General features: G+C 63.2%; 49 protein-coding genes, 1 rRNA gene and 1 pseudogene (1 of these 51 running past the window's edge). 20 read left to right on the top strand and 31 right to left on the bottom strand.

Going from position 1 to position 47,863, the window contains the following annotated elements:
• Nucleotides 1–513 carry the 3' portion of an NAD(+) diphosphatase gene (gene nudC / locus AC56LH_RS22240; protein ID WP_499649715.1) on the top strand. The gene continues 309 nt to the left of window position 1, outside the view, so only the last 513 of its 822 coding nucleotides appear in the window; its start codon lies off the left edge, out of view; it ends in the stop codon at nucleotides 511–513.
• Between the two features lie 40 nt (nucleotides 514–553).
• Here nudC and AC56LH_RS22245 read toward each other — a convergent pair whose 3' ends face one another.
• Nucleotides 554–1,465, bottom strand: coding sequence for a hypothetical protein (locus AC56LH_RS22245; protein ID WP_499649717.1), 912 nt, complete (start codon nucleotides 1,463–1,465; stop codon nucleotides 554–556).
• Between the two features lie 143 nt (nucleotides 1,466–1,608).
• Between AC56LH_RS22245 and folE the strand changes: the two genes are divergently transcribed.
• Together folE and AC56LH_RS22255 are read left to right on the top strand one after the other, a co-directional pair.
• Nucleotides 1,609–2,175 (top strand): GTP cyclohydrolase I FolE, encoded by a 567-nt coding sequence (folE, locus tag AC56LH_RS22250; RefSeq protein ID WP_482896576.1) that lies wholly within the window; start codon nucleotides 1,609–1,611, stop codon nucleotides 2,173–2,175.
• An 86-nt stretch (nucleotides 2,176–2,261) separates the two neighbouring features.
• Nucleotides 2,262–2,537 (top strand): annotated as a pseudogene (locus AC56LH_RS22255) (transposase); the annotation flags it as partial.
• 52 nt (nucleotides 2,538–2,589) lie between these two features.
• On the opposite strand, the gene AC56LH_RS22260 reads toward AC56LH_RS22255, so the two are convergent.
• The 8 genes from AC56LH_RS22260 to AC56LH_RS22295 form a co-directional block, all read right to left on the bottom strand.
• Nucleotides 2,590–3,006 (bottom strand): hypothetical protein, encoded by a 417-nt coding sequence (locus AC56LH_RS22260; RefSeq protein WP_499649719.1) that lies wholly within the window; start codon nucleotides 3,004–3,006, stop codon nucleotides 2,590–2,592.
• Nucleotides 3,007–3,056: 50 nt separating this feature from the next.
• On the bottom strand, nucleotides 3,057–3,716 hold the full coding sequence (locus AC56LH_RS22265) for an HAD hydrolase-like protein (RefSeq protein ID WP_499649721.1): 660 nt from the start codon (nucleotides 3,714–3,716) through the stop codon (nucleotides 3,057–3,059).
• Between the two features lie 81 nt (nucleotides 3,717–3,797).
• Complete coding sequence (locus tag AC56LH_RS22270; protein WP_499649723.1) at nucleotides 3,798–4,712, bottom strand: AraC family transcriptional regulator; 915 nt, start codon at nucleotides 4,710–4,712, stop codon at nucleotides 3,798–3,800.
• A gap of 98 nt (nucleotides 4,713–4,810) precedes the next feature.
• Nucleotides 4,811–5,314, bottom strand: a complete 504-nt coding sequence (locus AC56LH_RS22275) for an MSHA biogenesis protein MshP (RefSeq protein ID WP_499649725.1) — start codon at nucleotides 5,312–5,314, stop codon at nucleotides 4,811–4,813.
• Complete coding sequence (locus tag AC56LH_RS22280) at nucleotides 5,311–6,150, bottom strand: prepilin-type N-terminal cleavage/methylation domain-containing protein (protein ID WP_499649727.1); 840 nt, start codon at nucleotides 6,148–6,150, stop codon at nucleotides 5,311–5,313. The genes AC56LH_RS22275 and AC56LH_RS22280 overlap by 4 nt, the downstream gene beginning before the upstream one ends.
• Nucleotides 6,147–6,599 (bottom strand): prepilin-type N-terminal cleavage/methylation domain-containing protein, encoded by a 453-nt coding sequence (locus tag AC56LH_RS22285; protein WP_499649729.1) that lies wholly within the window; start codon nucleotides 6,597–6,599, stop codon nucleotides 6,147–6,149. Before AC56LH_RS22285 ends, AC56LH_RS22280 begins: the two co-directional genes overlap by 4 nt.
• Entirely contained in the window at nucleotides 6,589–7,086 is a 498-nt protein-coding gene (locus tag AC56LH_RS22290; protein WP_499649731.1) for a prepilin-type N-terminal cleavage/methylation domain-containing protein, read from the bottom strand. Before AC56LH_RS22290 ends, AC56LH_RS22285 begins: the two co-directional genes overlap by 11 nt.
• A complete protein-coding gene (locus AC56LH_RS22295; RefSeq protein WP_499649733.1) occupies nucleotides 7,083–9,872 on the bottom strand; it encodes a DUF6701 domain-containing protein in 2,790 nt (929 codons plus the stop codon). Before AC56LH_RS22295 ends, AC56LH_RS22290 begins: the two co-directional genes overlap by 4 nt.
• 189 nt (nucleotides 9,873–10,061) lie before the next feature.
• On the opposite strand from AC56LH_RS22295, the gene AC56LH_RS22300 reads away from it, so the two are divergent.
• Nucleotides 10,062–11,699 carry an ATP-binding domain-containing protein gene (locus tag AC56LH_RS22300; protein WP_499649735.1) on the top strand — a complete coding sequence of 546 codons (1,638 nt, stop codon included), beginning with the start codon at nucleotides 10,062–10,064 and terminating at the stop codon, nucleotides 11,697–11,699.
• A 33-nt stretch (nucleotides 11,700–11,732) separates the two neighbouring features.
• Here AC56LH_RS22300 and leuA read toward each other — a convergent pair whose 3' ends face one another.
• Nucleotides 11,733–13,415: a 2-isopropylmalate synthase gene (leuA, locus tag AC56LH_RS22305; RefSeq protein ID WP_183555319.1), complete on the bottom strand. Its 1,683-nt coding sequence runs from the start codon at nucleotides 13,413–13,415 to the stop codon at nucleotides 11,733–11,735.
• 605 nt (nucleotides 13,416–14,020) lie between these two features.
• Between leuA and AC56LH_RS22310 the strand changes: the two genes are divergently transcribed.
• Both AC56LH_RS22310 and AC56LH_RS22315 read left to right on the top strand, forming a co-directional pair.
• The gene (locus AC56LH_RS22310) at nucleotides 14,021–15,127 is read left to right on the top strand and encodes an NHL repeat-containing protein (protein WP_499649737.1); all 1,107 of its coding nucleotides are present in this window, start codon (nucleotides 14,021–14,023) and stop codon (nucleotides 15,125–15,127) included.
• Between the two features lie 26 nt (nucleotides 15,128–15,153).
• Complete coding sequence (locus tag AC56LH_RS22315; protein ID WP_499649739.1) at nucleotides 15,154–15,465, top strand: hypothetical protein; 312 nt, start codon at nucleotides 15,154–15,156, stop codon at nucleotides 15,463–15,465.
• Between the two features lie 8 nt (nucleotides 15,466–15,473).
• On the opposite strand, the gene AC56LH_RS22320 is transcribed toward AC56LH_RS22315, so the two are convergent.
• The 5 genes from AC56LH_RS22320 to dnaA all read right to left on the bottom strand — a co-directional run bounded on the left by AC56LH_RS22320 (nucleotide 15,474) and on the right by dnaA (nucleotide 22,274).
• Nucleotides 15,474–16,223, bottom strand: coding sequence for an HNH endonuclease (locus AC56LH_RS22320; protein WP_499649741.1), 750 nt, complete (start codon nucleotides 16,221–16,223; stop codon nucleotides 15,474–15,476).
• Nucleotides 16,224–16,365: 142 nt separating this feature from the next.
• Nucleotides 16,366–16,803, bottom strand: a complete 438-nt coding sequence (locus AC56LH_RS22325) for a hypothetical protein (RefSeq protein WP_499649743.1) — start codon at nucleotides 16,801–16,803, stop codon at nucleotides 16,366–16,368.
• Between the two features lie 243 nt (nucleotides 16,804–17,046).
• Nucleotides 17,047–19,551, bottom strand: coding sequence for a DNA topoisomerase (ATP-hydrolyzing) subunit B (gyrB, locus tag AC56LH_RS22330; RefSeq protein ID WP_183555232.1), 2,505 nt, complete (start codon nucleotides 19,549–19,551; stop codon nucleotides 17,047–17,049).
• A 92-nt stretch (nucleotides 19,552–19,643) separates the two neighbouring features.
• On the bottom strand, nucleotides 19,644–20,750 hold the full coding sequence (dnaN, locus tag AC56LH_RS22335; protein WP_183555233.1) for a DNA polymerase III subunit beta: 1,107 nt from the start codon (nucleotides 20,748–20,750) through the stop codon (nucleotides 19,644–19,646).
• A gap of 96 nt (nucleotides 20,751–20,846) precedes the next feature.
• Nucleotides 20,847–22,274, bottom strand: a complete 1,428-nt coding sequence (dnaA, locus tag AC56LH_RS22340) for a chromosomal replication initiator protein DnaA (protein WP_499649745.1) — start codon at nucleotides 22,272–22,274, stop codon at nucleotides 20,847–20,849.
• Nucleotides 22,275–22,632: 358 nt separating this feature from the next.
• Here dnaA and rpmH point away from each other — a divergent pair, with 358 nt between their 5' ends.
• From rpmH to mnmE, 5 genes are all read left to right on the top strand, one after another.
• Nucleotides 22,633–22,767, top strand: coding sequence for a 50S ribosomal protein L34 (gene rpmH, locus AC56LH_RS22345; protein ID WP_040378179.1), 135 nt, complete (start codon nucleotides 22,633–22,635; stop codon nucleotides 22,765–22,767).
• A gap of 27 nt (nucleotides 22,768–22,794) precedes the next feature.
• Nucleotides 22,795–23,190, top strand: coding sequence for a ribonuclease P protein component (gene rnpA / locus AC56LH_RS22350; protein ID WP_258838052.1), 396 nt, complete (start codon nucleotides 22,795–22,797; stop codon nucleotides 23,188–23,190).
• On the top strand, nucleotides 23,187–23,459 hold the full coding sequence (yidD, locus tag AC56LH_RS22355) for a membrane protein insertion efficiency factor YidD (RefSeq protein WP_499649747.1): 273 nt from the start codon (nucleotides 23,187–23,189) through the stop codon (nucleotides 23,457–23,459). Before rnpA ends, yidD begins: the two co-directional genes overlap by 4 nt.
• Nucleotides 23,460–23,467: 8 nt before the next feature.
• Entirely contained in the window at nucleotides 23,468–25,147 is a 1,680-nt protein-coding gene (yidC, locus tag AC56LH_RS22360; RefSeq protein ID WP_499649749.1) for a membrane protein insertase YidC, read from the top strand.
• A 103-nt stretch (nucleotides 25,148–25,250) separates the two neighbouring features.
• The gene (gene mnmE / locus AC56LH_RS22365) at nucleotides 25,251–26,630 is read left to right on the top strand and encodes a tRNA uridine-5-carboxymethylaminomethyl(34) synthesis GTPase MnmE (protein ID WP_499649751.1); all 1,380 of its coding nucleotides are present in this window, start codon (nucleotides 25,251–25,253) and stop codon (nucleotides 26,628–26,630) included.
• Nucleotides 26,631–26,653: 23 nt separating this feature from the next.
• On the opposite strand, the gene AC56LH_RS22370 is transcribed toward mnmE, so the two are convergent.
• Nucleotides 26,654–27,106, bottom strand: coding sequence for a T6SS effector amidase Tae4 family protein (locus tag AC56LH_RS22370; protein ID WP_499649752.1), 453 nt, complete (start codon nucleotides 27,104–27,106; stop codon nucleotides 26,654–26,656).
• A 25-nt stretch (nucleotides 27,107–27,131) separates the two neighbouring features.
• Complete coding sequence (locus AC56LH_RS22375; RefSeq protein ID WP_499649754.1) at nucleotides 27,132–27,377, bottom strand: Rap1a/Tai family immunity protein; 246 nt, start codon at nucleotides 27,375–27,377, stop codon at nucleotides 27,132–27,134.
• Between the two features lie 345 nt (nucleotides 27,378–27,722).
• Here AC56LH_RS22375 and AC56LH_RS22380 point away from each other — a divergent pair, with 345 nt between their 5' ends.
• Nucleotides 27,723–28,304 carry a DUF1439 domain-containing protein gene (locus AC56LH_RS22380; RefSeq protein ID WP_499649756.1) on the top strand — a complete coding sequence of 194 codons (582 nt, stop codon included), beginning with the start codon at nucleotides 27,723–27,725 and terminating at the stop codon, nucleotides 28,302–28,304.
• 211 nt (nucleotides 28,305–28,515) lie between these two features.
• Nucleotides 28,516–28,731 carry a hypothetical protein gene (locus AC56LH_RS22385; RefSeq protein ID WP_499649757.1) on the top strand — a complete coding sequence of 72 codons (216 nt, stop codon included), beginning with the start codon at nucleotides 28,516–28,518 and terminating at the stop codon, nucleotides 28,729–28,731.
• A 2-nt stretch (nucleotides 28,732–28,733) separates the two neighbouring features.
• Here the strand turns inward: AC56LH_RS22385 and AC56LH_RS22390 are convergent, their stop codons facing one another.
• Both AC56LH_RS22390 and AC56LH_RS22395 read right to left on the bottom strand, forming a co-directional pair.
• Entirely contained in the window at nucleotides 28,734–29,342 is a 609-nt protein-coding gene (locus AC56LH_RS22390; protein ID WP_499649759.1) for an Hpt domain-containing protein, read from the bottom strand.
• Nucleotides 29,339–30,307: a CAP domain-containing protein gene (locus tag AC56LH_RS22395; RefSeq protein WP_499649761.1), complete on the bottom strand. Its 969-nt coding sequence runs from the start codon at nucleotides 30,305–30,307 to the stop codon at nucleotides 29,339–29,341. The genes AC56LH_RS22390 and AC56LH_RS22395 overlap by 4 nt, the downstream gene beginning before the upstream one ends.
• Before the next feature lie 140 nt (nucleotides 30,308–30,447).
• On the opposite strand from AC56LH_RS22395, the gene pssA reads away from it, so the two are divergent.
• The gene (gene pssA, locus AC56LH_RS22400) at nucleotides 30,448–31,230 is read left to right on the top strand and encodes a CDP-diacylglycerol--serine O-phosphatidyltransferase (RefSeq protein ID WP_499649763.1); all 783 of its coding nucleotides are present in this window, start codon (nucleotides 30,448–30,450) and stop codon (nucleotides 31,228–31,230) included.
• A gap of 32 nt (nucleotides 31,231–31,262) precedes the next feature.
• On the opposite strand, the gene AC56LH_RS22405 is transcribed toward pssA, so the two are convergent.
• From AC56LH_RS22405 to AC56LH_RS22455, 11 genes are all read right to left on the bottom strand, one after another.
• The gene (locus AC56LH_RS22405) at nucleotides 31,263–31,574 is read right to left on the bottom strand and encodes a metal-sensitive transcriptional regulator (RefSeq protein WP_499455931.1); all 312 of its coding nucleotides are present in this window, start codon (nucleotides 31,572–31,574) and stop codon (nucleotides 31,263–31,265) included.
• Nucleotides 31,574–32,500 carry an aldo/keto reductase gene (locus AC56LH_RS22410; RefSeq protein ID WP_499649764.1) on the bottom strand — a complete coding sequence of 309 codons (927 nt, stop codon included), beginning with the start codon at nucleotides 32,498–32,500 and terminating at the stop codon, nucleotides 31,574–31,576. The genes AC56LH_RS22405 and AC56LH_RS22410 overlap by 1 nt, the downstream gene beginning before the upstream one ends.
• 128 nt (nucleotides 32,501–32,628) lie before the next feature.
• On the bottom strand, nucleotides 32,629–33,774 hold the full coding sequence (locus tag AC56LH_RS22415; protein WP_183555242.1) for a D-alanyl-D-alanine carboxypeptidase family protein: 1,146 nt from the start codon (nucleotides 33,772–33,774) through the stop codon (nucleotides 32,629–32,631).
• A 103-nt stretch (nucleotides 33,775–33,877) separates the two neighbouring features.
• Nucleotides 33,878–34,507 carry an alpha/beta hydrolase gene (locus AC56LH_RS22420; RefSeq protein WP_499649766.1) on the bottom strand — a complete coding sequence of 210 codons (630 nt, stop codon included), beginning with the start codon at nucleotides 34,505–34,507 and terminating at the stop codon, nucleotides 33,878–33,880.
• Nucleotides 34,508–34,509: 2 nt separating this feature from the next.
• Entirely contained in the window at nucleotides 34,510–34,833 is a 324-nt protein-coding gene (locus AC56LH_RS22425; protein ID WP_183555244.1) for a (2Fe-2S) ferredoxin domain-containing protein, read from the bottom strand.
• Nucleotides 34,834–34,866: 33 nt separating this feature from the next.
• The gene (locus AC56LH_RS22430) at nucleotides 34,867–36,009 is read right to left on the bottom strand and encodes a VanZ family protein (RefSeq protein WP_499649767.1); all 1,143 of its coding nucleotides are present in this window, start codon (nucleotides 36,007–36,009) and stop codon (nucleotides 34,867–34,869) included.
• Nucleotides 36,006–36,629 carry an ABC-type transport auxiliary lipoprotein family protein gene (locus AC56LH_RS22435; RefSeq protein WP_499649769.1) on the bottom strand — a complete coding sequence of 208 codons (624 nt, stop codon included), beginning with the start codon at nucleotides 36,627–36,629 and terminating at the stop codon, nucleotides 36,006–36,008. The genes AC56LH_RS22430 and AC56LH_RS22435 overlap by 4 nt, the downstream gene beginning before the upstream one ends.
• A gap of 8 nt (nucleotides 36,630–36,637) precedes the next feature.
• Entirely contained in the window at nucleotides 36,638–37,585 is a 948-nt protein-coding gene (locus tag AC56LH_RS22440) for an MlaD family protein (RefSeq protein ID WP_499649771.1), read from the bottom strand.
• A gap of 1 nt (nucleotide 37,586) precedes the next feature.
• Nucleotides 37,587–38,444, bottom strand: coding sequence for an ABC transporter ATP-binding protein (locus tag AC56LH_RS22445; RefSeq protein WP_499649773.1), 858 nt, complete (start codon nucleotides 38,442–38,444; stop codon nucleotides 37,587–37,589).
• Nucleotides 38,444–39,577, bottom strand: coding sequence for an MlaE family ABC transporter permease (locus AC56LH_RS22450; RefSeq protein ID WP_499649775.1), 1,134 nt, complete (start codon nucleotides 39,575–39,577; stop codon nucleotides 38,444–38,446). Before AC56LH_RS22450 ends, AC56LH_RS22445 begins: the two co-directional genes overlap by 1 nt.
• A 52-nt stretch (nucleotides 39,578–39,629) precedes the next feature.
• A complete protein-coding gene (locus AC56LH_RS22455) occupies nucleotides 39,630–41,132 on the bottom strand; it encodes a B12-binding domain-containing radical SAM protein (RefSeq protein WP_499649777.1) in 1,503 nt (500 codons plus the stop codon).
• Nucleotides 41,133–41,278: 146 nt separating this feature from the next.
• Here AC56LH_RS22455 and AC56LH_RS22460 point away from each other — a divergent pair, with 146 nt between their 5' ends.
• The 5 genes from AC56LH_RS22460 to AC56LH_RS22480 all read left to right on the top strand — a co-directional run bounded on the left by AC56LH_RS22460 (nucleotide 41,279) and on the right by AC56LH_RS22480 (nucleotide 45,695).
• Nucleotides 41,279–41,587 (top strand): YbjQ family protein, encoded by a 309-nt coding sequence (locus AC56LH_RS22460; protein WP_499649779.1) that lies wholly within the window; start codon nucleotides 41,279–41,281, stop codon nucleotides 41,585–41,587.
• Nucleotides 41,587–42,051: a YbjQ family protein gene (locus tag AC56LH_RS22465; protein ID WP_499649781.1), complete on the top strand. Its 465-nt coding sequence runs from the start codon at nucleotides 41,587–41,589 to the stop codon at nucleotides 42,049–42,051. Before AC56LH_RS22460 ends, AC56LH_RS22465 begins: the two co-directional genes overlap by 1 nt.
• Nucleotides 42,048–42,860, top strand: a complete 813-nt coding sequence (locus tag AC56LH_RS22470) for a M48 family metalloprotease (RefSeq protein ID WP_499649783.1) — start codon at nucleotides 42,048–42,050, stop codon at nucleotides 42,858–42,860. The genes AC56LH_RS22465 and AC56LH_RS22470 overlap by 4 nt, the downstream gene beginning before the upstream one ends.
• 107 nt (nucleotides 42,861–42,967) lie before the next feature.
• Nucleotides 42,968–43,080, top strand: a 5S ribosomal RNA gene (gene rrf / locus AC56LH_RS22475).
• A gap of 203 nt (nucleotides 43,081–43,283) precedes the next feature.
• Entirely contained in the window at nucleotides 43,284–45,695 is a 2,412-nt protein-coding gene (locus AC56LH_RS22480; protein ID WP_499649785.1) for a penicillin acylase family protein, read from the top strand.
• Here AC56LH_RS22480 and AC56LH_RS22485 read toward each other — a convergent pair.
• Nucleotides 45,679–46,554 (bottom strand): aldo/keto reductase family oxidoreductase, encoded by an 876-nt coding sequence (locus tag AC56LH_RS22485; RefSeq protein WP_499649787.1) that lies wholly within the window; start codon nucleotides 46,552–46,554, stop codon nucleotides 45,679–45,681. The two genes, AC56LH_RS22480 and AC56LH_RS22485, sit on opposite strands and share 17 nt — an antisense overlap.
• Before the next feature lie 97 nt (nucleotides 46,555–46,651).
• Between AC56LH_RS22485 and AC56LH_RS22490 the strand changes: the two genes are divergently transcribed.
• Nucleotides 46,652–47,578, top strand: a complete 927-nt coding sequence (locus tag AC56LH_RS22490) for a LysR family transcriptional regulator (protein ID WP_499649789.1) — start codon at nucleotides 46,652–46,654, stop codon at nucleotides 47,576–47,578.
• The last annotated feature ends 285 nt before the right edge of the window (nucleotides 47,579–47,863 follow it).

The raw sequence follows: 47,863 nt of genomic DNA on the forward strand, positions 1-47,863 counted from the left end.
GCTGCCCAGGTCGCCGAATGGGCGCGCACTCACCGCTACTGCGGCGTGTGCGGCAGCGGCACGGTACTGGCCACCGGCGAGCGCTGCTTCAAGTGTCTCCAGTGCGGCCACATGGCCTATCCGCGTATCTCGCCGGCCATGATGGTGTTGATTCGCAAGGGCGATCAGGTGTTGCTGGCCAAGCACGTGCTGCATGCAACGCAGCGCTTCGTGCCACTGGCCGGCTTCCTGGAAGCGGGCGAGTCGATCGAAGAATGCATTACGCGCGAAGTGTTCGAAGAAGTCGGATTGCGCGTTCACAATCCGCGCTACTTTGCCAGCCAGTCATGGCCGTTCCCGCATTCGCTGATGCTGGCGTTCACGGCCGATTATCTTGACGGCGAGATCCGTGTGGATCCGGCAGAAATCGCTGAGGCGCGCTGGTTCGGTCCGGATGACGAGTGGCCGGAACGGGTGCCGCAGATGTCGATCTCGAGCGTGCTGATCGACGCGCACCGGCCGTCCGGCACGTAATGCCTGGAGGTAACGCCTGGAGGTAACGCCTGACGCAGCGCTATGACACCATCGGCACGCGGGCAGGGGTGGTACCGGCCGTGAGATCGTATTCCGGCACTGCCGGACCGGCGTGATGCGCCATGGCGTGCCCGACCTGCACCGGGGCCGGCTTGGTGCCGGTACTGCGCAGGTTGATCGCATGCTGAAGAATGTCGAACCAGAACGGCGCGCCGAACAGTGTCGTGCTGGCCGTGATCAGCCAGCCGGCGACCTGTAGCGCGAATGCCGCGTTCAGCACTGGCGGAAAGCTGTCCCAGCCGATCGGCAGCGTCGCCAGATCGTTCACCAGGTGCGCATCGAGTGCGACAGGCACGGCGCTGATGCCGGCAGCGAAAGCCGGATGCCGCCACAGCGTCTGGAACAGGTGGATGCTGTCGATATTGAGCAGGATGGCCAGCAGCAGCGCCAGCAGGAAAGATACCAGCAGCTGGCGCCGTTTATAGGCGCCCGACAGGCGCGCCATCGTGCTGTCGAACCAGCCGCCGAGCGCTGCCTGGAAGCGCTGCAGGTCGCCGCCGGTTTGCACGTACAGCGTCCTTAGCGTGCGCCGCAATTGCGGATCGGGCACGGTGGCGATGGCGGCATCGAGCGCTGCGCCGCCTCCGCGGATGGCGTCGATCAGGGCCAGCGCGAAGTTGGCCGGTTCGATGTAGGATGGACCGGGATGGCGCGGCGCGTGCGGGTCGGTGAAGTCGTCATGCGCACTGATCAAGAGGTGTGCGTAGACCGCCCGCGCCGTGCCGGTGAACTGCGGGTCGCGCAGCATGCGCTGGATGCAGGCGCGCAGCATGCCGGCGCGCAGGCCGAACGCAGCCGACAATGCCTCTTGCAGGGTGGCGACCGTCAGCGCCAGGGAGCCGTAGCAGAAGGCCATGCCGATGACCACTTCCATGACCGTGCTGCCGAACATGACGCTCTCCCTGAATGATGATTGTGCTCAACGTTATGAGATATGTCGCATGCAGGAGATGATTTAGCGCAAGAATAGGGCCACCCCGACCGGGGCGAGACGTTTTCTATATACTGGCGGCAATCGTTATTTTAGGGTGCACCATGTCTGACAAAGAAGCTTTCACCGAACACGACTGGCGTCGTCTGCTGACATCGCTGGGCGAGAATCCGGACCGTCCCGGCCTGATCGAAACGCCTGCGCGCGTGACCAAGGCCTGGAAACACTGGACTTCGGGCTACCAGCAGAGCCCGGTGGAAGTGCTCAAGGCGTTCGAAGATGGCGCCGAAGAATACAACGAGCTGATCGTCGTGCGCGGCATCCCGGTCTACAGCCATTGCGAGCACCACCTGGCGCCGTTCTTCGGCAAGGCCACCGTTGGCTACCTGCCGAACGGCAAAATCGTCGGCCTGTCGAAGCTGACGCGCCTGGTCGATATCTTTTCCAAGCGCCTGCAGGTACAGGAACGCATGACGATGCAGATCGCCAATGCGCTGATGGAAGTGCTGGAACCAAAAGCAGTGGGCGTGGTCATCAAGTGCCGCCACCTGTGCATGGAAAGCCGTGGCATCCGCGCCATCGGCGAAGAAACCATCACGTCGACCCTGCTGGGCGAGCTGCAGCCGAACCTGGCGCTGCGCACCGAGTTTCTTGCCCTGGCGCGGGACTAGCTAGGTTCAGCTATTCCGGGTAGACTGTAAATACAGCTAGGGAACCTGTTCCAGATCCAGGCCTCCAAGCTGTTTTGGAGGTCACCATGGACCGAGCTGTCTACCCCAGCGATATTCCCCGCGAACACTTCGAGGGCGTGCGCGCCATGCTTGAAGCGGCGCGCCGCAAAACACGACCGCGCAAACACGATTTGTACGACGTGTTTTGCGCCGTTCTCTATTTTTTGCACAACGGCGCCACCTGGCGCGCGATGCCGCCGGATTTTCCGCCGTGGCGCACCGTGCACGAGTATTTCACGCAGTGGACCATGCAACGCGAGAACGGCCAGTCACTGCTCGAAAACGTGCTTGAAAAATCAGGCCGCGAGCTCGAATTGACGCGCCTGCGCGCGCTGATGCAGCGCTACTGAGCCGTTACTCCTTGGCCGCTTCCGGCTTCTCGAAACTGAGCTTGTTGTCGCTGTCCAGCGTGAAGATGCCCAGTGGCAGGCCGGTGACCGCATCCGGGTCGGGCGCTTTCAGTTCACTGCAGGTCGTGGTGTCAATCTGCCACGCCTGGTCGTCTGCGCGCAGCGTGTAGACGTTGTTGCCGTTGCCGAACAGCTCGACCTGCAGGTCGGCCAGCCATACCGAGCCCAGCTCGTACTGGCGCTGGCAATCCGGCAGGCGCGACATGACGACGCGCAGCGTGCCTTCCTTCGTCCAGAAATTGTCCTTCTCCACCTTCAGCGTGATCGCGTGATCGGTATTCAGGTCGATCACATACGTCGACGTCTCGATAAAGCAGCCGCTCAGCAGCAGCGGAGCCAGGAAGATGAGTGGAAGGCGCATGAAAGGTCCGTTGGTCATTGATGCAGTTGCTGCCGAGTATAGCAACTGGCCTATGCGTGCGGGCAATTCTGTGGCAGGCACGCCTGGCCTCCAAGCGACAGCAGATCCGCAGGCGTGCCGAACTCGCGCTCCGGCGCCACCCGGCGCAGCGCTTCGATCGATGCATAGCCCCAGCCGACCGCCCCGAACGCAATCCCGGCCCGGCGCGCGGCGTCGCCATCGGTGGTCTGGTCGCCGACATACAACGCCTGGATCGCCGGCACCGTGGCGCGGCGCACGACCTTGCGGATGCGCGCCGCCTTGCCGAAGATCGACATGCCGCATTCGTACTGTCCCATCAGGCTTGCCAGTTCCGGCCCCAGCACGTCGCGCACATTGTCTTCGGCATTCGATGACACCACTGCCAGCTGCACGCCATTGCGATCGAGCTCGCGCAGTGTGTGGGCGATGCCGTCGAACAGCACGATGCGGCCAGTGGCGCCGCGCATGCGGTCGATGAACGAGCGCGAGGCGATCGGCAGCTTCCAGGCCGGCATCCCGACATGGCGCATGATGTCGCGCGGGCCGTAGTGGCGCAGCTGCTCGGCCTGCGCGGCGTCGACGCGCCGGAAACCATGCTGATCGGCGATCTCGTTGAACACGCTCATGAAGAAGGGCCATGAGTCGGCCAGCGTGCCGTCGAAGTCGAAGATCGCCAGGCGATAGCTCATGCGCGGGTCAGTGGAATAGAAGTCATGCGACGATTATAGAGACCGCAGCGCCGGCATGTCGCCAGGCCGTCGCCGTCACCGTCAGCGCATCGCCTGCAGGCCGCCCGCCTGCAGCGACTGGCGCAGCCGGGTCGCATCGCGCCCTGGCGACAGGCCGAAGAGGCGCGCGTACTCGCGTGAAAACTGCGAGCTGCTTTCGTAGCCGACTGCGTGGCCTGCGCTTGCGGCGTCGGTCGATCCGGCCAGCATCAGGCGCCGCGCCTCTTGCAGGCGCAGCTGCTTCTGGTACTGCAGGGGACTCATCGACGTCACGGTCTTGAAGTGCTCGTGCAGCGTCGATGAACTCATGCCCACTTCGCCAGCCAGGCGCCCCACGCTCAGTGGCCGGTTGTAATGGTTCTTGATCCAGCAGATCGCTCGCGTTACCTGCGCCATGCGGCCGTCGCCGCGCGCGCAGTAGCGCACCGTGTCGGCCTGCTCGCCCGTGAGCAGGCGATAGTGGAATTCCTTCAGCAGCAGCGGCGCCAGCACCGCGATGTCGTGCGGCGCATCGAGCAGGCGCACCAGGCGGCTGGCGACATCGAGCAGCGCAGGCGTGGTCTCGCTCAGGAACAGTCCGCGCGCTGGCGGCGTGCCGCGCGCGGCGGGGCGCGCCGGCAGTTCGAGGTCGAGCGTGGCGAGCAACTGCGCATCCAGATCGATCCGCAGGCACAGATAGGGTTCGTCCTCGGTCGCCAGCGTCACGCAACCGGTCACCGGCAGGTCGACCGACACCACCAAAAACTTGGCCGTGTCGTAGCGGTAGTCAGTGCCGCCCAGCGAGACCAGCTTGGCGCCCTGCGCGATGATGCACACCGCCGGCGTGTGCAGAACGCGCAGCGGTTTGGTGGTCTGGCCGCTGCGGATCAGCCACATGCCGGGGACCGGGCTTTCGTGCAGGCCGTCGCCGGGGACGTGCTGCGCAATCTGGGTGGCGAGGTCGCGGATCGCTTGCATGGGCAGTTTCTCGGGTCGGTGGACAACGTGCCATTAGACCACCGGCAGGGCGTGCGATGGTCCGGGAAGATTGCACAATCCTCCGGCGGCGCGCAGGATCAGGTTTCGCACGGGCCATCCGGAATACCTGCATTGAGTACGATGCACATGGTGGCCATCCGTGCGCGTTCAACGTATTCGGGGCCGGCAACGATGTTTGCATTGGCGTCCGGACAGCGCGCAGCGCTGCCATTGCAGGCGACAGCATTGATCTGCACGATGCGTTTTACCTGCGACACACTCGTCTGCCCGGATGCGCGCTCGCCTTCCCGGTAGTCCGTGAACTGGCAGTCGACGCTGACGTTGAATCCGGTTTCGCTCTTGAACTGGCTCAGGTCGGTGATGCCCGCCGTCGTCAGGCAGGTCCTGAAGCCCCATTCGATGCCGGCGCGCGCAGCGAGGCCCGCCTTGGCGCCGAGCAGTGCCTGATTCACCGTGCTCTGCTGGGTGCCGGTGAGACGCAGCAGCGCAGTCGCCATCCCGGCCACCACCACCAGCAGCACGATCGCCGCGATATAGGCAAATCCGGATTGGGCACGTGCGTTGGTATACAAGCGGATCATGGCGTGTTGTCCACGTGGGCACCGAGCGTGATCGGCACCGATTCGCCCTTGCCGCTCAGGGTCAGCTGGAGCTGGACGAAACCGCTTTGCTGCGTGGCGCCCTGGTTGGCGGCATAGACGAAGTTGCAGGCAGTAACGCCAGTGGCAACCAGCGCCGCATTGCCCGCCGCTGCACAGCGCGGCGCCGTTGACAGGGACGGATAGGTAATGCGGCGCAGCGTGCCCGTGTTGACATTGCAGACATAGGCGACCGTCTGCTCGTTGCCTGGCACGACCGTGAAGCGTGCGCCCGTGTAGCCGTCCGGGGTGCGCACGCCGGTGTCTTTAAGCGTGATGCGGTACGCGGCAACAGGAGTGGACAACAGGACTGCGCTTTGCACAGTCCCAACATTCTCCCCGCCGTGCACATCGCTTGCATTCTGGTTGCCAATGACGATCCTGTCATTTTCGCTCGGCTGCTTGTTCCACCTGGTCAAAACGTCAAACGAGGCCTTCTTGGTGGTTTCATCGAGAAAGTCGCCCGACGCGGTAGCCGTGCTGTAATCCTGGTCACTGCGATAGCGCCCGCCATCGCTGCTGGGAACCAGCTCCAGGCATTGGCTGCCACTGACCCGCAGCGAGTTGGGTACGGCGCGACGCACGTCGGCCACGATCCGGCGCAGCGCAGTATCGGCCTGGCCCGTCAATGCTGCGCGCTGGCCCACTGCCAGGTAAGCGCGGATTGCCGGCAGCACCTGCATGGCGAAGATGCCGCCGATGATCCCGATCAGGACGATGACGACGATCAGCTCGACGAGCGAGAACCCGCGTTGTGACTTGATGAACGATTGCGTCATGGCTTGGTTCTCCATCCGGTCAGGACCAGGTTCTGGTTGCCGTTCCAGACGGTGACGACGATGCGCTTCACATCCGAAGTCGCCACGCTGGGTAGCGTCTGCCCCGCAGGGCCCACCGTCACGGCGACCCGGTAACGTTCGAGGCCGGCAATGGCATTGCCGTCGACGTCGGTCACCGTCTGTTTGGCATAACTGGCGTAATCATCGAGTTCGTCGTACTGTGCACGCAGAGCTTCACGTACGTTGTTGCCAGCGTACGGCTTTAGCATCACCTCTTCCATCATGGTCTCGCCGATTGCCAGCATCTGCTGCGTGATCAGGGGGTCGGTGCTGGCGATGCTGGCGCGGTTATAGACGGACACCAGTCCCGCCAGCGCGACGCCGACGATGACCATGGCCACCAACAGTTCGACCAGCGTGACGCCGGCCATGCGGCGCTTATTCGACATAGCCGGTGCTTCCTTCGAAAACGATCGTGCGCTGGGTCTTGCCAGCGAGCTGGATGGCGATGCTGACGCCGCCAAGCGGCGCACCGGCAGGGGTGCCGGTGATCGTGCCATCGGGCTGGAAGTACAGGTTGGCAGGGGCGCCGGTCATGGTCATGGTCACCGTCGCATCGCTGCTGTCGTAGGTGTCGTTGTCGGCGCGTTGCAACAACGGGCCGAAGGCAGCCGTACAGAGCTCGGTCGTGGTCGAAGGTGCGGTACGGATGCGCATAACCAGCGTGCGCGCTGTGGTTGCCAGGCACACGACGCGCCGGTGCGACACCGCCGACGTCTGTGCATGGCGCAGCGCACTGGCCACCTGATCGCCGAAGACCAGCGCACCGGTGGTGTTCCCGCCCATCAGTTTCGGGATGCCGATCGCCGCCAGGACGCCGACCATCACCATCACCATGATCAGCTCGACCATCGTGAAGCCGCCTTGGCGCTTCAATTGAACACCTCGCGCACGTGGATGATGCGACGGTTTTCGGCCGGGAAGATGCCGAAGGTGGCGCGCGCGGACGGATCTCCCTGTCTTGCCGCTTGCCCATCACAGGTGACGAGCGTGCGCATCCAGGGCATTTTGCTGGCGGTGCTGGAACTCTTGGTTGTCAGGCATGAGGTATCCAGTCCGGACGCGCCGAGGTTGATGGCAACGTCGATCGAGCCCGGCTGGCTGCTCGTGAGCGGCAGCACGCCTGCACCTTTCGTGAGTTTGACCGTCTGTTTGCTGCTGGAGAGCGTGTTACCCGTCGATGCCGTCAGTGCGAAAGCATCCGCCGGAATCACCGTAAAGCCGTCCTGATCGTTCAGCACCCAGCTCCTGCCGCTCCAGTACTCGACCGTCACCGGCAGCTCGACCGGGCTCGTGCCGGTGCGGCCGAAGCGGCTCCCGATGCGCACGCGGCCGGTACGGATCCAGGGGCGCACCTGCTCCGTTTCGGCCAGACCTGTCCCCACCGGTGCGGTAGCGGACGTGATGAGCAGGGCGGTATCGGTTTGGCCATTGTCAGCGCGCACGCGGATCTGCATCGGTGCCTGCTTGACGTTTGTGAACGCGTACGTAGCCTGCGGGATGGGCTTGTCCGTCGACGGCGTCAACGGCGTCACGCCGGACGAAAAGCCCTTGGCCGCATACGTGCCGCTCAGCGTACCAGGGGCCGTGGTGAAGGCCGTGCCGTTCTCCTGCAGCGCGCTGAATTTGATGGTCTGACCGGCGCCGACACCTGTCGGATAATTCTTCGTCAGCTCGCCCTTGCGGTTGATGGCCGTGAGTCTGAGCATGATCGGCTCACCCGCATAGTAGAAATTGGCGGTCTTGCGCGCCGCATCGTTCAACTCGACCTGGAAGGCCCAGGGCACGAACGGGCCGACTTTGGCCGCGCACACGTTGTTGACCAGGCCACCGGTCGTGCTGCTGGTGTCGATGGCGCTGCCCAGAAAATCGTTTCGGGCGGCGACCAGGTCGAGGAAGCCCGCCTCGTTGAAATTCATCGTGGCCGTTGCCACTCCTTGCGTGAATTCAACCGACACCGGCGGCAGGTTGCCGGTCAGGCCGCCGCCGATGCAATCGGGGCCGAGCGACGTCAGCGTGGCGTTTTTGCCCAGCACCGTGTCGGCGTTCAGGCCGGCCGCATGAAAATTCGGCGTGATGTTGCCCGCCAGATTCTGGGCCAGGAGTTTGACGCTGAAGTCGGCGCCGGCGCGCATCGATGTGGGGTACTCGAAGTCGAAATGGTCCGGCGCCACGATGAACTCTTTCTTGCCCGTGATCTTGTCGAGCCTGGCGTTGAGCGCGACCTTGCCGGCGTCAGGATAAACCAGCGTCAGTTTGCCGGTGCCGGTGCTGTCGAAGCTGGTCGACAGCGGCGTGGTGCCGGTGGCATTGCAGGCGAACGACTGGGCGTTCAGGCCCATCTTGAGCGTGCCCGAGGTCGGCAGCACGTAGTTGCAGCTGTATTCGACGTTCTTCGTTTCGTTGTTGAAGCCCGGGATGCAGGCGGTGGCTGTCGCATTCGCCTTGAGCGCCTGGATCGTGGCGTTGATCGTGTTGCCAGCTTTATGGTCGGGCACCTTGATCTCGAAGTTGACGTCGCCAGTAAAATTCATGTCGCAGCTCGACGTCTTGCTGGCGCTGTTGTAGCACTGCACGGGGGCCGAGGTGCCGGTCAGCGCGAGCTTGGTGATGCCGGTCGCGATGCTCGTCGCATTGACCGTCGTGGTGCCAGTCGAACCGATGACGACCGCAGCGCCGCCCGGCTGCAGCGTGGCACTGGCGCCACCGCTAAAGTGCGGTGCGTTGCAGCCCGCGTTGGCGCAGGCGGTCACGCTCACGCTTTCGCTGGTGCAGGTGCCGGCGCTGCCGTCGTGCGTGATCAACAGGTATTGCAATGTGCCCGCCGCCGGCTTGGCCGCCTCGCACGTCGGCCCTTTGGGCGTGTTGACCGGATTGCCGCTCTGGTTGTCCACGCAGTCGCACATGCCGGGGCGCGTGCCTGTATTGCAGATGATTTTCTTGGCCACGCGGCCGTTCCATTCCAGCTTTGCAAAGTCGACTGCTGCATTACCCGTGATGAGCGCGTCCGAGGCTTGCAGCGTCATCTGGCCGGTGTCGACGTTGCCGTCGATCGTGCTGCCCGAGCCCAAGAACAGGCTCGTGGACGCGTCGACGTCGCCCGTGATCCTGACCGGCGTGCCGATGGAGACCGTGGTGCCGCTAACGGAGCCGGTGATCGTCGTGTTCGACCCGATCGTGACCGCACCGGTGGACGCCAAAGTACCGGTAATCTGCAAGGTCGACCCGCTGCCCAGCACCAGCGACGCGGCGCTGATGTCGGCCTTGAAGGTCTGCACCTGATTACCCGCGGTGAAGGTTTTGGCAGCGCTGAACGAACCCCCGGACACATTCAGATTGCCAGGCGGGAGATCCGCGATGCTCAGGTTGCCCGTACTGGTCAGGCGTGCGGTGCCCGACATCGTCAGACCCTGGTTGTAGCCGAACGTGAAGTCGGACCGCACGCTGACCGTGTAACCCGAGTCGATGACGATCTTGTCGTCCGAAGCGATACCCGCACTGCTGGGGCAGGTGTAGACCTTGCCGGACAGCGAGCAGCCATACACCGCCGCGCCGCCGAAGCGGTACGTCACGCCGGCCTGAGCGGCGCCGGTCGCGAGCAGCAGGCCGAACAGGGCCAGCGCCGTGCGCAGGATCAGCGAGAACGGGGAAGTGAAATACACAAGGAAACCTGCACGAAACGGGATGAACGAAAGTGTGCACTGGATTGCCGTACAGCCACAATAGATTTTTCACTCAGGCAACCATTCGACAGCTTTCCGCGCACCGGGTGCGTGGTATGGACAACGGTGTGTGGCTATCGTGGAAACAGTCTTACAATAGTTTCTATCTTATTAACGTTAGCGGACACCATGGCCCATATCCAACCAAGCGGCTGGCGCGAACTGTCCGTCACGGGCGCCGCCGCCCGCGAAATCGAGACGCTCGCCTATCTGGAGCAACGCCTGGCCGACACGCCCTACGTGATCTACCACGGTGTGCACTGGACCAACGTCGAGCAGGGTTACTCGGTGTATGGCGACGTCGACTTCATCGTGCTCGCACCGAATGGCCGCATCCTGGTCATTGAGCAGGTCGCCGGCTTTCTGAACGAGACGCCGGAAGGCCTGGTCAAGAGTTACCAGGGCAAGCCGCGCAAGGTGCGCACGCAGATCCTGGCCACGATCGAGGGCCTGGCCAAGCGTTTCCAGGGAAAGCTGTCGATCGACTACCTGCTGTACTGCCCCGACTACATCGTGCGCGACCAGCCGCTGGCCGGCATCGACGCCGACCACATCATCGACGCATCGAACAAACCCAAGCTGGCGCGTGTGATCCGCGAGGCGCTGCCCATCACCGAGCGCACCGACGACTTCGACAAGGTCACGCGCTTCCTGGGCGACACGCTGAACCTGCGGCCCGATCCGAGCGCCATGATCGGCAATGCCGAAGCGATGGTCACCAAACTCTCGGGCGGCCTGGCCACCTGGGCGCGCCGGCTCGACTTCTCGCCATTCCGGCTGCACGTGATCGGCACCGCCGGCAGCGGCAAGACGCAGCTGGCGCTGGCCGAATACAGCGCCGCCATCGACGCTGGCCTGCGCCCGCTGTATGTCTGCTTCAACCGGCCGCTGGCCGACCACATCGAACGGCTGGTGCCGGCCGGCGGGCGGGTCGCGACCTTCCACATGCTGTCCGACGCCTGGCTGCGCGCGCAGGACATCACGCCCGATTACGGGGCCGCTGATGTGTGGGAAAAGATCGAAGCGTCGATGGCCGACGCCACCTTGCCCGAAACCTGGCAGTTCGACGTCGTCATCGTCGACGAGGGCCAGGATTTTTCAGTGGCGTGGCGCGACATCGTGCTGCGCATGCTGAAAGAGGGCGGCCGCGCGATCTGGATGGAAGACCCGGACCAGAACCTGTATGGCCGCGGGATGGTGCCGCTGCCGGGCTGGGTGACGCTGCATTCGCATGTCAATTACCGCAGCCCGCGCCAGATCGTCGACATGCTCACGTCCATCGGCGCATCGCACCAGCCGGTGGAGGCGGGCAGTCCGTTCAAGGGCGCCGACATCGAAGAGCTGACCTATCCCGAAGGCGACGTCGAAGCGATGCTGGCGCAGACACGACGCGCCGTGACGTCGTGCCTCGCGGCCGGCTTCGGGCGCCAGGACATCGCGATCTGCGCGTTTCGCGGCCGCGAAAAGTCGGCGATTTTGCAGCTCGATCGGTTGAGCGACGCGCACTCGCTGCGCTCGTTCACGGGCGCGTACGACTTGTTCGGCACGCCGGTGTTTCGCGAAGGCGGATTGCTGGCCGAATCGGTGTACCGCTTCAAGGGGCAGTCGGCGCCGGCGCTGATTTTTACCGAGATCGATTTCGAGGAGCTCGACGAGCAGACGCTGCGCAAGCTGTTCGTGGGGATGACACGCGCGCGGCTCAAGCTCGTGCTGGTGATGAGCGAGCGCGCGTCGTTGCAGATTGTGGATCGGATGAGCGGGCGTTGAGTTGGACGGGGTTGCCCCGTCCACGCGATCTCGTTATGCCGCCAATGCGTCCGAATTCGGCTCGGCACTCACCACATGGCGGTTCACCGCCGACAGCACCGACTTGAACGACGCCGTCACGATATTGCTGTCGATGCCGACACCGAACAACGTCGGGCCATTGCCCACCCGCAGCTCGACATAGCACGCTGCACGGGCATCGGCGCCCGAGCCGATCGCATGCTCGTGGTAATCCATCAGGCGAATCTCGAGGCCCAGCGCCGTGACGAACGCATCGATCGGGCCGTTGCCGCGCCCGGAAAACACCTGCGGCGCATGGTGGCGCGCCACATCGACTTCGAGCTGCACGTCATGCGCGCTGTCTTCGGTCATGCGGTGCGCAATGTAGTGATACGGCTCCTGCTGATCCAGGTACTCGCGCGCGAACAGCGCGTGCAAGTCGGCCGGGTTGATCTCGCGGCCGCTCTCGTCGGCCTGGCGCTGCACGACGCGCGAGAACTCGATCTGCAGGCGGCGCGGCAGTTGCAGGCCGTATTCCTGCTCGAGCAGGTAGGCCATGCCACCTTTGCCCGACTGGCTGTTGACGCGGATGACCGCATCGTAGCTGCGACCCAGATCGGCCGGATCGATGGGCAGGTACGGCACTTCCCAGATCGCGTCCGCCTGCTGCTTCGCAAAACCCTTCTTGATCGCATCCTGGTGCGAACCCGAGAACGCCGTGAACACCAGATCGCCCGCATACGGATGGCGCGGGTGCACCGGCAGCTGGTTGCAGTCCTCGACCAGTTGGCGCACGGCGTCGATGTCCGAGAAGTCCAGGCCCGGGTGCACGCCCTGCGTGTACAGGTTCATCGCCAGCGTGACCAAGTCGACGTTACCGGTGCGCTCGCCGTTACCAAACAGGCAGCCCTCGACGCGATCCGCGCCAGCCATCACGGCCAGTTCGGCAGCAGCAACCGCGGTGCCGCGGTCGTTGTGCGGGTGGACGCTGATGACGAGCGATTCGCGGTTGTTCAGGTTACGGCACATCCACTCGATCTGGTCGGCGTAGACGTTCGGCGTGGCCGCTTCGACGGTCGACGGCAGGTTGACGATCATCTTGTTGGCTGGCGTCGGCTGCCAGACGGCGCTGACCGCATCGGTGATCTGCTTCGAGAAATCCAGCTCGGTCGTCGAGAACGATTCCGGCGAATACTCCAGGCCCCACTGGGTCTGCGGATGCTGGGACGTCAGATCCTTGATCAGCTGCGTGCCTTTGACGGCGATCTGTACGATCTCGTCGCGCTCCATATTGAACACCACACGGCGGAACACCGGCGCGACCGAGTTGTAGACGTGGACGATCGCGCGCTTGGCGCCGACGGCCGATTCGACGGTACGGCGAATCAGCTCATCGCGCGATTGGGTCAGCACGATGATCGTGACGTCGTCCGGGATGTGCTTGTCGTCGACCAGCATGCGCACGAAATCGAAGTCGGTCTGCGAGGCGGACGGGAAGCCTACCTCGATCTCCTTGATGCCGATCTTGACCAGCATCTTGAAGAAGCGCAGCTTCTTCTCCGGGCTCATCGGCTCGATCAATGCCTGGTTACCGTCGCGCAGGTCGGTGCTCATCCAGATCGGCGGCGTGGTGATGGTGCGGCTTGGCCACTGGCGGTCTGCCAGGTCGATGGCAGGGAAGGGACGGTACTTGGCGGCGGGATTGGTCAACATGATCGGATGCTCCTGATTGGTTTGGTCACTGGGCGGCGCGGACGCGCCTGCGGGTGGCGGAGGCTGCCGGGCGGGCCACGAAACGCGAGGCCCGGCAACCGGTCGGTAGGTTTAGCGCCAGTGCAGACTGGACGCGAGCGTTCGCCGCCAGGATGGACCCGGTGAGGAAAAACGATGAAGCGAAAATTGGCGTGGTAGACATCTGCGACTTTCCTGCTGCTGTGGAGACCGGCGTGTGCCGGGCGTACGGCCGAACGATCAGGCGCGTAGTAGCAGTGCAGCTAGCGATAGCGCGCCGGCGGCAGGGAGAGTGTTCGACAGATGCAGGGTGAAAGACATAATTTCGACTTTAAGGAACTCGGCGCCGTATGTCAAGCGGACAATAGGCGCGTGTGGAAAAGAAAGTACGGGAATTCAAGGTGGCATTATTTTCCAGTCAACGTGAAAACGTCGTTCCCGCGAAGGCGGGAACCCAAGTACGTCCCCTGCATCTGACACGCCGCAGGGGAATGTCCGACGCAGTTTATGCACCAGCCATCACCGGCAGCACCACCGCGCGCAAAGGCCCGTGATAGCATCGTTCGAGATACTTTCTGGAGATTTTGCCAATGCGCCGCCCTGTTATCGATGTGTCCCGTTTGCGCCTGAATCTGCTTGGCGCCCTTGGTTTGATGGCGCTGCTGGCCGGTTGCGGCGACGGCATCCCGAAAGACAAAGACAAGGACGATGACAAGCCGCCGCCGGCACAAACGGCGGCGTTGTCAGTCTTCGCGGGCGACCCGACTGCCGACGGGACCATGGACGGCACCGGCACGGCGGCGCGCTTCAACAATCCGCACGGGCTGGCGATCGACAGTAGCGGCAATGTCTATGTGGCGGATCGCGGCAACTACGTCATCCGCAAGATCACGCCGGACGGTGTGGTGACCACGCTGGCCGGCGGTGCAGGGCAGAGCCGGCTGATCAACGGCGCAGCCGCCAATGCGCGCTTCGTCAATCCGGTTGCGTTGACGGTGGGGAGTGGTGGCACGGTGTATGTGGCGGATGACGTCAACATCCGCAGCATCACAACGGGGGGCCAGGTCGCGACGGTGACGACGATCCCGGTTGGCAGCAACGTCGCGACAGCGAGCCGGCCTGACGTCACGCCAAGCGCGATTGCCGTCGACGCCAACAACAATCTCTACATCACCAACAACTACGGCACGCGCCGCTTCGCCATCGGTGCGGGCGGGACGGGGATTCTGGAAGGGCAGAACACGGTCAATGACCTGTTCGGCACGCGCACGCTGGCGCCGCGCGGGGTGGCGGTGGACAGTAGCAATGTCGTGTACTTGTTCGACCTCGAGCGCGAGATCAGTCGCTGGAATCCGACGGCCAATTTTGGCTCGGACAATCTGTTTACGATCGCTGGTGCGCCGAACGTTCGCGGCGCGGTGAACGGCACCGGCAACGCGGCGCGCTTCGAGCAGGTGGTGGCGCTGACGGTGGACCCGCAGGGCAATCTGTATGCGGCGGATGCGGTGAATAACCTGGTGCGCAAGATGACGCCGGCGGGTGTGGTGACGACGGTGGCGGGGACGACGCGGGCGACGACGTTGCGAGTGGGGGATCTGCCAGGGAGCTTGGGCGATGTTCGCGGCATTGTCACGGATGGCAAAGGGTTGCTGTATGTGACGTCGGGGAATGCGGTGGTCAAGATTCGGCTGCGGTAAGCAGCACGTCAGCGATAGGGAGATTGATGAAGACGCTCGTCCTCGTTCCTGCTTTTCTTCTGTTCTCCCTCTCGCCCGTTTTCGCAGCGGAAAAACTGCCAAACGATGTCAGACAGTTCATTGCGCAACGCGATGCGTGCGATCACTTTCGTGGCGAGCTACCCGATCCTGAAGAGGTGGAGCGGATGCGAGAAGTCACTAGCCAGATCGAGAAACGCTGTCGCGGTACTGATCGGCGACTGCACTCGCTCAAAAAGAAATATGGCAGCGATGCCAAGGTGAAAAAACGGCTGAATGTGTACGACGAACAGATCGAGCCGCGAGACAATCAGCGTTAGCTGGCACGTTAATCCAACGCCGGCACCTCGACGATCAGCCGAGCAATTTTTTGATACAAGGCGAGCTTGAATTCATCGCGGTCGATCGACGAGTGGCATCGGCGATGGCAATTTGGGCAGAGGGCGGCCGCATTTGCTGTAGTGTCGGAACCGTGGCTCGACAGTGGCATGACGTGATGGACTTCGAGGTAGGGCAGGCCGTCTCCGCCCATGAACGGTGCGGGAGCATCACAACGTTCGCAGCGACCGTTTGCGACTTGCAGCACCCATGCTTTCACCGCCGGGTCTCGCACGTAAGAGGTCGCAATCGTCGACACCATGGCTGGTTGAAAGCTGCCGAGTGGACGCGTAGCAAGCGTTTGCTGCCGCAATGCCGTCACGTTCCTGGCCAATCTTGCCGGATCGGCTGTTGCAACGAACGGCTCAAGAAATTCGATGCCGCTCGTATGCAGCAGCGTGATCATCTTTTCCTTGACGGTGGTGCCGATATTTTTCGCAGGCAGATAGCCCACGATCCAAGGCATTTTCAGCTCATACAGCGCCGCCGATATATTCTGCATACGGAACTCAATGGAGCCCTTGGTCCGCGTCGCAAGTGGGCCGGCCCGTAAATCACGGTTTATCTGGGCCTTGCTGTATGGCTGGCCATTCAATTCGGCCCGCAGCATGTCGAGGTAGGCTTCGATAGCACGCAACAATTCATCGTCCGTCCATGGACTGTTACTGATAACGGGTGACTCATGGACGGATTCGGACATGACGGGAGGAACATAACGTTCTCCCCAGTCTATCGACTGTTCAATATCTCAGCAACAACATTTGCGAATTGTCGTCGTGGTCGTTAAAAGAAACCAACCAGGATGGCCGCTCAGACGGCCGGCCATCCCCAATACTGACCGTTCAAGCCGGCATCATGACAGCCTGAGTACCATACACAATCATCCGACCACCATGCTGGCGCTGCCATGCAGCCGCCGCGGGCTGGTCTGCAAACCAGACATGCTCATGGTCGCCGAACGCGCCGAGGTCGAGCCGGAACCGATCCAGAATCTCGCTCGGGCGACGATCGATATCGCGTTTGCAGGCATCCCAACTCGCATAGCCGAGTTCCGCTGCCAGCGTGCGAAACATATGCTTGAGTTGTAGCTTGGCGCGAGCATGGTAAAGCTCGGTCAGGCGTGGCATCGAAAACGCGCGCGCTGCGTGGACACGGCGGACGATAGGGAGTGCCTTGCTGGGTTGGTCCGAGTGCGCGCTGCGCAACATGCCACGGGCGTGGCGGCGCAAAAAGTCGGTGTTGGTGTCGGGCGGGATTTGTTGCTGAGTTTGGGGACGCATGCCTGATCCTATTCACATGATGTTGCCGCTCTCGCTACGGCGACTGTGATTGAACAGGTATGACTCCTGAAACGGATTTTCCTGAGCAGGTGCGTTGGCTTTCGCGAGAGCTGGGCGGCCTGCACTGCCCAGCGTCAATACTAGCACGGGTTGCACGCCATGTAACGGTGCCTGTTGCGCATCCAATGAAAAAGGGCCAACCGAATGGTTGGCCCTTTCTGGACGATCGTTCAAGCAAACATCTTAAACGTCGATATTCCCCGCCCGCAGTGCATTCGCCTCAATAAAGTTCCGACGCGGTTCCACGTCATCCCCCATCAACGTCGTAAAGATCTGATCCGCCGCGATCGCATCATCGATCTGCACCTTCAGCAGACGACGCACGGTCGGATCCATCGTGGTTTCCCACAGCTGCGACGGGTTCATCTCGCCCAGACCTTTGTAACGCTGCTTCGACACGCCGCGCTCGGCTTCTTCACGCAGCCACAGCATCGCTGCGTGGAAGTCGCGTACGGCGAATTCCTTCATGCGCTCGCCTTCGCCGCGGCGCACGATCGCGCCTTCGCCCATCAGGCCCTGGAACGTTGCTGCCGAGTTGGCCAGCACCGCGTAATCCGCGCCTGCCACGAAGTCGGCGTCGATCGACGTCACCTGCACGTTGCCGTGGTAGATGCGTTCGATGCGCAGCGCGTGCTTTTCGGACAGGTCGTCCGAGCGCACCTTGACCTTGACGGCCGGGTCGTTGATCGATTTTTCCATCGCCTGTGCCGATGCTTCAGCGTTCTCGAGCGTGGTCAGGTCCAGTGCCACGCCGCCACTGAAGATCGCGGTCAGTGCGGCCCGGTCGATCACGCGCGTCAGGCGCATCATGATGGTGTTGGCCAGGTTGTACTGGCGTGCCAGTTCGCCCAGCGCTTCGCCGCTGATCGGCTCGGCGCCGTCGCGCGGGATGAGCGACGCGGTATTCAGCGCGAACGTCATCATGTAGCTGGCTTCTTCGATGTCGTCCTTCAGATAGCGTTCGTCGCGGCCGGCCTTGACCTTGTACAGCGGCGGTTGCGCGATGTAGATGTGGCCGCGCTCGACCAGTTGCGGCATCTGGCGGTAGAACAGCGTCAGCAGCAGGGTGCGGATGTGGGCGCCGTCGACGTCCGCATCGGTCATGATGATGATGCGGTGGTAGCGCAATTTCTCGACGTTGAACTCGTCCGGGCCGATCGACGTGCCGAGCGTGGCGATCAGGGTCGTGATCTGCTCCGACGACAGCATCTTTTCAAAGCGCGCCTTTTCCACGTTCAGCACCTTGCCGCGCAGCGGCAGGATGGCCTGGAACTTGCGGTCGCGGCCCTGCTTGGCCGAGCCGCCTGCCGAGTCACCCTCGACGATGTAGAGTTCGGCCAGCGCCGGGTCGCGTTCCTGGCAGTCGGCGAGTTTCGACGACAGGCCCAGGCCGTCCATGACGCCTTTGCGGCGCGTCAGGTCGCGTGCCTTGCGCGCGGCTTCGCGGGCGCGGGCGGCTTCGACGATCTTGCCGCAGATGATCTTGGCGTCGTTCGGCTTTTCGGCCAGGAAGTCGGTCAGCGTCTTGGCGACGATCTCTTCGACCGGGCCGCGCACTTCGGACGACACCAGCTTATCCTTGGTCTGCGACGAGAATTTCGGTTCCGGCACTTTCACTGACAGCACGCAGGTCAGGCCTTCGCGCATGTCGTCGCCGGAGATTTCGACCTTGGCCTTCTTGGCGAACTCGTGTTCGTCGATGTACTTGTTGATCACGCGCGTCATGGCCGCGCGCAGGCCCGTCAGATGGCTGCCGCCGTCGCGCTGCGGGATGTTGTTCGTGAAGCACAGCACCTGCTCGTTGAAGGCGTCGTTCCACTGCATCGACACGTCGACCGAGATGTTCGTGTTCTGGTCCGACATGCGCTCGCCGGTCGCCTGGAAGACGGTCGGGTGCAGCACGTTCTTGGTCTTGTTGATGTATTCGACGAAGCCGCGCGTGCCGCCTTCGAATGCATAGATTTCTTCCTTGCCCGAGCGCTGGTCGGTCAGCTTGATGCTCACGCCATTGTTCAGGAACGACAGTTCGCGGATGCGCTTGGACAGAATTTCGTAGTGGAACTCGACGTGGTTGAAGATGGTCTCGTCGGCCCAGAAGTGTACGTCGGTGCCGCGCTTGTCGGTTTCGCCAATGACCTTGATTGGCGAGACTTCGATGCCGTTGACCATCGCCAGTTCGCGGTTTTGCGGCACGCCGCGTACGAATTCCATCTGGTGCACTTTGCCGTCGCGGCGGATCGTCACGCGCAGCAGTTTTGACAGTGCATTCACGCACGAGACGCCCACGCCGTGCAGGCCGCCGGAAACTTTGTACGAGTTCTGGTCGAACTTGCCGCCGGCATGCAATTCGGTCAGGACGATCTCGGCTGCCGAGCGTTTTGGCTCGTGCTTGTCGTCCATTTTCAGGCCGACCGGGATGCCGCGGCCGTTGTCGGTGATCGAGATCGAGTTGTCCGAGTGGATCGTGACATGGATTTCGGTGCAGTGGCCGGCCAGCGATTCGTCGATCGAGTTGTCCAGCACTTCGAAGACCAGGTGGTGCAGGCCGGTGCCGTCGGACGTGTCGCCAATGTACATGCCCGGGCGCTTGCGCACCGCTTCCAGACCTTCCAGGATCTGGATCGAGGAGGCGCCATAATCATCCACCGGGATGGCGGGGATATTTTCTGCTGGGGTATTCTCGGACATGGACTACTTTCTTTAAAACTGAGTATTTCAGACCGGCACGCGAAGCGTGCGGTACGCTGCATCCGGGCCGCCGGAGCGGCCCGTTCGAGGCATCAAATACGCATCGGCATGACGACATACTTGAAGTCGCCGACCTCGGGAATCGAGATCAGCGCCGACGAGTTCGAGTCGCCCAGGGCGATGTTGACCTGGTCGCACTTCAGGTTGTTGAGCACGTCGAGCAGGTAGGTCACGTTGAAGCCGATGTCGATCGAATCGCCACCGTAGTCGATCTCGAGTTCTTCGACTGCTTCTTCCTGGTCGGCATTGGTCGAGCTGATTTTCATGACGCCCGGCTCGATGATGCAGCGCACGCCCTTGAACTTGTCGCTGGTCATGATCGCGGCACGCTGCAGCGAGCGCAGCAGCTCATCGCGGCTGATCGTGAAGTCGTTCTTGTAACCTTTTGGAATCACGCGCGTGTAGTCAGGGAACTTGCCCTCAACCAGTTTCGAGACCAGCTCGATGTCGGCGAAGGTCAATTTGACTTGCGACGCGGCGATGTCCAGGCGGACCGTTTCATCGCTTTCTTCCAGTAGGCGCTGCAGTTCGATGATGGTCTTGCGCGGGATGATCACTTCCTGGCGCTCGAACTGCTGTTCGGTTTCCACCGAGCAGAAGGCCAGGCGGTGACCGTCGGTCGCTACGGCAATGATATTGCTGCCGTCGAGCACCAGCAGCAGGCCGTTCAGGTAGTAGCGGATGTCCTGCTGCGCCATCGAGAAGTACACCATGTTGAACAGGTGCTTGAGCGTCTTTTGCGGCAGCGTGACCGATGCGTTGTAGGTGTCGGCGATCGAGACGGTCGGGAACTCTTCGGCAGCGAGCGTCTGCAGCGCGAAGCGCGACTTGCCGCTCTGCACGGCCAGGCGCTTGTTTTGCAGCGTCATCGTGACGTCGCCCGATTCCGGCAGCGCGCGCAGGATGTCGAGGAGTTTACGCGCCGCGACCGTCGTGCCGGCGACTTCGTCGCCGGCGCCGATATTGGCGTGCGTGGTGATCTGTACTTCGGTGTCGGTCGACAGGAACGACACGTTCTGGCCATCTTTGCGAATGAGGATATTGGCCAGAATCGGCATAGTGTGCCGACGCTCGACAATACCACTCACGATCTGCAGTGGCCGGAGAAGCGTATCTCGGGTGGATTTGACCAGTTGCATTTTATCCTCAGTACGTTTGATTGGTTAATTATTACTAAAACGATATTGTGCCATTGCCTACGGCAAACACAAGGCGTCTGCCCGGCTGCTGCCGGATTACCCTTTCAGGGTCTGTTCCAGCACGTGCAGCTCGTGGTTGCATTCGGGATTCTTCTGGCGGTCGCCCGCGATCTTGCGCACGGCGTGCAACACGGTCGTGTGGTCGCGTCCGCCGAACAGTTCGCCGATTTCCGGCAAGCTCTTTTGCGTGAGTTCCTTGGCCAGGTACATGGCGATCTGGCGCGGGCGGGCGATGTTGGCCGGCCGGCGCTTCGAGTACATGTCCGCGACCTTGATGTTGAAGAAGTCGGCCACCGTCTTCTGGATGTTCTCCACCGAGATCTGGCGGTTCTGCACCGACAGCAGATCCTTCAGCGCCTCTTTGACGACGTCGATCGTGATGTCCTTGCCGTGGAAACGCGAGTAGGCCAGGATCTTGCGCAGCGCGCCTTCGAGTTCACGCACGTTCGAGCGCAGGTGCTTGGCCACGAAGAAGGCGACGTCGTCCGACAGCGTCACGTCTTCGGATTGCGCTTTCTTGAGCAGAATCGCGACGCGCATTTCCAGCTCCGGCGGCTCGATCGCCACCGTCAGGCCGGAATCAAAACGCGAGATCAGGCGGTCGTCCATGCCCGTGATCTCTTTCGGATAGGTATCCGACGTGATGATGATCTGTTTCTTCGCGGCGATCAGCGCCTCGAACGCATAGAAGAATTCTTCCTGCGTGCGGCTTTTGCCACCGAAGAACTGAATATCATCGATCAAGAGCATGTCGAGCGAGTGATAGTAGTGCTTGAAGTCGTCGAAGCCCTTGCGTTGATAGGCGGTGACGACGTCGCGCACGTACTGCTCGGCGTGGATGTAGCGGATGCGCGCGTTCGGCTGGTCGGCCATGACCTGGTTGCCGATCGCATGGATCAGGTGGGTCTTACCCAAGCCGACGCCGCCATAGAAGAACAGCGGGTTGTACGACACGCCCGGGTTGTTCGCCACCTGGATCGCGGCGGCGCGCGCCAGCTGGTTGGCCTTACCGGTCACGAAGCTGTCGAAGGTCAGCTCGGTGTTGATGCGGCTTTGCTCTCGTTTCGGCGAGTTGGCGATGTTCAGGTTCTGGTTGTGGCTGGGGCCGTTGCCGCTGTTCGGGCTCGGGTGTTCAGCACCGGGCGCCGGGCGCGGGGCGTTGAAGTCGACGGTCGCGGTGGAGCCGGACGCACCGGCACTGGCCGTGTTGCGCGACGGGTGCGTTTTAGGGTCGAGCACAAACTGCACCTCGACCGGCGCTTCCCAGTACTGGGCTGCCAACTCCGTGATGCGGGTGGCAAACTGTGTCTTGACCCAGTCGAGCTTGAAGCGATTCGGTGCGGCCACGCGCAGCTTGCCGTCTTCGTAGTCGAGGGCGACCAGCGGTTTGATCCACGCGCTATATTGCTGTGGCGTGAGCTCGAGCTCTAGCTGCGCGGAACAGGTCTGCCAAAAATTTTCCATTACTTCGCTTGTTGATACGTAACACGCTATTTTACCCGCACCGGACAAAGTTATCCACAGGCGCTACACAAATTTTCCACCGAGCCGGCCTGTCGGGGCACCCGGCAAGCGGGCCAGGAAGGGCGATAGGGGCGGCTTGCGAAACAACATCAACCTTGACACTGAGGCGCGAATTAGAGTCTAATTCAGGGTTCCCCGTCCGTGCACCGTGTCAGGCTGATAATTTCAGCGGCTGGTAGTCGGGCGAAGAGAGACCTGTGGCATGACGCGAGCTTAATCTGCGAAATTGTCATCGGCGCCGAATCTGACCCAAGTCAGACCCGATTTTGCATCTTATTTTGCTTTAAGCGAGACCACCATGAAACGTACTTACCAACCTTCCGTCGTCCGTCGCAAGCGCACGCACGGCTTCCGCGCACGTATGGCTACCCGTGGTGGCCGTCAAGTCCTGAACGCTCGCCGCGCCAAAGGCCGCAAGCGTCTGGCTGTCTAAGTCACACACCGCACGTTGCGGTCAGTGATGACAGGCGAAGGTTCGCACGACTTCGCGCGCGTTCGGCGCATCGTTAAAACGGATGAATTTTCATCCGTTTTTCGTTTGCGGCCAGCGCAAAAAACGGCGCATTTCGTGCTCTATACGCGACCGAACGCACTGCCGCATGCGCGGCTGGGCGTCGTTGCGGCCAAGCGCTTTGCGCCGCGCGCTGTCACGCGCAACACGATCAAGCGCATCACGCGCGAACTGTTCCGCACCACCGGCCTGCCGCCTGTCGATTGCATTGTCCGCTTGTCGCGGCCGGTCAACGGCAAGGATGGCCCGGCCACGAACCGGGCCCTGAAGGCCGCGTTGAAGGTGGAACTGACGCGCCTGTTCGCGTCGCAGCTGCGGCGCCCGGCGCCGGTGGACGCAGCATGAAAACGCTGCTCGTCTCGCTGTTTGTCGGGATCTTGCGCGGTTATCAACTGCTGATCTCGCCAATGCTCGGGCCGCGCTGCCGTTTCTACCCCAGTTGTTCGCATTATGCGATCGAAGCGTTGCGCGTCCACGGCGCTGCACGCGGCTCATGGCTGGCCGTGCGCCGCGTGGGCCGCTGCCATCCGTGGCACGCCGGCGGCCTCGACCCGGTGCCGCCTCACGGCGCCAAGGAATCCCATTCAGCCGCTTGCGGTTGCAACCACTCCTGAAGACTCCAATGGAATTCAATAAACGTACTGTCCTGTGGATCGTGTTCGCCATTTCCCTGATTGTTCTCTGGAACAATTGGATGGTGGCTAACGGCAAACAGTCGATGTTCTCGCCGGCGCGTCCGGCCCAGGTTGCCCAGCAAAAGCCATCCGATGTGCCGGCTGCACCGCAAGCGGGCAGCAATGCCGTGCCCGGTGTACCGGCCACGCCAGGTGCGCCTGTTGTTCCTGGCGGCGCGCCAGTGGCCGCCGTGGCAAGCCCGGTCGTTACCGTCACCACCGACGTCGTCAAGGTCGACATCGACCCGGTCGGCGGCGTGATCAAGCGCCTCGAGATGCTCCAGTACCGTGATCACTTCGACAAGACCAAGAACCAGGTCCTGTTCAGCGTGAATGGTCCGAACGTGTATCTGGGCCAGACTGGCCTGATCGGCACCACTGCCGCTGGCGTGCTGCCGAACCACACCACGCCGTTCACCGTCCGTCCTGGCGTGCGTACGCTGGGCGCGAATGGCCAGGTGCAGGTCGTGATGGATGCGGAGCAGGGCGGCGTGCGCCTGACCAAGACGCTGACGTTCCGCAAGGGCGACTACCTGATCGGCGTGCGTCACGACGTGACCAATATCGGCACCGCGCCGGTCCAGCCATCGCTGTACCTGCAGCTGCAGCATGACGGCACCAAGCCGGCCACCGATTCGTGGTTCATGCCAAGCTACACCGGCCCGACGCTGTACACGAACGCGGACAAGTACCAGAAGCTGACCTTCGAGAAGATCGAAAAGGGCAGTGCGGATCACGCGCTGAAGGCCGACAACGGCTGGGTCGCGATCTCGCAGCACTTCTTTGTGTCGGCCTTCATTCCGGCCGACCGTACGCCGCGCGACATCTTCACCAAGAAGATCGCCACCAACCTGTATGCGATCGGTACCGTGCAGTCGATGGGCACCGTGGCGCCTGGCGCCACCGTGTCGGTTGACTCGCGCCTGTATTCGGGACCGCAGGACGAGCGCACGCTGGAAACCATCACCCCGGGCCTGGAGCTGGTGAAGGACTACGGCATGCTGACCGTGATCGCCAAGCCGATCTTCTGGGTTATGACGCAGCTGCACGCGATGCTGGGCAACTGGGGCTGGACCATCGTCGCCCTGACCATCCTGATCAAGCTGGCGTTCTTCCCGCTGTCGGCGGCAGGTTATCGCAGCATGGCCAAGATGCGTGTGGTCACGCCAAAAATGCAGGCGATCCGTGAACGCTTCAAGAGCGATCCGGTCAAGATGCAGCAAGCCACGATGGAGCTGTACAAGACCGAGAAGATCAATCCGCTGGGCGGCTGCCTGCCGATCCTGGTGCAGATGCCGGTGTTCTTCGCCCTGTACTGGGTGCTGCAGGCATCGGTCGAAATGCGCGGCGCGCCATGGATCGGCTGGATCCAGGATCTGACGCAGCCTGACCCGTTCTACATCCTGCCGGTCATCTATGCGGTGTCGATGTTCATCACGACCAAGCTCAATCCGCAGCCGACCGACCCGGTGCAGGCCAAGATGATGCTGTTCATGCCGATCGCGTTCTCGGTGGTGTTCTTCTTCTTCCCGTCCGGCCTCGTGCTGTACTGGGTGGTCAACAACATCCTGTCGATCGCGCAGCAGTGGGTCATCACGCGCAAGTTCGAGACGGCCGCAGCCAAGTAATCTGCCGGCGTCGTCGAGAAAAGCCCGCGCCTTGTGCGCGGGCTTTTTTCTTTTTCGCGGTCCGCCGATAGGCCCGGCCGCGCGCATCCCTTACAATCGCCCCATGAAACTCGATACCTCACCCATCGCCGCCATCGCCACTGCCCCGGGCCGCGGCGGCATCGGCGTCGTGCGCGCCTCCGGCAAGGAACTGGGCGCGCTGATCGCTGCGCTGTTCCCCGGTGCGACGCTCGCGCCGCGCCATGCAACCTATATCCCGTTCAAGGCCGCCAACGGCGACATCATCGACGAGGGCCTGGCCCTGTACTTCCCGGGCCCGCATTCGTACACCGGCGAAGACGTGCTGGAACTGCAGGGCCACGGCGGTCCGATCGTGCTGCAGATGCTGCTGGGGCGTGTGCTCGAAGCGGGCAGCGGCATGGACCTGCGCCTGGCCGAACCGGGTGAATTCACGCGCCGCGCGTTCCTCAACGATAAGCTCGACCTGGCCCAGGCTGAGGCGGTGGCCGACCTGATCGACGCCTCCACCGAAGCAGCCGCCAAGTCGGCGTCGCAATCGCTGTCGGGCGCGTTTTCGCAAGTGGTGCACACGCTGGTGGACCAGACGACCAATCTGCGCATGCTGGTCGAAGCCACGCTCGACTTCCCGGAAGAAGAAATCGACTTCCTCGAAAAATCGAACGCGCGCGGCCAGCTGGCCGGGATCATCACGGCGCTGGAACACGTGTTCCGCCAGGCGGCGCAAGGCGCGCTGCTGCGCGAAGGGTTGAATGTCGTGCTGGTCGGGCAGCCGAACGTGGGCAAGTCGTCACTCCTGAACGCATTGGCCGGGGCCGACGTTGCGATCGTCACGCCGATTGCCGGCACCACGCGCGACAAGGTCAGCGAGACGATCCAGATCGAGGGTATCCCGCTGAACATCATCGACACCGCCGGCATCCGCGCGATCAGCGACGAGATCGACGTGGTCGAGCGCATCGGCATTGAGCGCACCTGGGGCGAAGTGGGCAAGGCCGACGTGATCCTGCACCTGCTGGACGCGAACCTGGGCCCGAGCGCGGCCGACGAAGCCATCGTCGCGGCCTTCCCGGCCAACGTGCCGGTGGTGCGCATCTGGAACAAGATCGACCTGTCGGGCCACAAGCCATCAAAAGATGAAAGCACGGACGCCGTGCACCTGTATCTGTCGGCGCACGAAAAGCTCGGCATCGACCTGCTGCGCGCCGAACTGCTGCGCATCGCCGGCTGGCAGCAGACGGGCGAATCGCTGTTTCTGGCGCGCGAGCGGCACCTGATTGCGCTGCGCGCGGCCAGCGACCATCTGGAACTGGCGCGCCAGCATGCAATGCAGGATGACCAGTCGCTGGACCTGTTTGCCGAAGAGCTGCGGCTGGCGCAGGATCAACTGTCCAGCATCACCGGGCAGTTCACGCCGGATGATTTGCTGGGGGTGATTTTTGGGCGATTTTGTATCGGAAAATAGATAGTTGCCAATGGTTGATTTGATCATCGCAGCGGCCAAAACCACACCTCTTTGCTAGTCCAGTAACACGCCGACCCGCACACCTGCATCCCGCCGAGCTGAGGCGCGACGATGTCGATATGGCCACCCTCGTAGATGCCAGGGCTCAACCGGAAGAACGACACGATGCCACTACGGTGGCCGACATCTTCGATCATCCCGCTGCCGCTCAACTTCTCGGGCTTGCCCAGCATGGTGGGGCGTGACAGGATCATCGACAGCTTTGCCTGTCCCGGCTCGATCATCTTGCCCTTGAGTGCCCCAGTCCTGATGGGAATGCGACCACCGGGGATTGTAATGCCCGACCGAATCAGCGCCAAACTGACGCGGATCGCGCAGGTATTGCCGTAGTCGGAATTTTTTATCAGGTCATCCCACCCGATCTGCTGGAACAACGTATTGCGGCTGACGACGCGGTTACTCGGGTAGTTTTTCATCAGTACGCCAAATGGGACTCGCATGTCATCTCCCGTCGGCGCAAGGGAAGCGAGCCACATACAGCGCTATCAGCTCGGCGGCTGCATTGCCCGGCATCGAGCCAGCGCGCCCGCGCAGCTCGTCCCATATACGATCATCGATTTCCAGCGGCTTCATACCGGGCGGCGCGCACCACAGCCGCCCCTGCGTTGCATCGACAACCCCGGCCTGATAGCCCTCTGCATACCGCTGCTGGAACGCCGCATCGGGCTGCTGGCGCCATTTATCCACGCCTGGCTGTCCGGCCACCTTTGCTACGAACCTATCGCCCGACAGGTGCCATGTGAATGCTCCAAATGGCCGCGCCGCCGCGCCGCATATCAGCGTCAGGACCGCGCATAGAACTGCGCACTTCATACGATTCGCCATACCCACCTCCGATGAATTGTGAGTGAGTATTGTGTCGTCCAAAACTTGAGACGGTCTTGCGCGTCGCCAGCGCATCAACTTATATGAAATGCCTGTGCGAATAGCGGTAGCTGTCCAAAGCGCAACGGCTCGCATCTGCGTATCGCCCACCGCTGTTGTCGCGACGCGTCGCGCGCCAATACCGCCGGGCATGCTAGGCTTGGGCGTATGAACACGCGAATCAGTCTCATTGCCTCCCATCCTGCGCGCCGCACGCTGTTGCGGCTCGCCGCCATGCTGGTCAGCGCCACTCTGTTGTCATCCTGCGCCAGCGTCCTCGGCCCGCGCCAGGTCGAGCTGCCGCTGCACAAGTTGCAATCCAGCCTCGACAAGCGCTTCCCGATCAACGAGCGCTTGCTCGAGATCTTCGATGTCCAGCTCACGCGCCCGCAACTGTCGCTGGTGCCTGATCAGGACCGGGTCGCGCTCGCCGTCGATGCGTCGGTCGCGCCGCCGTTTGCACGCGCCTGGGCTGGCAACGTTGCGTTCTCGGGCCGCCTGTATATCGATCCAGGGCGCGCCGCCGTCATGATGGCCGAGCCGCGTGTCGATCGCCTGCAGCTTGGCAATCCCGATGCCGAGCGCCAGTTGGCGCGCGTGGCCAATACGCTGATCGACACCGTCGCGCGCGACATGCCGGTGTATGCGTTCGACCAGAAGGACTTGCGCTACGCCGGCGTGCAGTTCGTTCCGACGCGCATCCAGACAACCCGCACGGGCCTGTTGGTCACGCTCGAACCGGCGAAGTAACGCCACCCGATCCGCATGTTGCACTTGCGTCAAATTGCATCAGGACGGCAGATCAGGGATTGCACCCGCATTGCATTGGGAGCACACTGATACGCAACGAACCGCAGGATGGGTTCGCCAGTCGGGCTCCCGCTTGCGCTTTCTCATGGGCATGGAGTTCCACTGAAGTAATCTTTCTCTGACTTCAGGTTGCCGTATCAGGGGGTGGATCTTGGAAACGACTTATGAGAGTTTTCCGGACAGTGGCCGGCCGTTGCAGGCGCCGCCCGTCTCGGTAGCCGCCGCCGTGAGCGCCGCGCCCACCCGCGCCAACCTGCCCGCCAAGGGCTCGTGCTGGTACTGTGAAAAGCCGCTCGACAGCGTGCGGCGGTTCTGCGGCAAACCCTGCGCCGATGCCTTCGACGAAGAGGCCGAGTTCACGCGTTGAACTCAGGCTCCCGCATGCGCCAGCAGCATCAACGCATGCTCGAAATCGAAGCGCCTGACTGCCGTTTCCAGCGCCGCCATGCGGTTGGCGCCCAGCGTGACCAAGAGGCGTGGCCGCAGCAGCGCCACCAGCTCGGGCGCGCGCCCATCGCCGATATCGAGCATCGCGCGCAGCCGCGCCAGGTCGCGTGCATCGACCGGCAGCGGTGACGAGACCATCGACGGCGCTGCCGACAAAGCCGGTGCATCCGGCACCACCAGCAGCGCATCCACTTCCACCAGCACCCGTGTCAACTCACAGTCCAGCGCATCGATCAGCGCGACCGGCGCGGCGCCGTCCGTCTTGAGCGCCAGTTCGACGTCGAGCGCCAGGCGGCGCAGCGGGAGTGCCTCGATCATCCCGGCCGCGCCCTTGAGCGTGTGGGCGATGCGCTGCGCCAGCACGGCGTCGCCGGCAGCGATGGCGGCTTGCAGACGCGCGATCAGGTCGCGGTAGTCGCCGGCAAAGCGCGCCAGCAGGCGCAGGAACATTGCACGGTCGCCCATGACCCGGTCCAGGGCTGTCGCCAGGTCGATGACGGCGGCGGTGTCGCCACTCGGGGCGCCTGTCACCGGGTGGTGAACGACCAGCTGCGCGTGACGGCCGCGCCGTTGACTGTGCCGGCGAAGCTGACGTCGTAGACGGTGGCCTCGCGCAGCGGCTGCAGCGGGATGATGGCCGCAGCCGGCTTGTTGTCGGACAGGGGCAGGACGCGCAGCACGGTCAGTTCGCTGCCGCCGCGCGGGCGCACGGTGAAGCTGGTGACCGTGACGTTGGCGTCGAGGTTGGTGTGCACGCTGATCGGATAGCCCACTTCGTTGGCGTTGGGGACCGGGTCGGGCTGCTCGGTATTGCTGAAGAAGTTCGGCACGACCTGGGTCTGGCCATTGAACGGCCAGGTGACGAGCGTGCCGCGTGCGATGCCGGGGCCGAAGCCGTCGCGGCTGGCGAAATCGGCGGTGAAGTAGCGGTAGCCGCTGCTGGCCGTGGCCGCGCCGGTGCCGATCTCGCGGAACATCGGCTCGAAGATCACGAAGCGGTGATAGATCGCGGTGATCAGTTCTTCGGCCATGTAGAAGCCCGAGCCGTTGCGGCTGCCCGAGATGACTTCGCCGTAGGCATAGCCACGGTCGGCGCGCAACGTGTAGCCGGCTGCGTTCAGGCGCGCGCCCAGGTCGGCGCCGGTAAAGCCCTGGCGCCCGGCGACCTGGTCGTGGCTCATGAGGTTATTGACGCGCAGGTATTCGGCATGCCCGAGCGCGGCGTTGTTGATCTGCGCGTTCTCGGGAACCTGCGGTACACCGATCTGGCCGCGCCGGTAATTGATCCAGTTGCGCCCGTCGACGGCGATATTGCCAGTCTGCGTGGGCGCCGCGATCCCAGTGGGGTCGGCGGCCACGGAAGAATCAGGACTGACGGCGGTGCCGCCGGTGACCTGGGCGGACGGGCTGTCGCTATCGCTGCTGCCGCAGGCAGCCAGGCCCAGGACGGCAGCCAGGGCTGGGATCATTAACTGCCAACGGAGCGTATAGCTCATCTTGCAACTCCTGTCAATACGGGCTTAATTCGATATTCTAGGGCAAATCCCGACGTCATGGCGGGTGGTGACGTCAACGCGCAACCACCTTGATTTGCAGCCTGTAGAATAAGCCATCATTTATCTTGTCGAGTCGACCATTGAAGCCTATTAACCAACAACGCCTCGCACGCGCCAAATTCGCCCTGCCGAGTTCCGTCACGTTGCTGTCGATTGCCTGCGGCTTCGCCAGTATCGTGATCTCGGTCGACAATGCGCGCGTGGGCGATCCGGGCGACTTCCGTCTGGCCGCCATCCTGCTGGTGCTGGCTGGCGTGTTCGATGCGCTCGATGGCTTCGTGGCGCGCGCGACCAATACCCAGTCCAGCTTCGGCATGCAGCTCGACTCGATCGCCGACGTGATGAACTTCGGCTGCGCCCCGGGCCTGCTGCTGTACTGCTACGGCTTCACGCAACTGAACGACGTGCATCCGACGCTGGTGCGCATGGGCGGCCTGGCCTGCTTCGTATTCGTCACCTGTGGCGCGCTGCGCCTGGCGCGCTTCAATATCAGCCAGGGCCGCACCGACCCGCGCTACTTCGTCGGCATGCCGATCACCGCCGGCGCGGCCTGCGTGTCGGCCGTGGTCGTGGCCTGGCCCGATCCGGTCACCCAGATGGCCCAGGCGTTCATGGTGGCGGCCCTGATGGTGGTGGTTGGCGCGCTGATGGTCTCGACCATCCGCTTCCCCAGTTCCAAGCACCCGAGCGGGAAGCTGATGATCGTCATCGTCGCTGTCTGCGCGGTCTTGCTGGCCGTGCTGCAGACGCGCTTCTTCGTGTTGTTCTTCCTGGTGTACGTGACGTTGACGCTGCTGCTCAATCTCGGCTGGAAGATGGGCTGGCGTGGGGTGGCGCAGCCGAAAGTCTACGACGAAGAGTGAACCGGCGGCCCTGACAAGGGCCGTTTTTTCGTTCAGGCGAACTTGTCGAGCATCGCCGCCAGATGCGCGGCGCGTTCGCGCGCTTCCGGCAAGTCGGCCGCGCCGCTCGTCTGGGTCACGATCGATGCGGTCAGCAACTGTACGAACGAGCGGTCGAGCGCCTTGCGCGCCGCCGCCATCTGCTGCGCCACGGCGTCGCAGTCCACTGGCGTGTCGGCCAGCGCGATCAGTTTTTGCACGCCGCGCAGCTGGCCCTCGATCCGCGCCAGCCGGTTCAGCAGATCCTTCTTTTGCGGTGCCGTCAACGCCTTGCCTTCGACGATCTTGACGTGGGCCTCGAGCATCAGGCGACCTCGTGGCCGCGCGCGGCGCGCAGGATATGGAACCAGTCTTCGCGCGTCAGTTCAAAGGTGGTGCCGGCCACCGCGTCGGCAATTGCCGCGATGCGGCCGGTGCCGGTCAGCGGAATTGGGCGGCTTGGCAGGCGCATGATCCACGCGAACACCACGCTGGCAAACGGCTGGTTCAAGCGCTCGGCAATGCCCTGGATCGTCTGGCGCAGCACCGCCGCGCGCTCGTTTGCCGGGTCGAACAGGCGCCCGCCACCCAGCGGCGACCAGACCATCGGTGCGATGCCCAGGTCTTGCAGGCCGTCGAAGGTTTCGTCGAACAGGGGCGTGGTCACGAGCGGCGAGAACTCGACCTGGTTGGTGCTCAGGGCGACGCGGCGATTGAGCGACTCGAACTGGTGGCGCGTGAAATTCGACACGCCCACGTGGCGCACCTTGCCGGCCGCCTGCAACCGCGTAAACGCTTCGGCAATCTCGTCGAAGTTCATCAGCGGATCGGGCCGATGGATCAGCAGCAGGTCGAGGTGGTCGGTGTGCAGGCGGCGCAGCGATTCTTCGGCCGACGCGATGATGTGCGCCGCATCGGTGTCGTAGTGCTGGATCGTGTGGCCGGGATGTTTGGCCGACATGAGCCGGATGCCGCACTTGCTCACCAGTTCGATGCGGGCACGCAGGGAAGGCTGGGCGCGCAGGGCCTCGCCGAACAGCATCTCGACGCCGTAGTCGCCATAGATGTCGGCATGGTCAAACGAGGTCACGCCCAGCGCGATGCATTGTTCGATGAACTCGACGCGCGCCGCGACCGGCATCGCCCATTCCGTCATGCGCCACATGCCGGCGACGATGCGCGAGAGCGTCGGGCCGCCTTCACGCGTGAGGGTGCGGGGGCAGCGCAGATCGGCAGGCAGGGCAGGCGACATCGTGTTTCTTTCGTCATGACAGGATTACACGATTATAGCCCTGCCACGGCGAACCCCTTGCCGGGCTCCCATGAAAAAAGCCCGCCGGCGCAGCTGCGCGGGCGGGCTTGCCTGATCTGGCGACCGGATTACTGCATCCAGAGACGCATCGAATCCCAGGCGCGGCCAAAGATGCTCGCTTCCTGGACTTCTTCCAGCGCGACGACCGGCAGCACCAGCAGCGGCTTGCCGTCGACCGTCATCTTGAGCGTGCCGACCGCGCCATTGCGCGCCAGCGGTGCGACCAGCGGATCGCGGCGCTCCAGCACCGGCTTGAGCTTACCGGCCACGCCCTTCGGCACGGTTACCAGGATGTCGCGCGTGAAGCCGATCTTGACGGTCGGCTGCGAACCCTTCCAGATCTGCGGGGTCTGGATCGCCTGGCCTTTCGAGTACAGCTTGACGGTGTCGAAGTTCTGGAAGCCCCAGTTCAGCAGCTTCTGGCTTTCTTGCGTGCGCACCTCGGTCGAGCTGGTGCCCAGTACGACGGCGACCAGGCGACGCTCGCCCGTGCTGCCGTTCGGGCGGCGCGCCGACGAGATCATGCTGTAGCCCGACGAATCGGTGTGGCCGGTCTTCATGCCGTCGACGGTCGGATCGAGCCACAGCAGGCGGTTGCGGTTCTGCTGGGTGATCTTGTTGTACGTGAACTGCTTGATCGAGTCGATCTTGTAGAACTCGGGGAAGTCGCGGATCACGTGCGAGGCCAGGTTGGCCAGGTCGGCGGCGGTCGAGTAGTTGTTCGCATCCGGCAGGCCGTGCGGGTTGGCAAACCGCGTCGACTTCAGGCCCAGGCGCTGCGCTTCGCGGTTCATCAGCGTGACGAAGGTGGCTTCGTCGCCGGCGACGGCTTCGGCGATCGCGACGGCGGCGTCATTGCCCGACTGGATCATCAGGCCATGCAGCAGGTCGCTGATCGAGACCGGCACGCGCGGGTCGATGAACATCTTCGAGCTGCTGCTGTCGACTTTCCAGGCGCGCTCGGACACATTGACCATCTGGTTCATCGACAGGCGCTTGTCGCGGATCGCCGAAAACGCGACATACGCGGTCATGATCTTGGCCAGCGATGCCGGTTCGATGCGCATGTTCTGGTCTTGCGACGCGATGACCTGGCCGCTTGTGGTGTCGAGCAGTAACCACGACTTGGCTGCGATGGATGGAGCCGGCACGGTTTGCGCACTGGCCGAGATCATTACCAGGCTGGCGGCAAAGGCCGCTAACAGTTTTTTCATGGAAACGTTCGTCATTGTAAAAGGTGGAGCGGTGGTAGAGCGCAAGGCAATGCCCGGGGGCACTGCCTCAAGAGAAGGGAATGATTATAGGGGACTGTGACCGTTAAATGTCACGGCGCCACAGTTGAACGACCAGATTTTTAATGTGGCCGAGCCGGCGATGGAAGAAGTGGTCGGCGCCTGGAATGATGATCACCGGGATATCCAGCGGGCGCGCCCAGTCGAATACCTGCTGCATCGTGATCGTGTCGTCCTGCTCGCCGTGGATCAGGATCGTGTCTTGCGGCACGGGCGGCATCGGCCATTTGCCGGCCGCGGTGCCTACCAGCACCAGGCGCTCGGGCGCGCGGCCCTCGGCCTCCAGGCGCAGCGCGAACTGCGCCTGCACGAAGGTGCCGAACGAAAAACCGGCCAGCGTCACCGGCAGGTCGGGGTAGCGCGCACGCATGTGCTCGTACATGATCGCCATGTCGTCCACTTCGCCCTTGCCGTCGTCGTACACGCCTTCGGATTCACCGACACCGCGGAAATTGAAGCGCGCCACGGCGTAACCCAGCGTGACGAAGGTGCGCGCCAGCGTCTGCGCGACCTTGTTTTCCATGGTGCCGCCGTACAGCGGGTGCGGGTGCGCGACCAGCGCGATGCCGCGCGGGGCCTCGTCGGGCAGGTCGAGCAGGCATTGCATCTTGCCGGCGTCGCCGTCGAGATAGAATTTTTGCGAGTGGATGTTCATGGTCAGATCTTGAGACGATCGACGACCTTGCCGCCGACCAGGTGGGTATCGATGATGTCGTCGATGTCTTCGTTATCGACATAGGTGTACCAGACGCCTTCCGGGTACACCACGAGCACGGGGCCTTCTTCGCAGCGGTCGAGGCAACCGGCCTGGTTGATGCGTACTTTGCCTTCGCCGCTCAGGCCCAGTTCCTTGATGCGCTTCTTGGCGTGTTTCTGGGCTTTTTCAGAGCCGCACTTGCCGCAGCTCTGGCGCGCATCCTTGCCTTCGCGCTCGTTCATGCAGAAAAAGACGTGGTGCTGGTAAAACGGTTGGTCGGTCATGGCGTTCTCGTCGAAAAAGGCAGAAGTATTATCTTACTGGCGATTGAGTTTATGTGACGGCAGCAGCAGGAACCAGAGCGCGAAGAATGGCCAGCTCAGTGACAGGAACCACGCCGCACCATTGAAGTTCAGGAATTTGCCCTGCACCCAGCCTTGCAGCGTGGACGAGAAATACGGGTTCACCGGAATCGTGTTGACGACCACCAGCGCCAGTATCAGCGTCACCACCGCCAGGCGCCGCTGCGCCACCTGCGGCGCAAACACCAGGCCCGAGAGCATGATCATGCCGATCAAAAAGCCCCCTTCGGCGCCCGGCGTCACCCAGACAAACGCGTTATCGGGCCGGAACAGCAGCGAGCTGGCAAACGCCTTGAGCACCAGCGCCGACGCCAGGAGGGCGATCATCAGCCAGAAGCGCGGGGCGCCGCGCCGCACGAGGCACATCAGCGTGAGCGCCGCGCCGGTCATGCCGCAGGCGGTGATGATGGTCTCGGACAGCCAGTACTGCTCGACACTCATCGTCACACCGGGACGCAGCATCGCGACAATGTCGATGTCGGTATCGAACCACGACGACAGCCAGCCGGACACGATCGGCAGCACCTGGCCATGGCCGAACAGATAGCTTTGCGGGTAGATCTGCGCCAGCGGCCACATGGCCACCAGCACCAGCCCCTGGCTCGCATGTGGCGCGAACCAGCGCTGGCGCAGCTTGAACAGGCGGCTGCGATCGAGCAGGCCAGGGGCCCACAAGGCGCCCAGCACGGCGCCGAGCAGCGCGCCGCCCGCATTGGTGACGAAGTCGAGGTTCGACGGCACGCGGCTGGGCAGAAAATTCTGCACCGTTTCCATGACGCCGGTGGTGAAGATGCCGATCACGGCGGCCAGCAGCACTGCCCAGACGCCACGCACACGAGGATAGAACGACAGCACCAGCAGCAGCCCGAACGGGATGTAGCCGGCGATATTGACGCCGACGTCGAAGCCCGTGAAGTAGCGTTGCTTGACCAGGTTCAGAAACGCCAGCGGCGCCACGCCGGTATCGCGCCAGCCGGTGAACGGAAACCAGCTGGCGTAGATGATCAGCAGCAGATACGCCATCAGCGCGGCGCGCACGATCGGCGAGCCGCGCGAGCGCCCGGCCGCGACTTCGGCGGAGATGGCCTCGTCGCTCATTTGCCTTGCAGGTCGAGGGTCGACAGCCAGTTCTTGAGATCGAGCGCGATCCGGTCGGTGCCGGCGGCCAGTGCGGCCACGCCGCCGGCGGCGTCCTGGCTCGGGGCAGGGGCGTTGTGCGCGAAGCTTTTCTGCGCTACCAGGCGATGGTCGGCCAGGACCGACGCGCGCAGCAGGATCTGCCCTTCGCTTGCGCTGGTGCTGGAAAACGCGTGTACGAAGTCGTCGACCTCGATGCGCAGGATCGGCACGCGGTTGGCCGCGTCGGTGGCCGACAGCACCGTGACACCGGCCTGTGCCAGGCGCACCTTGAGGCGGCGCGTGATCAGGTCGAGCGGCGTGCCGCTCCAGCGGCTGCCGGCGTAGGTACGGGCTTGCAGCGGGTCGGCGTAGTTCAGCCGGTAGACCATGCGCTCGTTGTCGAGGACAGCGCCGCCGGTGGCGTCCATCACGACGATCGGGGGCAGCGACGCCGGTTGCACGGGCGTGGACACCTGGACCGATGGCGCGCCAAAGTCATAGATGGTATTGGGCGCGCCCTTGTTGCTGGCGCAGCCGGCCAGCAGCGCGGCGCCGGCAACGGTAACGGCAACGGCGAGGCGGTAGGGGCGGAGATTCACGGTGGTCCTCATTTGGTCGGGGGCGCGAAGCCCGGCTCGCCCGGTCCGGGCGCGTCGCCCGGTGTGCCGAACAGGATGCTTTGCGGGCGGTCGGAGAACGAATTGGCGGTGCGGCGCACGGCGCGCAGCGAGGCGCGTGCTTCGTCGGTCATCTGCACCACGTGCGGCAGCGTTTCCAGTTCCAGCTCGCTGGTGGCCGCGCCGAGCGCGCCGATGGTGCCGTTCAGGCGTTCGATCGGGCCGTCGGGGGCTTGCAGGCGCGTGGCCAGGTTGTCGTAGTTGCGCGTCATCGACGTGGCGCTGGTGGCCAGCGTGTCGATCGAGTCCATGCTGCGATCGACCTTCGTGATCAGTGACGGCAAGCGGTCGAGCACCGGATCGAGCCGCTGCGGAATCGCCGCATAGGCCTCGGCGGCGCGGTCCACGCTTTCGAACGCACCGAGCATCGTGGCGCGGTTCTCGGGGCTGAGCAGCTCGTCGAGGCTGGTCGTGATCTGTTCGGCCTTGACGAGGATTGCCAGGCCGCGGTCTTCGAGCTGGTCGAGCAGGCCCGGACGCAGCGGGATGCGGGCAATGCGCTCGCCACCGGTGGCCAGGCGCGGCGATCCGGTGCGCTCGTCGTTCAATTGGATGAACGCGATGCCCGTCACGCCCTGGTAGCCAAGCGAGGCATAGGTGGTGCTGGTGATTGGCGAGGCTTCGTCGACCGACAGGCGAATCAGGATCTGGCCGGTGACGCGCGGATCGAAGTCGATGGTGTCGACGCGGCCGATCTCCAGGCCCCGGTAGCGCACCGTGGCTTGCGGGTTCAGGCCGGGGATCGACTGCGTGGTGACGATCTCGTATTGCACCAGTTCGGTCTTGTCGCGGTTGAACCAGAGGCCGATCAGCACCGTCGCCACCAACAGAGCGATCGTGAAGATGCCGGTCATCAGCGCATGTGACCTGTTTTCCATACTAGTGTGTCTCCGATTCGTTCTGGGCCCGGCGCTCGTCGAGCACTTTCAGTGCCCGCTGGCCGCGCGGGCCCAGGAAAAAGTGTTTGATGAACGGGTGCTCGACCTTGAGCACGTCGCACGACGGTCCGACGGCCAGCACGTGTTTTTCAGCCAGCACCGCGATGCGCGAGGACAGCGCGAACAGCGTGTCCAGGTCGTGCGTGACCATCACCACCGTCAGTTTCAGTTCGCGGTGCAGCGTCTGGATCAGCGTGACGAAGGCGTCCGACAGGTCGGGGTCCAGGCCTGCGGTCGGCTCGTCGAGAAACAGCAGCTGCGGCTCGAGCGCTAGTGCCCGCGCCAGCGCTGCGCGCTTGACCATGCCGCCGGACAGGTCGGACGGCATCTTGGCCGCATGCTCCGGCCCCAGGCCCACCATGTCCATCTTGAGCAGCACCGCGTCGCGGATGACGTCCTCGGGCAGCGCATGCAGCTCGCGCATTGGCAGGGCGATGTTGTCGAATACGTTCAGCGCCGAATACAGCGCGCCCTGCTGGAACAGCATACCCCAATGGTTGCGCATGCGTTGCAGCTGCTCGGGCTTGGCCGCGCTGATGTCTTCGCCGAATACGTGCACGCTGCCCTGCGACGGGCGCTCCAGGCCCAGCATCTGGCGCAGCAGCACGGTCTTGCCGGTGCCCGAGCCGCCGACGATCGACAGGATCTCGCCGTCGTAGATCTCGAGGTTCAGGTCCTGATGCACGACGGTGCGGCCGAAGCGGGTCCACAGGTTGCGGATCTCGACGACGGGTTTGCCCACGTCTTCGTCGGGCCGCAGGTTCAGGCGCTGGGGGGATTGTGCTTGGGTGTCGGCCATCAGAATCCCGTGTTGCTGAAGATGATCGCGTAGACCGCGTCGGCCAGGATCACCACCGTGATCGCGGTGACGACCGAGGTCGTGGTGCCGCGGCCCAGGCTTTCGGTATTGGCTTTGATGCGCAGGCCAAAGTGGCACGCGATCAGCGCGATCAGCACGCCGAAGGTCGCGCCCTTGAGCAGGCCAATGGTGTAGTTCACGAACGGCACCGCATCGGGCAGCTTTTGCAGGAAGTAGCGAAACGACATGCCCATCTCGATTTTTGCCGACACCATGCCGCCCAGCAGGGCCATCGCATCGGTCCAGACGACCAACAGCGGCATCGAGATCGCCAGCGCGATTACCTTCGGCAGGATCAGTCGGTAGCCGTGCGAGACGCCCATCACCAGCATCGCATCGAGTTCCTCGGTCACGCGCATGACGCCCAACTGCGCCGTGATCGACGAGCCGGAGCGGCCGGCGACCAGGATCGCCGCCAGCAGCGGGCCCAGTTCACGGATCACGGCCATGCCGAGGATGTTGACCAGGTAGGCGTCGCCGCCGAACATGCGCAGCTGCTGCGACGACAGGAACGACAGCACGATCCCGATCAAGAAGCCCACGATCGCCGTGATGCCCAGCGCCTGGAAACCCGAGTGATAGATATTGGCCGAGATTTCGCGCCATGGGCCGGTGGCGGGGCGGCGCGCAAAGCGCCACAGGTCCTGGATCACGATGCCGATCAGGCCAATGAAGCTGCGCAGGTGCGCGAAAAAGTCGAGCATGCCGGCGCCGAGCTTGATCAGCCAGTCGAAGGGACTGACGCGCTGGCGCGGCAGCGTGATCTTGCTGGCTGCTTCGATGCGCTTGAACAGGTCTTCCTGGCGCGGGTCGAGCGTGAGGCGCGGTGGGCGCTGCTTGTTCCAGGTATTCCAGAACATCTGGGCGCCGATGTGGTCCAGGCTATCGACGCCGGACAGGTCCCAGGTGCAGGCGGATTTGTCTTTCAGGCTCGCGAGCTGGCGCGTGATGCCCTTCAATATACCGTGCTGCGACAGGCCGTGGACTTGCCAGACCCCGCTGGCGATGACAGATTGGCCCACCCCATGGGCGGCCTGTTGAATGGTTAATGTTGGCGCATTTTCAATCTGCATTGCGGCAGTGTAAAAGAGAATCGCGCCTGCTGCCACATTGTTGGTTGCGCGATCAGGCGGCGAGGTGGCGCGCCTGGCGCGATGGGGCCACCGCGCGGGCAGCTTCCTGGGCCGGTTGCGGCGTGCGCGCTGGCGCGTCGACCTTGCCGGCGTAGTCGCTGGCGAGCAGGCTGGCCGCTTCATGCGCCGCCATGCCGCGCACCTGTAAGTACTCGGCCACCAGCTTGGCCAGACGATCCAGCGCAATGCGGTGCGTCGCATCGGTGCGCTTGTAGATCCAGTCCGAAAACGCCATGAAGTTGTCGAATGGCGCCTCGCCCAGCAGCACCGGCGTGGTGTTGGCAAAGCGGCCGGAGTTGGCCACCAGATCCCAGTAGCGCGCAAAGCGCACCAGGCGCTGCATGGTCGCAAAGTCGATCTTGTCCGTCGCCAGCACGGTGTATGGCGGATACGGGTCGTAGACCATGCCAAAGGCTTCGGTGTGGCGGATGATCGGCGTGCCGCGCAGGCGCTTGAGGATGCCGAACTGGATTTCTTCAGCGCCCAGGCCCACCAGTTGATCGAAGCCGCGCGCGAAGCTGGCCACGTCTTCGCCGGGCAGGCCGGCAATCAGGTCGACGTGCAGGTGGGCGGTGGCATGCTGCGTGAGCCAGCGGATGTTCTCGGCCGCCTTCTCGTTGTTCTGGCGGCGGCTCACGAGCGCCTGCACTTCAGGGTTGAAGCTCTGGATGCCGATCTCGAACTGCAGCGCGCCGGCTGGGAACTTGGCGATGGTGTCCTTCAGCGCATCGGGCAGGTGGTCTGGCACCAATTCGAAGTGGGCGTAAATCGGGTCGTCCGGATATTGCGCGATCTTGTCGAGGAAGAAGTCCATGATGCGCAGGCTCGTCTTGACGTTCAGGTTGAACGTGCGGTCGACGAATTTAAACAGGCGCGCACCGCGTGCATACATTGCTTCCATCTCGGCCAGGAAGGCGTCGAGCGGGAATGGCCAGGCGGTCTTGTCGAGCGACGACAGGCAGAACTCGCACTTGAACGGGCAGCCGCGCGAGGCTTCCACGTACAGGGTGCGGTTGGCGATGTCGTCGTCGTTGTACAGCGCATAGGGCAGGGCAATCGCGTCCATCGGCGGCTGTACGCCGGCGTGGATTTTCATCAGGGGCTTCGGGCCATTGAGGATCTCGCCGCACAGCTTGGGGAACGTGACGTCGCCCCAGCCGGTGACGACGTAGTCGGCCAGCTGAACGATTTCCTGTTCGCCGGTCTCGTGCGAGACTTCGGGGCCGCCCAGGATGATCTTCACGGCGGGTGCGACGCGCTTGAGCATTGCCACCAGGCGCGTGGTTTCTTCGACGTTCCAGATATACACGCCAAAGCCGACGATGCGCGGCGCGTGCGCCAGGATGCGCTCGACGAGATCGGCGGTCTTGGCGCCGGTGACGAATTCCTGGATACGGGTCTGCTCCTGCAGCGGGCCCATATTGGCCAGCAGGTAGCGCAGTCCAAGCGAGGCGTGCGTGTAGCGGGCGTTCAGGGTGGTGAGCAGGATCGACATGGTGGCGGGAGGCTGGAGGGGAGTTGAAGGCGGTATTTTACTGTGATGCCGCAGTCAATCGCGTGACTATGCAGTTGACATTGCTTCAAATAAAGATCGGCGCCTACAATCGACGACTCCTTATTCAGAAAGTGCCTTCCATGTTCATGACCAATATCGAAACCGTTCCGGGCAAGACCATCACGGTGTGCCACGGCGTTGTCTCCGGCAGCTCGGTGCGCTCCAAGCACGTGGGCCGCGACATCATGGCGGGGCTGAAGAACATGGTTGGTGGCGAGCTCAAGGGCTACACCGAGTTGCTGGAAGAATCGCGCGCGCAGGCCACCGAGCGCATGCAGGCGCAAGCCACGCAGATGGGTGCCAACGCCGTCGTCAATGTGCGCTTCTCGACGTCGTCGGTGGCGGCCGGCGCCGCCGAGATCTATGTCTACGGCACTGCGGTGACGGTGGGCTGATGGACATTATCTTCCTGATTGTCTTCTGGTCGGTGCCGATTGGGCTGGGCTACGTCTTTGGACGCATGGCCGAAGCCAGGCATTACCGCTCGATCATCGCCAGGGAAAAAACGTGGCTGCACTTGCCGGCCACGTCGCTCAAGACATTGCTTGGGTCTGGGCCGGTGGCACGCACCGAGCTGGTCACGGGCAGCGTGGTGGTGGCGGTCGACCACTTTAAGAAGGCGGCTTCGGCGCTGCGCTCGCTGGTGGGCGGGCCGGTGCAGTCGTATGAAACGCTGCTCGATCGCGCCAAGCGTGAAGCGGTGCTGCGGCTGAAGGAAAGCTGCCCGGGCGCCCACGAGATCGTCAACGTGCGCCTCGAAACGATGCCGCTCACTGGCAACCAGCGGCAGATCAATGGCGTCGAGGTACTGGCCTACGGCACCGCCATCTATTACGTGGAACAGAGCGCCGCACCATGAAATACCAGGCGTCGCTGCCCGAGCACAATGACAACGTCACGCCCGGCCATCCGCTCAAGGATTTCGTGCTGATCCTGGCCGGGCTGTCCGCGGCAGTGATCGTCGGCTATCTGGTGCTGGGCTGGCTGGTCGATGTGGTGGTGGACCGGATGGGACCGGAGACCGAGGCGCAGCTGACGCAGATGGTGGCATGGACGCCGCCCGCGAGCGAGCCGGCAATGCGCACGCGCGAAGTCTGGGCCCAGGGCCTGGTCGATGGCATGCGTCAATGCGCCGGTGTCAGCGGGCCGGTCACGGTGCGCGTGAACCGCTCGGACACGCCCAATGCGATGGTGGCGCCGGGCGGCGTGGTGGTCGTGTTCTCGGCGCTGTTCGACAACGTGCAATCCGAAAACGGCATGGCGTTCGTGCTGGCCCATGAGCTGTCGCACATGGCCAACCGCGATCACCTGCGCGCAGTCGGCCGGCGGGTGGTGCTGATTACCGCCGCCGCCATGCTCACGGGCGACGGCAGCGGGACGGCAGGTGTGCTGGCGCCGGCGCAGCATCTGGGGGAGTCCGGGTATTCGCGGGCCCGTGAAGCTGCTGCCGATGCGAGCGCATTGGCGATTCTGCAATGTCGCTACGGCCATACTGGCGGCGCCACCGAATTGTTTACCGCCTTGCAGCGCGAGGAGGGCGCAACGCCGGCCGTGGTGCATTACCTGGCGTCGCATCCGTCGATGGCCGCGCGCATCAAGGCCGTGCAGGTGGCGATGCGCCAGGCAGGCTTGCAGGCTGGCCCGGTGCAGGCCTTGCCGCGTTTTTAACGGCGTGTGCGATAAAGCTGGCGGTATCGGACATTGCTTGTTAGAATGCGAGCCGGAATTCAGGAAGCCTGTTGCCCAGTAGAGGAACAGTTTTCCAGCAAGTTATGCCTGATGACCATAGCAAATCGGTCCCACCCCTTCCCATCCCGAACAGGACCGTGAAACGATTTTGCGACGATGATAGTGCTGCAACCAGTGTGAAAGTAGTTTATCGTCAGGCTAGTTATATAGAGAAAGCCCACCAGGTGTCTGGTGGGCTTTTTTGCTTTGGAGCGCCGCTTTTGTCGCGCCGTGTTTGTCGCGCCGATGCCGCATTCATGCGAGAGAAATAGCACGTTGGCACTATTTTAGGGTTAAAGTATTGCAATAGTTTTACTTCGTCATGGTTTGATCGCGCGGCGCCTGCCGCAGAAAGCGTCCCTCATGCAACGTCGTCATCCTGCTGCGCCCTATCGCCTCCTTGTCGTGTCACTCGTGCTGGCGCTGGGCGCCTGTGGTCGGGATCATGATGATGATCCGGCTGTTCAGCCGCCGCCCCCAGCCACCGCCGCCCGCATCAACGTCGACGTCGCCCGCACCGCGCATGGTGTGCCGCATGTGCGGGCCGACGACTTCCGCAGCCTCGGGTATGGATTGGCGTATGCCTATGCCCAGGACAATGTCTGCATGTTCGCCGATGCGGTGCTGACCGTGCGCGGTGAGCGCTCGCTGTTCTTTGGCGCCGACGCCCGGCCACGCCAGCGCACCGGCGACGAGTATGGCGGCGGCAGCGGGTTCATGGACTTGAACAACGAGGACAGCGACTTCTTCTTCAAGGGCTACCTCGACATCGAGCAATTGCGCGCCGGCTATGCCAGCGGCGCACGTGAACCACGTGACCTGCTTGAAGGCTATGTCGAAGGCTATAACCGGTACCTGAAGGATGCGGGAAGCAAGTTGCCAGCGGCCTGTGCCAACACGAAATGGGTGCGCCCGATTTCGCTCGACGACATGATGCTGGTGGTGGCGGAAAAAGCGCTGCACGCATCGGGCCAGGCCTTTGCCCGTGATTTCGTTGCGGCTGGCCGGGTTCCTGGCGCCACCGTGACGCTGGCTAAAGTGTCGCCACGCAAGATCGATGCGTCGTCGCTGGTCGCGCAGCTCGACCTGCTCAACCGGCAAGGCTTCGGCAGCAATGCGCTGGCAGTGGGCAAGGACTTGTCCGCCAATGGGCGCGGGCTATTGCTTGGCAACCCGCATTATCCATGGACCACGACCGACCGCTTCTATCAGGCCCACCTGACCGTGCCGGGGCGCTACGACGCGATGGGCGTGATCATCGGCGGCGTGCCGGCCGTCGTCATCGGCTTCAACCGCGACGTGGCCTGGAGTCACACGGTCACGTTCGCCAATCACTTCACCACGTTCCGGCTGGCGCTGGACCCCGGCGACGCCACTGGCACCACCTATCTGTATGACGGGGCGCGGCGCACGATGACGTCGAAAACGGTGACGGTCGAGGCGCTGCTGCCCGATGGCCTGGTCGGCCGGCGCACCAAGACCTTTTATTTCAGCCACCAGGGCGCCGTCATCAGCCGGCCGGCGGCGGGCCTGACCTGGACAGCGCAGGCCGCGTATGTGCTGGCCGACCCGAATCGCAGCAATACCCGGATGCTCGAGCAATGGCTGGGCATTGGTACCGCCACCAGTGTACGCACGCTGAAGGATTCGCTCGACAAGGTGGTGGGGCTGCCATGGGTGAACACGGTGGCGGCAGACCGTGATGGCAATACGCTGTATGCGGACGCCAGTGTCGTGCCGCACATGAATGCGGACAAGTTCGTCAACGGTTGCCTGTTGCTGCAGGCAGCGCTGCTGTTCGACGGGTCGAAAAGCAGCTGCGGCTGGGGGCAGGATGTGGGCGCGCCCGCTGGCATTTATGCGCCGGCCACGGCGCCGTGGATGATGCGCACCGATTACGTCGGCAATTCGAATGACAGTTACTGGCTGACCAATCCGAAGGCGCTGCTCACTGGTCCCGCGCCGCTGGGCTATTCGCCGCTGTATGGGCGTGTGAATGCCGAGCAAAGCCTGCGCACGCGGATCGGGTTCCGCCAGGTCGAGGATCTGGTGGCCCAGCGCAGCAAGCTGAACCTCGCTGACATGCAGGCGCTGGCGTTCTCGAACCGCGTTTATGCGGCCGAGCTCGTGCTGCCCGAGTTATTGACCGCCTGCAGCAGCGCAAGTAGCACGCTGATGCAGCAAGCCTGCACGACACTGCAAGCGTGGGACCGGCGCGCTGATATCGACAGCCGGGGCGCGGTGCTGTTCCGCGAATTCTGGGCGCTGGCAACGGCGATCCCGAACAAGTGGGCGCGGCCGTTCGATCCGGCGGATCCGGTCAATACGCCGGCCGGCGTGGCGCCGGCGGCCATACCCGCCATGCTGGCGGCGCTCAGGACAGCGGCCGACAAGCTGCAGTCGCTCGGCGTGCCGCTCGATGGCCGTCTGGGCGACTACCAGGTCGAACCACGCAACGGCGTGCGTATTCCACTGCATGGGGGCAATGGGAATCAGGAAGGCACGTATGGCTCGCTGACGATGCGCAGTAGCTTGACGGAACAAGGCTATGTCGGTGCGCACTGGGGCCAGAGCTATCTGCAGACCGTGACGTTCGACGAGCAGGGGCCGGTGGCGCAGGCGATGCTGACGTATGGCCAGTCGGTCGACCCGGCCTCGCCATGGTATGCCGACCAGACACTGCTGTATTCGCGCAAGAGCTGGCCGAGCCTTCCCTTTACGCAAGAGAAGATCAAGGCCGACCCAAATTACACGACCGTCACGCTCCGGGAGTAGCGATACCGTCCAGCGCCGTCATCGCAGTGTCCGGCAGCACCAGTTGCGCAGCGGCCAGGTTCTCGCGCAAGTGCGCTACGGACGATGTGCCGGGGATCAGGAGCAGGTTCGGCGCACGGCGCAGCAGCCAGGCGATCGCCACCTGCATCGGTGTCGCACCGAGTTGTTGCGCCACGCCGGACAGGGCATCCGACTGTAGTGGCGTGAAGCCGCCCAGCGGGAAGAAGGGCACGTAAGGGATCCCCTTTGCAGCCAGCGCATCGATCAGGGCATCGTCCTGGCGGTGGACGAGGTTGTACATATTCTGCACGCAGGCGATCGGCACGATGCGCTGGGCGTCTTCCACCTGCTGCGGCGTGACGTTGCTCAGGCCGATATGGCGAATCAGGCCGCGCTGGCGCAGCTCTGCCAGCTTGGTCAGCGGCGCCTCGAGCGATCCCTTTGCCGGCTTGGACATGTCGAACATCGCGCGCAGGTTGACCACATCGAGTACATCCAGTCCCAGGTTGCGCAGATTGTCATGCACGGCCTGTTCAAGCTCTGGCGCTGAGAAAGCGGGCAGCCAGCTGGCATCCGGGCCGCGGCGCGCCCCGATCTTGGTCACGATCACCAAATCATCCCGATAAGGATGCAGCGCTTCGCGGATCAATTGATTGGTCACGTGCGGACCGTAAAAATCGGACGTGTCGATGTGGTTCACGCCAAGCTCGACCGCTTCGCGCAGCACGGCGCGGGCAGCTTCTGCATCTTTCGGCGGACCGAACACGTGAGGGCCGGCCAGTTGCATGGCGCCGTAGCCGAGGCGGCGTACGGTGCGGTCGCCGAGTGTATAGGTGCCTGCCTGTTCGATGTTGGACATGGTTTTCCTTCTTGTGGGTAAGTGGAATCACGATACGACGCATGCGTCTGTGTGACAATCCAGGCAAATCCACACAGGTTGTACGAGAAAACGAACAATGAAAACCGATCTGGGAGAGTTGTCCGCCTTTGTCGCAGTGGCGCGTGCCGGCGGCTTCCGTGAGGCGGCGCGTGCGACGGATGGCAGCGCATCCGGTCTGAGCGAAGCAGTGCGGCGTCTTGAAACGCGGCTCGGTGTGCGCTTGCTCAACCGGACCACGCGCAGTGTGACGTTGACCGAGGCGGGCAGCAGCCTGTTGGCACGGCTCGATCCGGCATTGCAGGAGATCGACGCCGCCTTAGATGTGATCAATGGCTTTCGCGACACGCCGACGGGCCTGTTACGCCTGAATGTGCCGATGAGTGCAGCACGCCTGGTGCTTCCCGCCATCGTGCCACGGTTCCTGGCGCGGTATCCGGAGATCCGCCTCGAGGTGGTCGCGGAGGAGAGCTTCGTAGATGTGCTGGCCGCGGGGTGCGATGCCGGTATCCGGTATGAAGAGCGGCTCGAGCAGGACATGATTGCCGTGCCGATCGGGCCGCGCATCCAGCGCATGGCGGCGGCGGCATCACCCGCGTACCTGGCCCGGCATGGCATGCCTGCACATCCGCGTGACTTGCCGCCATGTGCCTGCATCCGGGCGCGCTTTGCCAGCGGGGCGATGATCCAGTGGGTGTTTGAACGCGATGGGGAGACCATCACCGTTGAACCCAACGGACAATTGTTGGTACAGATCGGCGGCGCGCTGGACCTGTCGATCGATGCGGCCGTGCAGGGGCTGGGTGTGGTGTACCTGTTCGAGGACTGGCTGGCGCCCTATGTTGCAAAAGGGTTGCTCGAACCCGTGCTGCAGCCATGGTGGCCACAGTTCTCCGGGCCGTTCCTGTATTACCCGGGCCGCAAGCTGGTGCCGGCGCCGCTGCGCGCCTTCGTCGACTTCATCCGCAGCGAGGGTCAAAACGCGCCGGATTTGTCACACAACTGAAAAATAAGCTGTTGACGAAGCTCAGCAGGTCGAGCATAATCTCATTCCTCTGCTGCAGCGAACAAAACGATTCGAAGCAAACGGCAGATGAAGCACCGAATAAAGTTCTTTAAAAATTAACAGTCGATAAGTGTGGGCGTTTGATGAAGGTGCCAAAGACTTCGGTCTTTGATTACTTAAATTATCAAATGTTCACAAAAAAGAAATACGTTGCTCAGCAATGAGTAACGGTCAGTATTTTGAGTGAGCGACCCCTGCCGCAAGGCAGGGTGGCAGAAATGCCAA

The organism is Telluria sp. LT1R51-2 (assembly GCF_059685775.1).

Bases quoted from the DNA above. Each gene is read 5' to 3' on its own strand.
- AC56LH_RS22245 (WP_499649717.1), bottom strand. From the start codon at position 1,465: ATGTTCGGCAGCACGGTCATGGAAGTGGTCATCGGCATGGCCTTCTGC.
- folE (WP_482896576.1), top strand. From the start codon at position 1,609: ATGTCTGACAAAGAAGCTTTCACCGAACACGACTGGCGTCGTCTGCTG.
- AC56LH_RS22260 (WP_499649719.1), bottom strand. From the start codon at position 3,006: ATGCGCCTTCCACTCATCTTCCTGGCTCCGCTGCTGCTGAGCGGCTGC.
- AC56LH_RS22265 (WP_499649721.1), bottom strand. From the start codon at position 3,716: ATGAGCTATCGCCTGGCGATCTTCGACTTCGACGGCACGCTGGCCGAC.
- AC56LH_RS22270 (WP_499649723.1), bottom strand. From the start codon at position 4,712: ATGCAAGCGATCCGCGACCTCGCCACCCAGATTGCGCAGCACGTCCCC.
- AC56LH_RS22275 (WP_499649725.1), bottom strand. From the start codon at position 5,314: ATGATCCGCTTGTATACCAACGCACGTGCCCAATCCGGATTTGCCTAT.
- AC56LH_RS22280 (WP_499649727.1), bottom strand. From the start codon at position 6,150: ATGACGCAATCGTTCATCAAGTCACAACGCGGGTTCTCGCTCGTCGAG.
- AC56LH_RS22285 (WP_499649729.1), bottom strand. From the start codon at position 6,599: ATGTCGAATAAGCGCCGCATGGCCGGCGTCACGCTGGTCGAACTGTTG.
- AC56LH_RS22300 (WP_499649735.1), top strand. From the start codon at position 10,062: ATGGCCCATATCCAACCAAGCGGCTGGCGCGAACTGTCCGTCACGGGC.
- AC56LH_RS22310 (WP_499649737.1), top strand. From the start codon at position 14,021: ATGCGCCGCCCTGTTATCGATGTGTCCCGTTTGCGCCTGAATCTGCTT.
- AC56LH_RS22315 (WP_499649739.1), top strand. From the start codon at position 15,154: ATGAAGACGCTCGTCCTCGTTCCTGCTTTTCTTCTGTTCTCCCTCTCG.
- AC56LH_RS22320 (WP_499649741.1), bottom strand. From the start codon at position 16,223: ATGTCCGAATCCGTCCATGAGTCACCCGTTATCAGTAACAGTCCATGG.
- AC56LH_RS22325 (WP_499649743.1), bottom strand. From the start codon at position 16,803: ATGCGTCCCCAAACTCAGCAACAAATCCCGCCCGACACCAACACCGAC.
- gyrB (WP_183555232.1), bottom strand. From the start codon at position 19,551: ATGTCCGAGAATACCCCAGCAGAAAATATCCCCGCCATCCCGGTGGAT.
- dnaN (WP_183555233.1), bottom strand. From the start codon at position 20,750: ATGCAACTGGTCAAATCCACCCGAGATACGCTTCTCCGGCCACTGCAG.
- dnaA (WP_499649745.1), bottom strand. From the start codon at position 22,274: ATGGAAAATTTTTGGCAGACCTGTTCCGCGCAGCTAGAGCTCGAGCTC.
- rpmH (WP_040378179.1), top strand. From the start codon at position 22,633: ATGAAACGTACTTACCAACCTTCCGTCGTCCGTCGCAAGCGCACGCAC.
- rnpA (WP_258838052.1), top strand. From the start codon at position 22,795: ATGACAGGCGAAGGTTCGCACGACTTCGCGCGCGTTCGGCGCATCGTT.
- yidD (WP_499649747.1), top strand. From the start codon at position 23,187: ATGAAAACGCTGCTCGTCTCGCTGTTTGTCGGGATCTTGCGCGGTTAT.
- yidC (WP_499649749.1), top strand. From the start codon at position 23,468: ATGGAATTCAATAAACGTACTGTCCTGTGGATCGTGTTCGCCATTTCC.
- mnmE (WP_499649751.1), top strand. From the start codon at position 25,251: ATGAAACTCGATACCTCACCCATCGCCGCCATCGCCACTGCCCCGGGC.
- AC56LH_RS22370 (WP_499649752.1), bottom strand. From the start codon at position 27,106: ATGAAAAACTACCCGAGTAACCGCGTCGTCAGCCGCAATACGTTGTTC.
- AC56LH_RS22380 (WP_499649756.1), top strand. From the start codon at position 27,723: ATGAACACGCGAATCAGTCTCATTGCCTCCCATCCTGCGCGCCGCACG.
- AC56LH_RS22395 (WP_499649761.1), bottom strand. From the start codon at position 30,307: ATGAGCTATACGCTCCGTTGGCAGTTAATGATCCCAGCCCTGGCTGCC.
- AC56LH_RS22405 (WP_499455931.1), bottom strand. From the start codon at position 31,574: ATGCTCGAGGCCCACGTCAAGATCGTCGAAGGCAAGGCGTTGACGGCA.
- AC56LH_RS22410 (WP_499649764.1), bottom strand. From the start codon at position 32,500: ATGTCGCCTGCCCTGCCTGCCGATCTGCGCTGCCCCCGCACCCTCACG.
- AC56LH_RS22415 (WP_183555242.1), bottom strand. From the start codon at position 33,774: ATGAAAAAACTGTTAGCGGCCTTTGCCGCCAGCCTGGTAATGATCTCG.
- AC56LH_RS22420 (WP_499649766.1), bottom strand. From the start codon at position 34,507: ATGAACATCCACTCGCAAAAATTCTATCTCGACGGCGACGCCGGCAAG.
- AC56LH_RS22425 (WP_183555244.1), bottom strand. From the start codon at position 34,833: ATGACCGACCAACCGTTTTACCAGCACCACGTCTTTTTCTGCATGAAC.
- AC56LH_RS22430 (WP_499649767.1), bottom strand. From the start codon at position 36,009: ATGAGCGACGAGGCCATCTCCGCCGAAGTCGCGGCCGGGCGCTCGCGC.
- AC56LH_RS22440 (WP_499649771.1), bottom strand. From the start codon at position 37,585: ATGGAAAACAGGTCACATGCGCTGATGACCGGCATCTTCACGATCGCT.
- AC56LH_RS22445 (WP_499649773.1), bottom strand. From the start codon at position 38,444: ATGGCCGACACCCAAGCACAATCCCCCCAGCGCCTGAACCTGCGGCCC.
- AC56LH_RS22450 (WP_499649775.1), bottom strand. From the start codon at position 39,577: ATGCAGATTGAAAATGCGCCAACATTAACCATTCAACAGGCCGCCCAT.
- AC56LH_RS22455 (WP_499649777.1), bottom strand. From the start codon at position 41,132: ATGTCGATCCTGCTCACCACCCTGAACGCCCGCTACACGCACGCCTCG.
- AC56LH_RS22460 (WP_499649779.1), top strand. From the start codon at position 41,279: ATGACCAATATCGAAACCGTTCCGGGCAAGACCATCACGGTGTGCCAC.
- AC56LH_RS22465 (WP_499649781.1), top strand. From the start codon at position 41,587: ATGGACATTATCTTCCTGATTGTCTTCTGGTCGGTGCCGATTGGGCTG.
- AC56LH_RS22470 (WP_499649783.1), top strand. From the start codon at position 42,048: ATGAAATACCAGGCGTCGCTGCCCGAGCACAATGACAACGTCACGCCC.
- AC56LH_RS22480 (WP_499649785.1), top strand. From the start codon at position 43,284: ATGCAACGTCGTCATCCTGCTGCGCCCTATCGCCTCCTTGTCGTGTCA.
- AC56LH_RS22485 (WP_499649787.1), bottom strand. From the start codon at position 46,554: ATGTCCAACATCGAACAGGCAGGCACCTATACACTCGGCGACCGCACC.
- AC56LH_RS22490 (WP_499649789.1), top strand. From the start codon at position 46,652: ATGAAAACCGATCTGGGAGAGTTGTCCGCCTTTGTCGCAGTGGCGCGT.